Below are 56,543 nucleotides of genomic sequence, written 5' to 3' on the forward strand. Positions count from 1 at the left end.
GCCACCCACTGCTAGCAGTAGAGAGCCGATTACTGGAGCGATCAGGGGGGCGATCAGCATGATGGTACTGATCATAGAAATAATTTTGGCGGCTTCACGCCCACTGTGCAGATCGCGCACTATGGCGGCGCAAATCACTGTAGCAAAACCGCCCCCCACGGCCTGGAAAAAGCGCAGGATAATCAGTTGATCGACATGGTCGGCAAACAGGATCAGCAGTGAACTGACGATATAAATGCACAGGCCGATAGTGCCGACCAGTCGCCTGCCCCAACGATCGGAGAGGGGGCCGCCGAAGAGCTGGCCTAGGGCAAAACCCAGTAAAAAGCTGGAGACCGAATACTGCACCCGCTCCACTTCGGTATCGAGCGCACCGGCCATGGCCGGGATAGCCGGCAAGTAACTGTCGATGGAAAATGGCGTCAGGGAGACCAGCGCCGCCAGCCATACCACCAACCAGCGCGGTGCTTTTTGCTCAGCGGATAATGCGGTGGATGTCATGGAATTGCTCTGGAACGGCTAGGGGCACTTGTTGGCAGTGGCAGTAGATTGCCGGATACAGCAGGCATGGTAGAGGGGCTGCGACACATTATCCAGTGCCGCATTCTTGCAAATTTCCCTCAGTGTTTGTCTTCCCGCAATGTGTACAGGCCCTGCTTCAGCTTTAGTAGGTGCTCTTGCAACTGGGGGCCTTTGCGCTGGGCAACGCCGATGGCGAGCACATCGATCACCACTAGGTGGGCGATGCGTGAGGACAGTGGTGTATAGATCTCAATATCTTCTTCCACATCCACTTCTAGCGGGATACTGGCCTGCTGTGCCACCGGCGAACCGCTGGGTGCCAGGCCAACCACCAGAGCGCCCTGCTCCTTTGCCATGCTCATGGAGCGCAGTAGTGCCTTGGTGCGGCCACTCTGGGAGATAGCCACGACTACATCGCCCGGCTGCATAGACATGGCTGACATATTCTGGATGTGGTGGTCCGAGTGGGCGGCGGTGGCCAATTGCAGGCGGAAGAACTTGTGCTGGGCATCGGCGGCGACAGCACCAGAGGCGCCAAAGCCGAAGAATTCCACCCGCTTGGAAGCGGCCATCGCAGTGACAGCGGCCTCAAGGGCGCGGTCGTCAATTCTATCGCGCACTTTTAGCAGAGTATCTACTGTTGAGTCGAACACCTTGCGTTTGTACTCGGCAATGGTGTCGGTCTCGGTCACCGCGATTTGGCCGAAGCTGGGGCTGGAAGCCAGCTGTTGCGCCAGGTTCAACTTGAACTCCTGGAAGCCGGAACAGCCCACGGCGCGACAAAAGCGCACCACGGTCGGCTCGCTCACCTGGGCCTCGGTGGCCAGGTCGACGATGCGCATATGAATAATTTCATCGGGATTGGCGAGAATATACTCCGCCACCTTGCGCTCAGATTTGCGCATGGATGACAGTTGCTCACTGATTCGTTGCGTTACTTCCGCCGGTTTCACAGGACTTCCTTCTCTATGCCAGTTGGCGCAGTTTAGCCGCTGCGCCCCCGGCTGGCGAGGGGCTTTGCATTGTCAGCCGGGGTAAAATCCTGTTTATTTACACAGGTCTTATGCAGCAGCTCTGGTACAATCTTCGCCCATGGACGTATCTCAGATTTTAGACCCCCTCAACGACGCCCAGCGCGAAGCGGTAGCTGCCGTGCCCGGCAATCAATTGGTTCTGGCCGGTGCCGGCTCGGGCAAGACCCGGGTGCTGGTGCACCGCATCGCCTGGCTGATGCAGGTGGAGGGCGCCTCGCCCTACTCCATTATGGCGGTGACCTTTACCAACAAGGCGGCCCGCGAGATGCGCGCTCGTATCGAAGAGCTGCTGGGGGTGAATACCTTTGGCATGTGGGTGGGCACTTTCCACGGCCTGGCTCACCGCCTGCTCAAAGCCCACTGGCAAGAAGCCAAGTTGCCGCAGAACTTCCAGATTCTGGATTCCGACGACCAGCTGCGCCTGATCAAGCGGGTACAGGCAGATCTGGGGCTAGACGATAAAAAGTGGCCGCCGCGGGAAACCCAGTGGTGGATTGGCGCGCAGAAAGATGAAGGTCTGCGCCCGCAATATATCAATGCCGGCGCCGATCCGTGGTTGCAGACCATGGTGCGCATCTACTTCGCCTATGAAGAGGCCTGTCAGCGCGGTGGGCTGGTAGATTTTGGCGAGTTGCTGCTGCGCGCCCACGAACTTTGGCTGAATAACGACAGTATTCTGGCCCACTACCGCCGGCGTTTCCCCCATATCCTGGTGGATGAGTTCCAGGATACCAACACGATTCAATACGCCTGGTTGCGCCTGCTCGCTGGGGAGCAGTGCCATATCACCGCTGTGGGTGACGATGACCAGTCCATTTACGGTTGGCGCGGCGCCAAGATCGAGAATATCCAGCACTTTTCTACAGATCTGCGTGAAGTGCAGACGGTGCGCCTGGAACAGAATTATCGCTCCACTTCCACTATTCTGAACGCCGCCAATGCGGTGATCGCTAATAACAGCGGTCGTCTGGGCAAGGAGTTGTGGACCAAGGGTGAAGAAGGCGAGCCTATCGCCGTCTACGCCGCCTACAACGAGCAGGATGAGTCGCGCTTTATCGTCGAGCGTATCAATGACTGGGTGCGCGATGGCAATCGCCGTGACAGCATTGCCATCCTCTACCGCTCCAACGCCCAATCCCGGGTGCTTGAAGAGGGGCTATTGCGCGAACAAGTACCCTACCGCATCTACGGTGGCCAGCGCTTCTACGATCGCCTGGAAATCAAAAATGCCCTGTCCTATCTGCGCCTGATCAGCAATCGCAATGATGACACCGCCTTTGAGCGGGTGGTAAATACCCCCACTCGTGGCATTGGTGCACGCACGGTGGAGATGGTGCGCTCCTATGCCCGCGAGCAGGGCTGCTCCCTGTGGCAGGCGGCCAAGCTGATGTTGCAACAGCGGGTTCTGGCTGCGCGCGCCGGTAATGCTCTGCAGAGCTTTCTGGATCTGATCAACCAGCTGGCTGCAAATGCGGAAGAGAAAGAGCTGGATGCCATTGCTGAGGATGTGATCGAGACTAGCGGCCTGCTGGAATTCCACGGCAAAGAAAAAGGTGAGAAGGGCCAGACACGAGTGGAGAACTTGCAGGAATTGGTCACTGCTTGTCGCTCTTTTGCCGGTGTGGACCTGCCCGAGGGCGAGGAAGATGAGGAGGAAATCCCTCTTCTTAACCAGTTCCTCGACAGCGCCGCCCTCGATGCCGGTGAAGGTCAGGCGGATGAGTTTGAAGATGCCGTCCAGCTGATGACCCTGCACTCCGCCAAGGGCCTGGAATTTCCTTTGGTGTTTATGGCGGGCGTGGAGGAAAACCTGTTCCCCCACAAGATGTCTACACAGGAGCCCGGCCGCATGGAGGAAGAGCGACGTCTCTGCTACGTGGGTATCACCCGCGCCATGCGTAAGCTGTATATTACCTACGCGGAAAACCGGCGCCTATTTGGCAGCGAGACCTACAACAGTCCATCTCGCTTTATCGGTGAGATTCCGCCAAATTTGGTGCACGAAGTGCGCTTGAAGACCGAAATTTCCCGTCCCCTCTACCAGGCGGATTACGGTAAGGTGGGCCAGTTTTCCGACCCGGCGCCAGACTTCGATGATTTACCACCATTGGCACTGGGTGGCCGGGTTGAGCATGCCAGATTCGGCGAGGGCACCGTAGTACAGTTCGAAGGTAATGGCCCCCGTGCGCGTGTACAAGTGAATTTCGATGATGCTGGCAGTAAATGGCTGGTAGTGGCTATGGCTAAGCTGCAGCCTTTATAGATTGTTTGCTTTGGTAAAAACCAAGTCAGATTAGAAATTTTTCTACACTGATTTCGGTTTTTCCCAAAATCCCGACCATTTAAAAAAGATCATTTATCGATGATCAGCGCCTTACAAGAAAAAAGATAATTAAAAGCGATGAAAAAAGTTAACTGGTATCCCGCTATTATTTTGGGCCTACTGGCCCTACTTGTTGTTACCTTTGCTGCATTGGTCACTTCCCGCGTAGCACAGGGCCCTGCACAAAACTTTTCCGATAATGGCAATAAAGAATTGTTCGAGTGGAAGCTTGTCACCACTTGGCCAAAAAATTTCCCCGGCCTAGGCCAGGCCCCAGAGCGCTTTGCAAAAAATGTTGAGTTGATGTCCTCCGGCCGCCTCAAAATTAAAGTTTATGGTGCGGGTGAGCTGGTACCCGCTCTAGGTATTTTTGGTGCGGTATCTGAGGGCGCTGCACAGATGGGACACGGTGCCGCCTATTATTGGAAAGGCAAGATTCCAGCGGCCCAGTTTTTTACTGCGGTACCGTTTGGTTTAAACGCACAGGAAATGAATGGCTGGCTGCACCACGGTGGCGGTTTGGAACTCTGGAAAGAGATTTATGAACCGTTCAATCTGATCCCCCTGGCCGGTGGCTCTACTGGGGTACAGATGGCGGGTTGGTTTAACAAACCGATTAACTCTGTTAAGGATTTGCAGGGCTTAAAAATGCGAATTCCCGGTCTGGGCGGTGAAGTATTAAACCGGGCCGGCGGTACCGCTGTGACTATTCCCGGTGGTGAGCTTTATACCGCGCTGCAGACTGGTGTTATTGATGCGACCGAGTGGGTTGGACCTTACAACGATCTCGCTTTCGGTTTCCATCAGGTTGCCAAGTACTACTACTATCCCGGCTGGCATGAACCCGGCTCAATGATGGAATTTATCGTCAATAAAAAAGCCTTTGAGAAATTGCCCAAAGACCTACAGGCTATTGTGCGCGTGGCTGCCCGCGAAGCAAACCAGGATATGTTGGATGAGTACACCGCTCGTAATAATCGCGCCCTGCGTGAGCTGGTGGAAACACACGGAGTCAAAGTTAAGCGTTTGCCAGATGATGTGCTTGCCCATTTAAAGCAGATCAATACTCAACTGATGCAAGAGACCGCAAATAAGGACCCAGAATTTGCGCGTATCTATAAAGCCTTTAAGGATTTTGAGCGGGATGTGCGGCCCTATCACCAGATAAGTGAAGAGGCTTATTACCAGGCGCGGGAACTTGATGGAGAAAGCAAGAAACAGGAATAAAAGGCAGAATTAATATCATAGAAGGGAAACTGGTTTAAGGCAGTTTCCCGAAATAGTTTTGCAAGTCGTTTCAGGGCAGCGGTCTGGTATGCCCTCTATCGTCGATAGCGACAAAAACAAACTCACCCTCGGTGACCTTTACCTGCTCACCAGAGTCCACCCGTGTCAGCCATACCTCAACCATTGTCCTAATAGAGGAACGCCCTACCTCTATAGCTTCGGCATAGCAGCTGACCGTAGAGCCAACCGGAACCGGGCGTAAGAACACCATACTGCCGACCGCTACGGTAGTTACCCTGCCGCGTGCAATGCTTTGGGCCAAGATTGCTCCAGCCAGGTCCATTTGCGACATCAGCCAACCAGCGAATACATCCCCCTGGGGGTTGGTATCACGGGGCATAGCCAGGGTTTGCAGGGTAAGCGTGCCTGTTGGTTGCGGGTTTTCATCAAGGGCTGAAAGTGCGGACATCGACTACTCACAGATTGTTAGAGTTATTGGTTTCCACCTGAGGGAAGGTGGCGCATTCTAGCACAAATTGAGTAGTATTTGACCAGTACTTGTCTGAGTTTTTCCAACGAAAACGAGGGAAGTTTTTCCCAGCCACCCCCCTAGGTGGCCGGGAAATTAGTGACAAGAGCCCTAAAGTGTCTCTATTGCCAACAGATTGTCGTCCGGGTTTTTGTCGATCATCTTGATATAGGGATCAAAGCCAGCAATGCTCGGCTTGCCCTTCACCTCAAACTCCAGCAGGGTGGTCTCTTCACTGATCTGCTGTTTGGTCAAGTAGAGCACATTGTCTGAACTGGCGTTCTTGTCGGGATCTTCTGCAAAAATCGCAACATCTATCCAGTTATTGATGGGAATTTCTTGCTCCTGTCCATCCCCTTCGGCTTCATATTTGTGCGCTTCCAGCTCCAGTAATACGCGATAATTGCCGTTCTCCAACAGCTCATAGCTGGCATTTGCGACTTTGAGATCAAAGAGGACTACTCGCTCCAGCATATCGGTGATCAGCTCTTGCTGGGGTGGTTCGGCGTGGGCTCGGAGTCTTGCCACTAAATCCATGCTGGTGGGATAGGGATCACTGGAGAAGCCTTTTTCTTTTAACAGGGAGGCCAAAGCCGCATTGACGGCATCTTCACCCATCGCATCCTTAAGGGCGTACATCGCTAGCGAGCCCTTGTCGTAATGGATATAGGTCTGGTTTTCGTTGCGAGATAAAGGTAACTCCTCAAGTAACTCGGTACCCCGAGCGCTAAGGTAGCCATCCAGCTCATATTTGAGGAAACGACGCATTTTTTCAGGGCCGTATTCCCGCTCCATCACCATTAGTGCTGAGTACTGCGCCAGGGTTTCAGACAGTAGAGTCGCTCCCTGTACATTGGCGCCAATCAATTGATGCGCCCACCACTGGTGCGCCACCTCGTGGGCGGTTACATAGAAGACGTAATCAATCTCATCCGGGTCCCGCAGATCGGCGACAAAACCGATAGATTCAGAGAAAGGTACGGTGTTGGGGAATGCCTGGGCAAAGGATTCATAGCCTGGGAACTCGACGATACGCAGTTGGCGATACTGATAAGGGCTGAATGCCTCACTGAAATACTCCAGGGACTTTTTCACCCCCTCAACCATACGATCTATGTTGTAGTCGTGGGGCTTGTGGTGGTAGACCTCAATGGCAACGTCCTGCCACTTATCTTTGACCACTGTGTAGTCCGCTGAAAGGTAGGAAAAAAAGTTGTGAATGGGCGCGTCCATCTTGTAATGAAAATAATGGCGCTCTCCCTCCTGCCAGTCTTTTTGTAGGTAGCCGGGGGCCAGTGCTATCTGTCCCAAGGAAGTACTGACGGTGGTTTCAAAGTTGATCCAGTCGGAGTCGCTGCGAAGATAGGATTTTCGGTAGTGCTCTTTGTCCTCTAGTTTGGGCATACGCTGCGGCGGCGGTAGATCGTGCTTTTTACGCAGGTGACGATCAGTCAACTCAAAATTGCTGTTGTAACCGATAAAGGGCAGCGCTTCGTAGTTATTAAAGAAGGTACCGTTCTGCACCAAGGTGGTGGAGGAGCCGGAGTTCATAAAGCCGCGATTGATCCTGCTCAGATCAAACTCCAGCGTGAGGGACTGGCCGGGTTCAAGTGGGCGATCCAGCTCGAAGAAATAGTGTCCGAACTGCTCGTCCTTTTCGCGTAACTTGGCCTGATTTAGGGATAACTGGTTAACTGTAAGGCCGCGATCCAGCCCTATAACTACCTCATCAATCGACTCCTCACGCTTGTTAACCAGGAAATAGCGGCCGCGCACTTCATAGCGGCGTTCATTGGGGAAGATATCCACATCCACTTTGACATCGGTGATATGTGGTGCGAGTTTATCCTCCAGGGCCTTGTATTTCTTCTCATAGTCTGCAGCCAGTCGCTCACGATCCTTGCTGGTTTCGTAGTGATTGAGAATATTGGTGTTGTAGAAAATAAAGGCGCCCGTGCCGATAAACAGTAGCAGGGTTGTGGAGGCAGTTAATCGACTGGAAAGCCCCAGTTGGAAGCGCAGGGCTTTGACCCGGCTAGTTAGAGGAGCCAGGGTTCCGCGCTGCCAGAGCCCGTAACTCAAGATGGCCAGTATCAGGCTGAAGCTGATCCAATATAACGCAAACCAAGCCCGACCCTGATCAAAGTGACCATAACCATTCATGTCCGAGTAAGGTGCGGCGTTCCAGTCTGCAAATTGATAGAGGTTGTGTTCGAACCCAAGGCCATCAAGGACACTGGAGCTAATTAAGTAGCCCACCATCAGTAGCATGCCGAGGAATTTATTGCGGGTTATCACCTGGGCAAAGATTGATAGGACTGCCATCAAGTAAAACGGCAGCGCAAACTGATACCAGAGTCCGTAAAAATACAGTCCAGGCTCAAGAGTTGTATATCCCTTGCCCAGCTGTACAGCCACAGTGGTAAGCATGCAGGCTATCAGGATACCGGCCAGAACCACCAGCATTGCAATAAACTTGCTCGCTACGAAAATCCAGCTGGGTGTGGGCACGGCATCCATAATTTCATGGCAACCGGCCTGGCGTTCTCGCCACACCAATTCAGCCCCATAGTAGATCAGAATAATCAACATGATGAGGCTAAAAGCACCTTCTATCAGACTGACCATAGAACGAGTCACCGGGTATACCGAGGTGCCAAATACTGCCTCCAGGCTCAGGGATGCGCCCAAGACATTCAGAACACCCAGTGCCAGGATTACCCAAAAAGCTAGGCTTTTTACTACTGCTTTTACTTCAAAACCGCAGCGTATACGGAATTGTTGCCAAACCGTGGCTGCCCCAAAGTTTGGAGTAATTCGCGGTAGGGGCTTGATGTACCGAGGTATCTCACTATCTGCAGCTTCTGTGGTGCGGCGGCGCGACCAGAGAGGTTTACGTTCGGCAAATGAAAAGCATTTATAGCCTAAGCCGATAAATAATAAGCTGGCGCCCAGCCATAGTAAGCGGTTGATTAGAAAGTTTCCCTCTAGTGTGATCATAGAGGTATTGCGATCGAAAGCGGTCCAGTAGCGAGTTGTCTCCTGGAAGGCGGCGATACCAAAGGGGTCAGCCAGTGCGGCAGCACTTCGATAGGCGGGTTCATCCATGATTCCCTGGCTGGTGAAATAGAGTATCAGGAAGGCGATCAACCCCAGGTAAGTGGCCATCATGCTGCGAGTTATGGCTGCCAGGCTAAAAAACATGGCGCTGCAAAACAGCATGGTGGGAAAGATAAGTATGAATAAGGTTTGCAGGTAGTGGGATATTTGAGTGGGGCCCAAGCGCTCTGGGTCTAGCCAAGGCATCCATGAACCGAACAACATACCAAGCGCCGTAGATGAGAAAGCCAGGAAGGCCACGGCGAATGATCCTGTGAAGCGCCCCAATAAATAATCACGCTTGCTGATAGGGGTACTGAAGACAATACCTTCCATTTTCATATCGCGATCACGCAGCACCGGATTGGCTGCGAAGGCGGCAGTGATAAAAATACTGAAAACGCACATTACTAACAGGGTTAGCATAATCGCGTAGGGAGAGTTGATCAGGGTGCTACCTCCACCGCCGCCGATCTGTATATTGTCGACGGTCATAGCACCAAAAGTCAGTAGAAAAAATACCAGGCTGGTCACATAAAACAGTGGCTGGCGCAACTGGTAGTGAAATTCAAACTTAGCAACCGATAAAAACATTTCGAAATCCCCCCATCTCAAGCGGCGTTAGCCACTTGAGCTTTTTTACTGCTAAACAGGGTGGAGAAGTAGACATCTTCAAGGTCCGGTTGCAGCTGCTCAAAGCCTACTGCCGGTTGGGTATCTGCCAGCGCATGCACAACATGGCGCCCGGCTAATAAACGAGTGGAAATCACATCAAAATTATTGTGGCATTCTTCCAGCTCAGATTTATCGACGGTGCGCCGCCATACACGTCCTTGCAATTTAGAGATAAGTTCTTCGGGTTTACCTTGGGCCACAATTTGACCTGCGGCCAGGATCGCCATATTGGGGCACAGATCGGCAACATCTTCGACAATATGGGTGGAAAGAATTACCACTACGTTCTCGCCAATTTCGCTAAGCAGGTTGTGAAAGCGATTGCGCTCCTGAGGGTCGAGACCAGCGGTAGGCTCGTCGACAATAATCAGGCGTGGGTCACCGATCAGGGCTTGGGCAATACCAAAGCGCTGGCGCATACCCCCAGAGTAACCGCTTAGGTTTTTTTTGCGATCCTTAAATAAATTTGTCTGGTGCAGTAATTCAGCCACCATTTCGCGACGCTCTTTGCGATTACTAATACCTTTTAGAACTGCCATATGATCGAGCATATCTTCAGCACTGATTCTCGGATAAACCCCGAAATCCTGTGGTAGATAACCCAAGGTGCTGCGAATTTTCTGAGGGTTACTGGCCACATCGATACCATCAAAAGTGATGGAGCCGCTGTCTGCAAATTGCAGCGTGGCGATAGTACGCATTAAAGAAGACTTGCCGGCACCATTGGGGCCGAGCAATCCGAACATACCCTTGGGAATATCCAATTTGACGTTTTTAAGCGCATGCACGCCGTTATCGTAGGTCTTGGAAAGGCTGGTAATATTTAGCATTTTTTAAATCCTTTTTAATTTTTTATTCGTGCTTGGATATCGATAGCAGTGTTTAATTCCTTTTGATGGATCTATTTTTAAGGAGAGATATCCACAGAGGTTTATTGAAGGTCTGGCGAGCAAATTAAAAAATTTAATGCCAATTTAGCAGGTGCTGGTGACTTGCCGTAGGGAATCAAGATGTGCCGATGAATTTAAGGGGCGAAGGGTTTATTAAGTTTCAATGTTAGTACGATCGTTTTGGGCTGGATCCAATCGGTAGCGATACAAGGTCTTATCACTACCGATCGTTGTCTTTTGGGTTAATTCTGAACCACCCCCGGCAACCAAGTCACCAGAGCAGGCCAGAGTGCTAGGAGGCACAAAATCAACAGCTGAATAGCGATAAATGGCATAACGCCGCGATAGATAGCGGAAGTGGCCACTGAACTTGGCGCAACGCCGCGAAGATAAAACAATGCAAATCCAAAGGGTGGAGTAAGGAAGGAAGTCTGCAAGTTGATTGCAATCATGATGCCCAGCCAAATCGGGTCCACACCCATCGCCAACAACACCGGCCCAACAATGGGCACCACCACAAAGGTGATCTCAATAAAGTCGAGAATGAAACCGAGCAAGAAGATCACCAGCATGACCAGCAAGGTCGCACCAATAACACCCCCAGGCAGACTGTGGAAAATACTGGTGACAAGTTCTTCACCGCCATATCCACGGAAGACCAGTGAGAACAATGAAGCACCAATAAGAATGGCAAACACCATCGCGCTTACCTGTAGAGTGCTGCGACCCACCTCCCCCGCTTGCGCCCAATGCAGAGCACCGCGACTGTAAGCCAGTAATCCTGCGCCTAGAGCACCGACGGCGGCGGCTTCTGTAGGCGTTGCGGCACCGGTAATAATTGACCCCAGCACTAATAGCATCAAAGCGATAGGAGGAAAAAGGCTACTCAGTAGCGGCCAAACTTCCAGAGGTTGCTGCTGCGCGGTCTTGGCCTTACTCGGAGAACGGCGCGCCACAAACAATAGATAAACAATGTAGGCTGCTACCAGCAATAGGCCGGGAATAATGGCACCGATAAAAAGGTCACCAACGCTGACCGGCTTGGGGTTAAAAATACCTGCGGATAGTTGTGCCTGCTGGTAGGCGTTGGAGAGAGTATCCCCAAGCAGCACCAGAGCAATAGAGGGGGGAATAATCTGCCCGAGGGTGCCGGTGGCGCAGATGGTGCCGGTGGCGAGCTTTGGGGAGTAGCCCTGCTTCAACATAGAGGGCAGGGACATTAATCCCATAGTCACCACGGTGGCGCCCACAATACCGGTACTAGCGGCCAGAAGTGCGCCGACGACCACTACAGAAATGGCCATACCCGCCGGCGCGCCCATAAATACTTTGGTCAGATTGACCAACAAGTCTTCGGCGATTTTTGCTCTCTCGAGAATGACTCCCATCAAGACAAAGAGCGGCACGGCAACCAGGGTGCCGTTTTGCATAATGCCGTAGAGGCGGTCGGGGAAGGCACGCAGTAGCTCGGCATCGAAAGCGCCATACACGATACCCAACCCGGCGGTGATTAGGGCCGTACCGGCGAGCGTGAAAGCTACCGGGTAACCGAACATCAGTAGCCCGCAAACGGCGGCAAACATCAATAGAGGTATCAGCTCGATCATGCCTCTGCCTCCTCCACCTGCTTGAGCAATCGTGGTTTCGCTACAGATTCGCTTACCGGGCTTGAAACCTCCATAAGCTGTAGCAGAGCACGAATAAACTGGGCGGTGCCGGCGAGACCGAGGGTTACTGCCGCGAGGGGAATCAGACTTTTCAGCAGGAAAACACCGGGAAGGCCGCCGGCATTGGCGCTCTCCTCAAGCACTGACCAACTATTCAGAGCAAACTGCCAGCTGCTCAGCAACATAAAAGTGCAGACTGGCAAAAGAAATAGCAGAAAACCTACAGCATTAACCCAAGCCTTGCCCCTGGGACCCATTCGCCGATAGAAGACATCGACACGCACGTGGGCGTCGCTTTGCAGGGCATAGGCCAGGCCCAACATAAAGGCGGCACCGTGCAGATAGATTACGGACTCCTGTAGCGCTATGGAGCCACTGTCGAACAGGTGGCGCAGAGCCACAACGCAGGACTGTATTAAGACCATGGCCCAGGTAAACCAGGCGAGCAGGTGGCCGGTGCGACTGGATAGACTCTCCAGTGCACGCGCTCCACGCATCAGAAATAGCATGGGGGCTTCTCTCTTTACATCTTATTGTTATCTCGTTTGTATGCAGGTTACCGCTTTGCCTGCCCGGGCACCAGCGGGGTAAATTTCCGGCTGTAACTTTTTTGTCATGTTTTATTCATAGAATCGTCATCCGTTGTTCCTAGCATCGCCGCGTGAAATAAAAAACACTCATCGGAGTTACACATGAACAAGCAAATTTTGGCTACTTCCCTGGCGGCATTGACCCTTGCCACCTCTCAGGTAGCCCTGGCGGCTCGCGACTACATCAGTGTTGTGGGTTCTTCCACTGTTTACCCTTTTACCACCACTGTGGCGGAGCGTTTCAGCCGTGCTACCCAGTTCAAGACTCCGGTAGTTGAATCCACAGGTACTGGCGGCGGCATGAAGCTGTTCTGTCAGGGCGTTGGTGAAAGCACTGCAGACATCACTGGTGCTTCCCGTCGCATTAAGCAGTCCGAGCTGGAGATGTGTAACGGCAACGGCGTTGATGTTGTGGAAGTACAGATTGGCTACGACGGCATCGTGCTGGCCAATGCGAAGAAAGCAACTCCTTTCAAGCTTTCCCGCAAAGATATTTTCCTGGCCCTGGCAAAAGAAGTACCGAACCCGGATGGTTCCGAAACGCTGGTAGCCAACCCTTACAAGACCTGGAAAGACGTAAACCCTGCGTTGCCCAATACCAAAATTGAAGTTTTGGGGCCGCCCCCCACTTCCGGTACCCGCGATGCCTTCGCGGAGCTGGCAATGGAAGGTGGTTGTAAGAAATTTGGCTGGATCAAGGCCATGAAGAAAAAAGACAAGAGCGCTTACAAGGCGATCTGTCACAACGTACGCGAAGACGGCGCTTATGTTGAAGCCGGTGAGAACGATAACCTGATAGTCAACAAGTTGGTTGCCAATCCGAATGCCCTGGGCATCTTTGGTTTCAGCTTCCTCGACCAGAATGCCGATAAAGTACAAGGCTCTTTGATCGAAGGACAGGCTCCGACTTTCGACTCTATCGCCGATCAGGGATATCCAGTTTCCCGCCCGCTGTTTATTTACGTGAAGAAGGCACATGCCGACGTAGTGCCAGGTATCAAGCAGTTCCTGGCGGAGTTCACTAATGAGCGCGCTTGGGGTGATGAAGGTTACCTGACTGACAAAGGTATGATCCCTTTGCCCCAAGAGAAACGCCAGAAAATTGCTACCGACGTTCGCAAGCTGAATGCCCTGAGCAATCTTGCTGCGAAGTAAATTTATCCTGGAGTAGTACAGTCAAAGGGAATTGACGGCCAAGCTCGAGAGGGCTTGGCCGTTTTTATGAAAGCCAAGTGGAAACACAGGGAAAAGTCGGGATAATGCCGACATCGACATTTTTAGCACGGTAATTCAATGCAAACCCCCACACTGTTCGCCCTTTTGCTGCTGTTGATTTTAGTGGCCTACGGTACCGGCTTTAGTCGTGCACTGAGTGCAGCGCGCAGCCGCGGAGGCCTGCGTAATCTGGCCTCACTGCCCAGCTATCATGGATTATTTACCGCGCTTTGGTGTGGTTTACCGGCACTTTTACTACTGGGTGCCTGGCTGATTTTTGATGATGCCATTATTCGCTCTATGGTGATGCACAGCATCGCCGACAAGCCCGATACCATTGCCGGGCAGAACCTGCTCTTTGCACAAATTCAAAATCTCGCCGCTGGCCATTTGGTGGGAGAGTCATCCCCACAGTTACAGTTGGCTGCCGAGCACCTCAGTCAGTTGCGCAATAATTCCAATACTCTACAGGCCTTTTTAAGCCTGGTATTGGCGGTGGGCCTGGGGGCATTTGCACTGTTGCGTTTTTCTCCGGAGCTGCGTGCCCGTGAGAAAGTGGAAAAAGTCCTGAAGGCTATTCTGATTACCTGTGCCTGCGCCGCGATTTTTACCACTGTGGGTATTTTGTTCTCGGTACTGTTTGAGTCGCTGCGCTTTTTCCAGTCGGTGCCAGTGACTGAATTCTTGTTCGGCCTGCATTGGAGCCCGCAGATGGCCCTGCGCGCCGATCAGGTTGGTTCCAGCGGAGCCTTTGGTGCGGTACCCCTGTTTACCGGCACCCTGATGGTTTCCGCAATCGCCATGTTGGTGGCGGTGCCTGTGGGCCTGATGGCCGCTATTTATCTGGCCGAGTACGCCAGCAAGCGCGTGCGCAACGTGGCCAAGCCTATTTTGGAAATTCTCGCCGGTGTACCCACCGTGGTATACGGCTTTTTTGCGGCACTGACTGTTGCCCCATTTATTCGCGACCTGGCCACCTCAATGGGTTTACAGGCCTCCAGTGAGAGCGCCCTGGCCGCTGGCCTGGTGATGGGGATTATGATTATCCCATTTGTCTCTTCATTATCTGACGATGTGATTAATGCAGTTCCGCAGTCCCTGCGCGATGGCGCTCTGGGATTGGGTTCAACCCAATCGGAGACCGTGCGCAAGGTGGTGATTCCCGCCGCCCTGCCGGGAATTGTCGGCGGTGTACTCTTGGCGGTATCTCGCGCAATTGGTGAAACCATGATCGTCGTGATGGCCGCGGGCCTCGCCGCCAACCTGACTGCGAACCCTCTGGATTCGGTCACCACTGTTACCGTGCAAATCGTGACGCTACTGGTCGGCGACCAGGAGTTTGACAGTCCCAAGACCCTGGCCGCATTTGCGCTTGGCCTGATGCTATTTATCTCCACTCTGGTGCTGAACTTTATCGCCCTGCACGTAGTGAAAAAATACCGGGAGCAGTATGACTAATCTCACCCAGACGCAGGTTCGTGAGCGCATCGAGAAGCGCCTCGCCAGCCGCCATCGCAAGGAAAAACTGTTTCGCGGGCTGGGCATTGCCAGTATCGCTTTCGGCATACTCGCGGTTGTCATTCTATTCAGCGATATTATCAGCAAGGGTAGCGGCGCCTTTGTGCAGACCGCCATTGAGCTGGAAGTGCACTACGATGCGCAGGTACTCGGTATTGAGAAGGTCGATGACGAGAGCCTTGCCTGGGCCAATTTCACTGGGGTGATCCGCGCGGCGTTGCGCGAGCGTTTTCCCTCGGTGACTGGCCGCAGTGACAAGCGTGAGCTCTATAGCCTGGTCTCCTCGGGGGCACCCTTTAACCTGCGTGATCGCCTGGCTGCAAACCCAGAGCTACTGGGTAAGAGCGAGAAAGTATGGTTTGCCGCTGACGACGATGTGGATACTTTTGTTAAAAGCCTGAAGGATTCCAAAGAGGGCTTCCGCGGCCGCACATCCGAACAGAAAGCCGGCTGGATCGAACAGTTGCTACAAAGTGGCGAACTAAAGAAGCGTTTTAATACCACTTTCTTTACCAACGGCGATTCGCGCGAGCCGGAACAGGCAGGTATCCGCGCCGCTTTGATGGGCTCGCTATTTACATTGCTGGTGACTTTGGCGCTGTCTTTCCCAATCGGGGTGGCTGCCGCTATCTACCTGGAAGAATACGCGCCGAAGAATCGTTGGACCGATCTGATTGAGGTGAATATCAATAACCTCGCGGCGGTGCCGTCCATTGTATTCGGCTTGCTGGGGCTGGCGATCTTTATCAACTTTTTTGAGTTGCCGCGCTCAGCGCCTCTGGTTGGCGGTCTGGTACTTACCCTGATGACGTTGCCGACAATTATTATTTCCAGCCGTGCGGCGTTGAAGGCGGTGCCGCCTTCGATTCGCGAAGCGGCGATGGGCATGGGTGCCTCGCGTATGCAGGTGGTTTTCCACCATGTATTGCCGTTGGCCATGCCCGGTATGCTCACCGGTGCGATTATTGGAATGGCCCAGGCCCTGGGTGAGACCGCGCCCCTTCTGATGATCGGTATGGTTGCCTTTATTGTGGATGTACCCGGCGGAGTTACCGATCCGGCCACGGTATTGCCGGTACAGATTTTCCTCTGGGCCGACAGCCCAGAGCGCGCCTTTGTGGAGCGTACCTCTGCAGCCATTATGGTGCTGCTGAGTGTATTGATTCTTATGAATACCAGTGCAGTAATGCTGCGCAAGAAACTTGAGCGCCGCTGGTAACAGCGCGGATAATCGGAAAACAGGATTATTTATGAGTACCATGACCCTGGATGCCGCCGGACATTCTGAAGCGGCGCAACCCGAACTGACCGGTGAAAAAATGGCAGTGAGCCAAGCCGAGGTGCGGAAAACAGTGGGCCAGCCCTTCACTGATACCGCCAAGTTACGCATGCGCAATGTGAATGTGTTCTACGGTGAAACCCAGGCTATTCACAATGTGGGCCTGGATATCGGCCGCAATGAAGTTGTGGCGATGATCGGCCCATCCGGTTGTGGTAAGTCCACTTTCCTGCGCTGCCTCAACCGCATGAATGACACCATCGAAGGCTGTCGGGTGGAAGGCGAACTGAGCCTGGATGGCGACCCCATTTATGGTCCCAAGGTGGATGTTGTGCCTTTACGCGCTCGGGTGGGGATGGTGTTCCAGAAGCCCAATCCCTTCCCCAAGTCTATCTATGAAAATGTGGCCTACGGCCCCAAAATCCACGGGATCGCCAGCCGCCGCGCCGACCTGGATGAAATTGTGGAAAACAGCCTGCGCCGCGCCGGCCTCTGGGATGAAGTTAAGGACCGTTTGGACAAGCCGGGCACCGGCCTGTCTGGCGGTCAGCAGCAGCGTCTGTGTATCGCCCGAGCCATTGCCGTGAGCCCTGAGGTTATCCTGATGGATGAGCCCTGCTCCGCCCTGGACCCTATTGCCACTGCGCGTATTGAGGAACTGATCGATGAGCTGCGCGAGAACTACACTATTGCCATCGTGACCCATTCCATGCAACAGGCGGCCCGCGTTAGTCAGCGCACGGCTTACTTTCACCTGGGGCACCTGGTTGAAGTCAACGATACAGAGACCGTGTTCACCAATCCGGAGCACGAACTAACCGAAGCCTACATTACCGGCCGCTTCGGCTAAGCCAATCTTGCTCCGAGGGATAACTATGGAAATGCACTTCGATCAGCATATCTCCCGCCAGTTCAATGAGGACCTGGAGGGAATCAAGACCGAGATGTTGGAAATGGGCGGCATGGTCGCCCGCCAAGTAGCCGATGCCGTCGATGCTCTGTCGAATGCCGATAGCCAGCTCGCCGAGGAAGTCCTGCGCGTCGAAGAGGAAATCGACAAGTGCGAGATGGCCTTGGACGAGCACGCGACTTTAATCATCGCCAAGCGCCAGCCCGCCGCTTCGGATCTGCGTATGGTGATGTCGGTAACCCGTATCGCCCGCGACCTGGAACGTATCGGTGATGAGGCCAGCAAAATCGCGAAAATGGCGATTGCCCTGACCGATGAAGGCACCTCACCGCGCGGCTATACCGAGATACGCCATCTGGCAAATGCTGTACGCAAAATGCTCAACGACGCCCTGGATGCCTACACTCGTTTCGATGTGGAGTCCGCATTGCGCACCCTCGCCGAGGATGAACAGGTGGACATGGATTACCGCACCGCCGTCCGTGAGCTGGTGACTTATATGATGGAAGATCCGCGCAGTATTTCCCGCGTCATTAATGTGCTGTGGACACTGCGCTCACTGGAGCGTATCGGTGACCACGCCAAGAATATTTGTGAGCAGGTAGTCTACTTGGTGGAGGGGGCGGATATTCGCCACGGCCACGAGAGGAATTTGAATTTAAGGAAATCCTAAGTTTCCTCAGCCAAAGAAAGGTCGCTCATAGCGGCCTTTTTTATTGCAGGCAGATTTTAGGAACTTGAAATATTTAGAGGCTTGGCGATGAAATATATTTTTGAAGTTCAAATCAAGGAAGGTTTCACAGCGGAAGAATACGCCGACGCCTGGGTACGCGCGTCTCAACTAATTCAGCAAGCACCTGGAGCTATGGGCACAGAACTTTTACAAAAGATCGGTGATGAAAATAGCCTCATAGCGATAGCCACTTGGCAAAGCAAAACAGAACGCGATGCTATGCAGGCTGAACATACGTTTACGATTGATAAAATTATTCAAAGCGTGGCTCCTTTTGTGGGTATACGACCTTTAGGAGAGTTTAAAGAGTTTAGAGAGGTAGTAGCTTCTTCTGCTGGTGATGAACTTTCTTAAGGGTGCCTTGTCTTATATGAATAGAAACTGAATAAGTTAGATTTTTAAAAACAAAAAAACAGTAAATTTTACTCGCTCACTGAATGAGTATTTAAAGTACTTGATTACGGAGGATTACATCTAGGTACAATACCTTTTATTCTGTCTATCCTCTGTTCTTACTCCCTTCATCGCAAAGTCTTCTCAAACTAACTTTGTGTAATTAACTGTTGTTGCAGACAAAAAATCTTTTGTTACAATCCGCATCCCAATTTGGATCCCTACGTTAACGAAGGATTTTGATATGAGATTCAAGCTCGCAGCTCTTCCTCTGATGCTTCTTGCGGCTACTGCAGCTGCTGAGGAATACAACTCTATTTCTACACTTGGATATTCCAACCTCGATTTTGATGGTGCTGATGGAAATCAGTTCGGTGCAGAAACTACTTATTATTTTGGCGGTAAAGAGGCATTAGGACCACTTAAAGAATTTGAGTACATAAATAAGGTCAGTAATGTTTCCGCAGCTTTTCTTCACTACGATGTAGAAAGTGAAGATCTTGATAGTGTTGCTATTGCTGGTGAGTATTTTGCCAATAATGGTTTAGTTTTTGGAGTCAGTGTTGCTCACGTTGATGATGTGGACTCAGATACTTTATCTCTTGGTTATCTGTTTACTCCAAATTTTTTGGTGAAGTTGCATCATGAGGAAAATGATTCTAAAGATGAGACTTATATTGAGGCAAGATACAACTATCAGCTAAGTGGTACCGATTATATCGGTTTTGATTTTGTCACTGATGAAGAGTTTGATGGAAGAATTTTTTCTTCTAAGTATTTCGCGAGTTTTGGTAATGATCAATATCTATCTGCTGAGTTAGTCTACGCTAATCTTGACGAAGCCGATGATTACTGGCAAATAGGTGGAGATTACTATTTCACTTCGAATACTTCTTTTGGTGTGAAGTTTGATGAGAATGATGACTATAAAGTAGCTTTTTCGCACTTCTTTAGTAGAAACATCGCTGTTGAGGCTGCTTATAGCACTATCTTCGCGGAAGGTATGAACTTGCGTAGCTTTGGTAATGAAGTCTATGCTGCTGGTGCAAATTTTGATGTAGATGTTGATAAATTTGAGCTAGGCTTGACTGTTCAGCTGTAATTGAGAGCTAAAAAAGGCTACTTGTAAGTAGCCTTTTTTAAAAACTTTCCGGAAAGTTGGATCTAAACTTTTTCTGTCAATGCTTGCATCCGCGCCTGCGCCTTAGAACCAATATTACCCCCAGCCAGAGCCGCAGTCTGGTAGTGTTTGAAAGCACTTTGCTTATTTCCCCGCTTTTCATACACCTCGCCCAGATAGAAGTGCGCGTAAGCTGTTTCCAAATAACGTAGAGAGCGGTTTAAGTCTCTCTCCGCAGCGGTGTAATTTTTAAGTTGTGCACTCATCATGCCGCGTTTTAACCAGTGGGAAAACAGTGCAGGGTTTTTCTGTACGGCACGGTCGTAGGCCTGATGGGCTTTATCAAATTGTTTTTTCTGGGCGAGCAGATCTCCTTCTAGTGCGAAGAAAGAGGCTTCTTTTGGTTGTTGCTTCTGTGCCTTTCGCACCAAATTCAGTGCCGTATCAAACTGCTTTTTATTTGCTGCTTTTAGCGCATCATCATAATTTTCATAGGCATCGGCATCGCGTTTTAGTTGCGCTATGGCCTTTTGATAGGCATCGCGGTTGGTGACCCCGTTCTTGGGCAGTGAATTGCTGTGCTCAATATTGGCGCTGACGCGGGACTGTGATGGGGGGTGGCTGGCGAAAAGGGCTTCCAGGCCATTACTTTGGCGCCCCTTCGAGAGTTCAACGAACTTGCGTTGCAGACGCACGGCGCCTTGGGGATCATAGCCGGCGGCAGCCATATATTTCATGCCGTATTCGTCGGATTCCAGTTCATTGCCGCGGCCATAGCGAGCGATATAGGCGGAACCTCCCAGCTGGCTGCCGGTAGAGATAAGGTCCGCATAGGCGGATTCCTTGGTGGCCGCACCGAGAACTGCCAGTCCGGCCCCGAGTACCTGTTGCTGTGACATGGCGGTGGCGGAGTGGCGGGCGGCGGCATGGACAATTTCGTGGCCGAGTACAGCGGCCAGCTCTGCCTCATCCTCAAGCAGGACCAGTAAGCCCCGGTTAATAGCGATTTTGCCACCGGGAAGTGCCCAGGCGTTGGGAACGGAGTTATTCAATACTACAAATTCGTAGGGCAGCTGCGGCTGGTCCGAGACACTTGCCAGTTTCTGCCCAACCCGGTCCACATACTCCTGCAAGTTGGAATCTATGGTGTACTTACCGCCCTGTTGTTGCTGGTTGATAGGGTATTGCTGCTGCCCTAAATTCAATTCCTGCTGGGCCGATACCAGAGAGAATTGTTGCTCTCCGGTCACTGGATTGGTGACACAGCCACTGATAATAGAGGTTGCCGTCAACGCCACTGCGGCGAAGAAAGCCTGGTTACGCGAGATCATTGCTTGCCTCCCTGTATAATGCCGATTATTCAACGATCACCCATTGTACACAGTCGGGGAATAGAGGTTATGACGGCACTTCAGGTAATAGAGTTATTTGCGGGCACCAACCCCGATGGCGAGCCGGTGGTAGAGCGCTTACAGGTACGAGTCAATGAGGACGACAGTTGCCAGCTGGTACGTTCTCCCGCATTTATTAAAGGCATCGCCAGTGGCGATTGCATTAAAGTGGATAAAGATACCCAGCAATTTGAGCTGGTTAAGCGCTCCGGTAATCTGGCGATCCGTGTTTTCTGTCGCGGCGATAGCGCCGAACTCTCCGACCGCTTGAGCCCGCAGCTAGAGAAACTTGGAGGGGAGCTGGATCTGGAAGTTCCACGCATGCTGGTTTACAGCATCCATGTCAGCTGTGGTTTCGATAAGATTGAGGAAATTCTCAATAGTATCTGTGATGGTGCCAACAGTGCCTGGTACTACGGCAATGTCTACGATCCGAAGGATGGCCAAACACCCCTCAACTGGTGGCAGGATATATTGAAGCCCGAATAGAGCAGTGCCCCGGTCCTAGCGGTTGGGCTCAAATAGAAAGCGAAGCAGCATAAGTAAGGCACCCGATGTTAATAGTGATTTCTCCAGCCAAGACGCTGGATTACGAGAGCGAAATACCCACACTGGAAACCACTCAGCCAGACTTTCTCAAGGAGTCAGCGGCATTAATTGGCGAACTGCGTGATCTGAGCCCACAGCAGATCTCCAGCTTGATGAAGATTTCCGACAAGCTCGGTGTGTTGAATTACGACCGCTTTCAAGACTGGAAACGCCCTTTTACAAATAAAAATGCGCGCCCGGCCCTACTCGCCTTTAAGGGGGATGTTTATACCGGCCTGGCTGCTGAAACTATGGGCAAGCGCGATTTCAGTTATGCGCAAAAGCATTTGCGAATGCTCTCCGGTCTCTATGGCCTGTTGCGCCCGCTGGACCTGATGCAACCCTACCGCCTGGAAATGGGCACCAGGTTTGAAAACAGTCGCGGTAAAAATCTGTATGAATTTTGGGGAGAGCAAATTACTGAGACGCTCAATGCCCAGTTGCATGCGCTGAAGAGCCGGGAATTGGTCAACCTTGCCTCTAATGAGTACTTCAAGGCGGTAAAGCCCAAGGCGCTCGATGCAGAGGTCATTACCCCCCATTTTAAAGATCTAAAAAATGGTCAGTATAAGATGATCAGCTTCTTTGCCAAGAAAGCGCGGGGCATGATGAGCCGCTGGGCGATTGAGCAGCGGGTGAAGAAAGCGGAGGAGCTTAAGGGCTTTGATGTAGCTGGCTATACCTATAACTTGGGTATGTCTAATGAGCGCGACTGGGTTTTCACTCGGGATGAGCAGCAATGAGCGATACCAGCCTGCCGGATGCACCGGCTTGTGCGCGTAATCGCGATCCAATTCTTACTCATCTGCGCCGCCTGCTGGATGGTAGCCATAAGGTATTGGAGGTGGGGAGCGGCACAGGCCAGCACGCGGTCTTTTTTGCACCGCGCCTGCCCCACTTAATTTGGCAGACCTCGGAGCGGGCGGAAATGCTGCCCGGTGTGCGAGCCTGGTTGGCGCGTGCGCCCGCACAGAACTTGCGCGAACCTCTGACTCTGGATGTCGATGCGCCCTGGCCAGCGCTGAATTTCGATGCGGTGTTTACCGCGAATACCCTGCATATTATGTCGAGGGAGTCAGTACAGCGATTCTTTCACAAACTGCACACTCTGTTAGAACCCAATGGCTTGCTGGTTGTATATGGACCCTTCAAGATTGATGGCAGTTTTATCGGGCCCAGCAATGCGGATTTCGATACCTACCTCAAAGAGCGCAACCCCGATAGCGGTATCCGTGATCTGGAGTGGTTGGATCAATTGGCCAGTAATGTCGGCATGCGTCGGGAAGAACTAAATTACCTGCCAGCGAACAACCAGCTGGTCGTTTGGCGTAAATACGATAACAAGGAGTGATTATGCCCGTTTGGTTTGAAGTGTCTGTTGTTGTAGCGTTTGCCATTGCTGCTGTATTTTTTTTCGCCAAATATCGTGAAACCGCTGCAGCCCTGCATGAAAGCGAGCGCATGAAAACGCGTCTCTCCAATGACCTGAATCGCTATAAAGATGTGCCGCGGCTGCGCGCTCTGCGCGATGCCTTGGTGGGAAACAAGCCTCTGCCTGTGGATGACAATGGCAATGAGCACCTGTTGTTACGAGATGGGGATTTAAAGTTGCACCACCTGATCCTGCGCCGGGAGAGCACCCCGGTGCACGATGAAGAAGAGGCCACCTATATCAAAAATGGTGAGCCGGTAAAGCTGCCGGAATTTGAATAGTTTTATCATTGAGGGGGTGGATCAGGAATCCGCGCCCTCGGTCTCCATTAGTTCCCGAGAGGGGCTCTCTTCCAGCTTGGTAGAGGGGAAGTGCAGGGTGAAAGTACTGCCCTGGGCTGGGACACTGTGCACGCTCATTTCCGCACCGTGGCGCAACAGTACATGCTTGACGATAGCCAGGCCCAATCCCGTGCCGCCGCTGTCGCGGGAGCGGCCGGGGTCTACCCGGTAAAAACGTTCGGTAAGGCGTGGGATGTGAAGTGGGTCTATACCGATACCCTGGTCCCGCACACTGAAGTGTCCGCCATCGTTATCCTGCCACCAGCGCAGTTGTATCTCCCCGTTCCCCGGGCTGTATTTCACCGCATTGAGCGCCAAGTTGGCGAAAGCGCTGTGTAGCTCGCTGGCATCGCCGCGGATACTGCAATCCCCTTCGCACGCCACACTGATCTGGTGACGATCGCCGCTAAAGCTGCGCGCCTCACGGGCAACCCGCTCCATCAACTCGCGCACATCTACAGAGATGTCACCCGTTTTTCGCTCTGACGTTTCCAGGCGTGCCAGAAGAAGCAGGTCGTTGACCAAGGTGGTCATACGTGCCGCCTGCTCCTCCATCTGAACCAGCGGGCGCCGCCAGGCGGGAGGTGCCATATCACTGTTCTGCAGGGTTTCCAGGTAGCCGGCAATTACGGTAAGGGGAGTGCGCAACTCGTGGGAAACGTTGGCGACAAAATCACGACGCATCTGCTCGAGATTGTGCAGGCGGGTGATATCGCGAACGATCACCAGGGCTTCATCCTTGCCGTAGCGGGTCACTTCCAGTTGCAGATGTAGGGCTTCATTACCCGGCGCTGGCAGGGTCAGCGGTTCGCGAGGGCTGTTGTCCTTGCTGTGCATATAGCTGACAAAGCCAGGGTCACGCACAAAGTTCACCAGGGACTGCCCCTGATCACTGGACTGCAGGCCGAGCAGCTCGCCGGCGGCGGGGTTCCACCAGGCCAGGTGGTCGCCATTTTCCAGGGCTACAATGCCTTCGCGCAGGGCGCTGGTGCTGTCCTGAACACGGCGTAACATGACATGCAGCTTTTGCTTCTCACGGCGGTGACGGCGTTGCATACGGTAGAAGTCGTCATAGATTTCACCCCAGATACCAAAAGCAGTGGGAGCGGGGCCGCGGCGGCCATTGGCCAGCCAACGATTGAAGCGGTGCTGCTGCCACAGCACTGAGAGCAGGTAGGCTGCCAGCCCTAAAATCAGGGTGAGAGACCACTCGGACGTGGTGAAGCCGAGGGTCAAGCAGCCCAGAGCAATAATTAAGAAGCGCGAAAATTCGCCAATACTGCGATCCAACATAGCCTTGCCGTGTTACCTGGCAGTTGTCGGGAGGGCTGATGTCCACCCCCGCACTTAATACATCTTAGAAACCCGGTCCTCTGTGGGAGTGACCAATGGTTACCGCGGGAGTCAGTGCCGATCTTTGCAGATTGTCACACTTTTTCGGCAGTTTGCACAGAAAATCGATAGCCGGTGCCGCGCACTGTCTGGATATAACGGTCGTGACCGTCAAGTGCCAGAGCTTTGCGCAGGCGGCGGATGTGCACGTCGACGGTGCGCTCCTCCACATAGACATTGCCACCCCAGACGTGATCCAGCAGCTGGGTGCGTGTGTAGGCGCGTTCCTGGTGAGAGAGGAAGAAAGTCAGCAGGCGGAATTCAGTAGGCCCCATATCCACTGGCTGTCCTTTGATAGTGACCCTATGGCTCAGGGGATCCAGTAACAGATCGCCGGCGCTGAGGGGGTCTTCAGGGGTAGCCGGGCCGGCGCGGCGCAGTACCGCCTTGAGGCGCGCCACCAGCTCGCGGGGGGAGAAGGGCTTGGTGATATAGTCGTCGGCGCCCGTCTCTAACCCTTTGATTTTATTGTCTTCTTCGCCTTTGGCGGTGAGCATGATGATGGGCACCGCGGTGGTCAGCTCATCGCGCTTAAGTCGGCGGGCCAGCTCTACTCCGGATACATCGGGTAGCATCCAATCGAGAAGAATAAGGTCTGGCTTTTCATCGATGACTAAGGCGTGGGCCTCTTGGGCGTTTTCCGCCTCCAGGCAACGGTAGCCTGCCATTTCTAAAGCCACCCGCAGCATATCGCGTACAGGGGCTTCGTCGTCGACAATCAGGATCGTTTTACTGTGCATTTGGCTGCCATACCCGCTCTGTTGTCAGAAGTTCCCGGTTATGGCCGAGGATTAAACGGGATTTATATGACAAATATATGACGGTTATGCCTGAACTCCCAGACCTGGATCAATTGAAGAGGTAATGCAGGAATATTCCGGCAAAAAACACCAACCCTACCCAGTTGTTGTGGAGAAATGCCTTGAAGCAGGCCTCTCTATCGCGGTTGCGAATCAGCCATTGCTGGTAGGCGAAAAGCGCCGCTATAGCCGTAACTGCCAAGTAGTAAATGGCGCCGAGGCCGAAGCGCTGGCCGATCAACACCAGTGCCATTAGAACCAAAAGCTGCAGAGTGGCAGTCATGGCTCTGTCCATTTCCCCGAACAGAATTGCCGTGGATTTAACTCCAATTTTTAGGTCGTCATCCCGATCTACCATGGCGTAAAAAGTGTCATAACACAGGGTCCACAACAGGTTGGCGACATAGAGAAGCCAGGCCTGAGGGGGGACTTCGCCTGTCACTGCGGCGAAGGCCATGGGGATCCCCATACTGAATGCTGCGCCCAATACGACTTGAGGCAGGTGAGTGTGCCGCTTGGCAAAGGGGTAGCAGAAGGCCAATGCCAGTGCTGGCAATGACAATAAAATCGTTAGCTGATTGGTGGTGAGCACCAGCAGAAAAGCCGCGAAGCTGAGCCCGGCGAATAGGCCAAGAGCCGCCTTGGGAGTAACGTTGCCGGTGGCCAGGGGGCGCGTGGCGGTGCGCTTAACATGGCCGTCAATCTCGCGGTCGGCGAAGTCATTTATCGCGCAGCCGGCCGCACGCATCAGGATGACGCCCAAAGTGAACACTGCAAATAGGTGCAGCCCTGGCCAGCCCCCCGCCGCAAGCCACAGTGCGACCCAGGTGGGCCACAAAAGTAATAGGGAGCCAATGGGCCTATCCATACGCGCCAATTGCCAGTAGGGCATTGCGGCGGGCCAGCGCGCGGCGATTTGTTGGCTAATCACGGTGGCTAATCTCCCTGTATTTGGTTATTGGTTTGCGGGGACTGCAGGTGGGTCACCGGGGCAGAACTGCGATAGAAAGGCCTCTGCGACCAAAAGGGGTTTGCCCCGCAGCCAAAAAATTGAGCGGCGCCCCCAGGCACTGTCGGCGCCGTCGCAGAGTCCTTGAGCCTGCAAGTCGGGGTTGCGCCGCAATTGGTTGAATTCTATTTCGCCTCGGCGAATCCCTGGTTCGCTGAAAAGCAGCTCCCCTAGAGGGCGGTCGTCGAGACTGCGTAAGTTGCGGGACTTGCCCTGCAGGCTGCGCAGGGGCAGAACACTGCGCGCGTAAACCCAGGGTTGGCCACACCCTATCAGTAGTACCTCCCGCACCAGGGCGCGGCTGTGCCGATTTAAATTGAGCGCGCGGCATTCCTCCGCTCGGGGTAGCTGCCAGCTCTGACCAAGTACCCGCACACTGAAATCCCCTCCACTCAGTTGCTTCAGTGCAGCGGTGAGCGAACCGGTGTATGCCAGCCACGGCATCAGGTTTTCTGGTGGTTGGGACTGTGCCGATTCAAACGGCCGCCCCCGCCAATCGCCCGCAGGTACAAATGGAGACTGGTGCAACGACAACTCCGCAGTCGGTAAAAAGGGCATTGTACCCTGCCCACTGGCGGCTGGCGCCACCCCGTTGGATTTTTGCTCACCGGGGCGGCAATGGATATAGTGCTCCCTTTAATGAAAACAATGAATTTATAAAGAGAAGCTTGTTATGGGGCTTACGACCAAGATTCTGCTGGGGATGATCGCGGGTATTGTGCTGGGAATCCTGATCAATATCCTGAATATGAGCCAGTTGCTCGGTGAGGGTGTTACCAACGCAATCAACCTCTACCTGACGGGTGGCCTGTTCGACATTATCGGGCGAATTTTTATCGCCTCTCTGAAGCTGATGGTGGTGCCGTTGGTGTTGGTTTCTCTGATCAGTGGTGCCTGTGCACTGTCTGAAGGAAGCCGGATCGGTCCGTTGGCGGGTAAAACCGTGCTGCTCTATATGCTGACAACGGCTATCGCTATAACCCTGGCCCTGTGCATGGCACTGATCTTCCAGCCTGGGGTGGGTGTGAGCGAGGCTGCTGCTGCGGCAACGTCTTCTTTCCAACCAAAAGAATCCCCCCCACTCTCTGAAGTGCTGGTAAATATTTTTCCCACCAACCCGGTCGCAGCCATGGCCGAGGGCAATATGCTGCAAATTATCGTGTTTGCCCTATTGATGGGCTATGCGATCTCCCGCTGTGGTGAGCCAGGGAAGCGCGTTGCAGCTTTCTTCAACGATCTCAATAGCGTTGTACTGCGCATGGTGGGCGTGTTGATGGTGTTTGCTCCTTACGGAGTTTTTGCCCTGTTGGCGAAAACTTTTGCAGGTTTGGGGATAGAAGGGCTAAAACAACTGGCTAAGTATTTCTTTGTAGTTCTGGCAGCCTTATTAGTGCATGCGCTAGTTGTGTATTCAGCTTTGCTCAAGTTGTTGAGCGGTCTAAATCCACTAGAACTACTGAAGAAGATGTGGTCGACTATGGTGTTCGCCTTCAGTACCGCTTCCTCTGCCGCCACTATCCCGGTGACATTGTCGACGGTAGAGAAACGCCTAGGTGTGGATAACAAGATTGCTTCATTTACCATTCCTCTAGGTGCCACTATTAATATGGATGGCACCGCGATTATGCAGGGTGTGGCTACGGTCTTTATCGCTCAGTTCTTTGGTATTGAGATTGGCTTGACCGGCTTCCTGACAGTAATTCTTACCGCTACTTTGGCCTCCATCGGTACCGCAGGAGTGCCCGGAGTGGGCCTGATTATGCTCGGTATGGTGCTGCAGCAGGTGGGACTGCCGCTGGAGGGGATTGCCATTGTGATCGGCGTAGACCGCCTGCTGGATATGGTGCGCACCGCAGTGAATATCACCGGAGATGCGGTAGTGAGCAGTGTGGTGGCGAAGAGTGAAGGCGCCTTGGACGAGGAGACTTACTACGACGCCAATTACAAGAGTGTCAGCATCAACGACAACAGTACGGTAGGCGCCCATTAGGGCGTTCTCCTCAAGCCTCGGCGAAACGGGGCTTGTTTTGTAGCCAGCGCTTAATTAGCTGCTGTCGCATCCCTTCCGTCAAATGTGGGGATATGGCTATTTTTTGCACCTGTGGCAGCAGTTCCGCATCTCGCTGCAGATCTGCGATTCGGTGTTGGATCTCTCCAGTCTGGCGGGTGCCGAGAATTTCCCCTGGTCCGCGCAGACGCAGGTCTTCCTCAGCGATGGCGAAGCCGTCGCTATGCTGACGCAGCGCCTGTAGGCGCGCCCTTCCATTTTGTGACAGCGGTGTACCGTAGAGCAGCACACAGTGACTGGCTATGGAGCCGCGACCAACCCGGCCGCGCAGCTGGTGCAGCTGGGCGAGGCCCAGGCGCTCTGGGTTTTCGATAATCATCAGACTGGCGTTGGGCACATCTACCCCCACCTCGATCACCGTGGTTGCCACCAGCAGGTCTACCTCACCAGCTTTGAAGGCGCTCATTACCTGCTCTTTCTGCTCCGGCTTAAGGCGCCCGTGTACCAGGGCCACACGCGCACCGTCGAGCATCTCCACTAATTCCTCGGCGGTGGACTCTGCGGCCTGAGCCTGCAGGCTCTCGGATTCCTCAATCAGAGTGCAGACCCAATAGGCCTGGCGCCCCTCGGCGATGGCACTGTGCACTCTTTCCATCACCTGGTCGCGGCGGTCGTTGGAGATCGCCACGGTGTTGATAGGCTGGCGACCGGGAGGCAGCTCATCAATGATGGAGCAGTCCAGATCGGCAAATGCGGACATAGCCAGGGTACGGGGGATCGGGGTGGCGGTCATAATCAACTGGTGCGGTTGCAACCTGCCGGTGGCACCGCTGGCGGCGCCCTTCTCACGCAGCTCCAAACGCTGGCGCACCCCGAAACGGTGTTGCTCGTCAATAATCACCAACACCAGGTTATGGAATTCCACACCCTCCTGGAAGAGTGCATGAGTGCCTACCACCAGCTGCGCCTCGCCACTGGCAATTTTGCTCAACTGTTCGCGGCGTTCGGCGGCTTTTAAGCTGCCGGTAAGTTGCGCTACCTGTACGCCGAGAGGCTCAAGCCAGTTACAGAAATTGATTCTATGCTGCTCGGCGAGAATCTCTGTCGGCGCCATCACCACCACTTGAGCACCAGCGCCGATGCCTTTGAGGGCAGCCATGGCCGCTACCAGGGTTTTACCGGCGCCGACATCTCCCTGTAACAGGCGCATCATAGGGAGGTCTTGGGCGAGGTCTTCGGCGATCTCCTCACAGACTCTTTGTTGTGCACCGGTGAGCGAAAATGGCAGGCGCGAGAGGAAATCTCTCTCCAGAGATTTGTTTTTGGGCAGTGGCGGTGCCGCAACCCTTGCGCTGTTGCGCCGCAATTCCAGCAGGCTCAAATGGTGCGCGAGCAGCTCTTCCAGGGCCAGGCGCTGTTGTGCGGGGTGTGTGCCGGCGGCGAGTTTTTCCAACTGGGTGCCGGCAGGTGGCGAGTGCAAATAAACCAGGGCGTCACTCAGTGGGTAACGCAATGGCTTTGGAAGTAAATCTGCAGGGAGCAGTTCGGTCACGGCTCCACTGCGGAGGAGCTCCACGGCTTGCTGCATCAGACCGCGCATACGCCCCTGGCTGACGCCCTCGGTCAGGGGGTAAACCGGTGTCAGGGTTTCCTCGGTAGTGGCGTTTTCGCTGCCGACAACTTCAGTCTCGGGATGGTAGAGTTCCAGGCCGGCGGCGCCACGCCGCGCCTCGCCGAAGCAACGCAGGCGTACGCCGCGGGCAAAGCGGTTTTTCTGCGCAGCAGAAAAGTGGAAAAAACGCAGAGTGATACTACCGCTCATATCCTGAAGCTTGACTACCAGACTGCGTCGGCGGCCGAAAACTACATCGGCGGCAGTTACCTCGCCCTCAATAACCGCATCCATCCCGGCAGTGAGCCCGGCCACCGGCACCACCCGGGTGCGGTCCTGATAGCGCAACGGCAAGTGGAACAGCAGGTCTTGCAGGGAGTGGATATGCAGTTTGGCCAGGACCTGGGCAAACTTGTCTCCTACCCCTTTGAGGTTGGTAACTGGCTGATCTGCAAGGTTGTTTATGGCTCGATCAGATGACACTGGCTGATGGCCTCACGCAATATATCGATAGCTCGGTGGCGTGGAAAGCTGGCACGCCAAGCCAATGCGACGGTGCGCCGGGGCCCCGGCGCCTTGAAGGGGCGTGTTTCCAGCAGCCCGCTGGCATATTGCGAAGCAGTGGCTGCGGAGAATGGCAATACGGTGATACCGAGACCCGAGGCCACCATGTGTCTCAGGGTTTCCAGCGAACTGCCATCGGCGGCTGTGCGAATGCCTCCACCACCACTCTCCTTCTCCATAGTGACCTGCAAATGTGGGCAGGCCTCCAGCACTTGGTCGCGAAAGCAGTGGCCCTCCCCCAGCAACAGCACATTATCTTTGGTGAGCTGCTCGGGATCTATAAATTCCTGCTGGGCAAGGGGGTGTCCAGCCGGCATCAATACCACGAAAGGTTCGTCATAAAGTGGTTGGGTGACCACATCGGGCTCGGTGAATGGCAACGCGATAATGATCGCATCCAACTCGCCCTTGCGCAGGCGTTGGCGCAGAGTGGCGGTGTAGCCCTCTTCTACGTAGAGAGGCATATCTGGGGCCAGGTGCTGTAGCTGCGGAATAAAGTGCGGAAACAAATAGGGGCCGATAGTAAAAATCGCCCCGACCGAGAGGGGGCTCGCCAGCTGGTCCTTACCGGCGCTGGCGATATCCTTAATGGCGGCAGACTGTTCCAGTACCAGTTGGGCCTGGGCGACGATACGTTCCCCCAATGGCGTGGCCTGCACCCGAGTTTTGGAACGCTCGAAAAGGGCGACCCCCAGCTCTTTCTCCAGCTTTTTTACTGCGATAGACAGGGTCGGTTGGCTGACGAAGCAGCGCTCGGCGGCGCGGCCGAAATGCTGTTCCTGAGCGAGAGTGACGATGTAGCGCAGTTCATTGAGAGTCATGGTAAAGACAATTAAGCGATAGTATTTGATAGCTATTATTCATAAATAATAGCTGCTGACCACTCCCCAGCGCTAAGCTGTCACCTCAGGCACAAAGTTGGGAAAAATTACCAATTGTGGACGCCTTTATGGAATTGAGGCGCAAAATTTTGCTATATCTTATGAGGGCCAACAGAATGGAGAAACGCCATGGGAGTTTTATCCTGGATTATTCTCGGACTGATTGCCGGCGCCTTAGCCAAATGGATCATGCCAGGTAAAGACCCAGGTGGTTGGATAGTCACAATGGTGATTGGCATTATCGGTGCCTTCATCGGTGGTTGGCTTGGTGCCCTGATTGGATTCGGTGGCCCCGTGACCGGTTTCGGATTTGGCGACATAATAACAGCCACCATTGGTGCGATTATCTTTCTCGCTGTCTACCGCCTACTCAAAGGGCGCGGTAATTAGTTCAATACCAGAGCGGCAGATGGAATGGTGAGGCGTGAAAGTGCCTCGCATCGTTATTCATGGATGGCAAAACCGCAATCGTTTGCGGATTTTTTTTGGCGCACCGTTTAATAGTTAATGAATAAGACTAGGGACTTCTCATCTGAGGAGTTCTGCGGGACGCAACAGCACAATATCAAGGGAATATGGCAGTCGACGCTGTCCCAGGCGCAAGATTGTCGGGAACTATATGACACAAAAAGAGAAGCTTTGGATCCTTGGGTGTGGTGATCTGGGGGCGCGCCTCGCTCTAAATATAGATCGCAAGCAGTACAGTGTTTACGGCATGCGACGCAACCCTCTGGTGGCTCTGGCGAGTAAGCGCAGAGCGGATGCGGTTAATTGGCGTCGGGGGGATGCCACCAAGGTGGGGGATATCGAGCGCCTGCTGACGGATGGTGCCGATATCGTCCTCGCCACATTTACTCCGGATGAACATACCCCCGGCGGTTATCAGCGCGCTTACGTGGAAACCGCTCGGGCGTTGGGTGAGGCCATTTCGCGCCTGCCAAAACCGCCGCGCTTAGTGATATGGGCATCTTCAACCCGCGTTTATGGCCAGAGCGGTGATGATTTTCTCGATGAGCAGACGCCTCCTGCACCTAGTGGTTTTCAGGGAGAGGCGCTGCTCGCGGCGGAGGAGATCATACGCTCGGCGATTCCCGGGGTCTGTATTGTACGATTTGCCGGAATTTACGGTCCGGGGCGTGACCGCTTGCTCTCCCAGGTACGCGCCGGTCGTTGTGCTCCGCCCCAGCCCCCCCAGTTCAGTAACCGTATTCATGTGGACGATTGCATTGGCTTTTTGTTGCACCTGGTTGAAAGGCACAAGCAGGGTTGGATACCAGAGCCACTGTATATCGGCGCCGATAGTAAGCCGGTCCCCATGTATGAACTACAGCAGTGGCTGGTGAAGGCTATGGGCTATACCAGCGCTCATTTGCGTGAGATTGTGCAGACCAGCGAACGCCGCTCGAAAAAACTCAGTAATCAGCGCTTGCTCGCTAGTGGTTACCAGCTCAAGTATCCCGATTACAAAGTGGGCTACAGTGCGCTATTGGAAGCGGAAGGCTGACAGCGGGAAATCTACGAGAGAGAAATCTAGAAATGCAGTGCCGGGCGGAAATCCGGCACTGCAGGCTGGTGCTCTGCTGGGTTAAGGCACCATCACCCCCTCGGCTTCAAACTGGGCACCAAGCGGCAGCTCCTTAACGACCACCGTGGCACGCGCTGGGTAGGGCTCCTGAAAAAACTCCGCCATCACCTCATTCACTGCGGCAAAGTTGTTGCTGTCGGTGATGTAGAGATTGAGCTTCACAATATGCTGGAGCGATCCATCCGAGGCCTCACAAACGGCTGCAAGGTTGCGGAAAACCTGGTGGGCCTCATCGACAAAACCACCGGAAACCATCTGCTGAGTCTCGGGATCCAGTCCTATTTGCCCGGACAGGTATACCGTATCGTTGACCTTTACCGCCTGGGAGTAGGTACCGGCTGCTGCCGGAGCCTTGTCTGTTTTGATAATTGCGCGGTTGGGCATTGGGCACTCCATTACTTATTGCTATTTGTTGCGGAAAGCCAGTAAATATAGCGCGCTTTTGTAGTGAATGGCAGCGAAGCCATAGGCCAAAAAGCGGAGTAAAAGCTCGCTCTCAGTGAGTCGATAATTAGCTCGCCAGTACGATATCCAAGTATCTTACGGGCGCGAGATACGGATCACCGACGGCAGGTTGCGCAGCCTTTTCATGACTCTCGCCAGATGAATACGGCCACTGACCTCTAATGTGAGGGAAATTACGCTGTTATGGGCGTCTTTTTCATCCACATTAATCTGCTCGATACTGGCCCCCTCTTCGGTAATACGGGTGGCCAGGCGCGCGATAATGCCGCGTTCGGACTCCACTTCCACCCGCACATCCCCGAGGAACTCTCCGCGTACGTCTGGGGACCAGTTCACCAGCATCAGGTTTTCCGGATGTTCGCGGAATTCGTTGGTATTGCGGCAGGTATCCCGATGTACCACTACGCCTTTGCCGGAGCTGATATGGCCGATGATGGTATCCCCCGGAATGGGGCGGCAGCACCGGGCGAAACTGATCATCATGCCCTCCTGGGCATCAATGGTCAGTGGCGAAGAGATATTGCTCGCTTCCGCCTCTTCACTGTGCGCGGGAGCCAACAGCTTGGCCGCCGAGAAGGCGACTTTGTTGCCGAGTCCTATCTCCTCCAGCAATTTCTCCAGAGTGGCACACTTGGCTTCCTGCAGACCTTTTTCCAGTTGCTCCGGTGTCAGTTCTTCCAGGCGGGTATTAAATTTACCCAGGGCCTTTTCGAGCAGGCGCCGCCCCAGAGTAATGGAGTCGTGGTGGCGCTGGTGTTTGAGGAAGTGTCGAATGGCGCTACGGGCTTTGGCGGTTACAACAAAGTTGAGCCAGTTTGGGTTTGGCTGAGCATTTTTACGGGTGAGAATTTCCACCTTTTGCCCGCTGGCCAGCGGCTGTGACAGGGGCGCCAAGCGCTGGTTGATCCGCACGGCCACACAGGAGTTGCCGATATCTGTATGCACTGAGTAGGCGAAATCCACGGCGGTGGCACCGGCGGGCAGGTCGACAATCTGCCCTTTGGGGGTGAATACATAGACCTCGTCGGGGAAGAGGTCGATTTTAACGTTCTCAATAAACTCCAGGGAGTCGCCGGCACGCTGCTGCATCTCCAGCAGGCCCTGCACCCAGCGGCGTGCACGTACCTGGCTAGTACCACCAGTGTTGATCACCTCATCGCCGGAAGCCTTGTACAGCCAATGGGCGGCGATACCGCTATTGGCCATTTCGTCCATTTCCTTGGTGCGGATCTGCACCTCGATAGGCACCCCGTGCATTCCCAGCAGCACTGTGTGTAGTGATTGATATCCATTGGATTTGGGGATGGCAACATAATCCTTGAATTCGGAGATGACGGGTTTATAGAGGCTGTGCATTACGCCCAACACCCGGTAGCAGGTGTCCACGCTGTCCACGATGATGCGGAAAGCGTAGACATCCATGATCTCTTTAAAGGATTTTTTCTTGGCGCGCATCTTTTGGTAGATGCTGAATAGGTGTTTCTCGCGACCAATCACCAGGGAACTGATTCCTTCACGCTGCAGGCGCAGCTCAATGGCGTTCTGGATCTGCTCCAGCAGTTCCTTGCGATTGCCGCGCGCGGCTACCAGAGCGGCACGCAGTCGGCTGGCGCGCAGTGGGTGGATCGCAAAGAAGGATCGGTCCTCAAACTCGATACGCACATCGTTCATACCCAGGCGGTGGGCAATGGGTGCGTAGATTTCCAGGGTTTCGCGAGCGATGCGCTGGCGTTTTTGTGGCTTGAGTGCGCCGAGGGTGCGCATATTGTGCAAGCGGTCGGCCAGCTTGACCAAAATCACGCGGATATCGCGCGCCATGGCCAGAGCCATTTTCTGGAAGTTTTCCGCCTGTTTTTCCGCGGCGCTGTCTGTCTCAAACTGGGTCAGTTTGGATACACCGTCGACAATATCGGCAACCTCGCCACCAAACTGCTCCTCCAGTGCGGCTTTGGGGATTCCGGTGTCTTCGATCACATCATGGAGCATGGCAGCAGCCAGGCTCTCGTGATCCATATGCATGCCAGCGAGAATTGTGGCCACCGCCAGAGGGTGGGTCACATAGGGTTCACCGGAACGTCGCTGCTGACCGTCGTGGGCTTGTTCCGCGTAGAAATAGGCGCGACGGACTATTTGGATTTGCTCGGGAGGCAGGTATGAGGAGAGGCGGTGGGCCAGACTATCGATGGTGTGCAATGCCGCGCGCGCCTCTCGTAAAACTCATAAACTCTAGGTCAGAACAGATCGAAATCAGATTTCCTGGTCGGATAGATAGGCCGGGGCTGCCATGGGTGCCGGGGCCTCTTCACGATCTGGCTGGTCGAGAATGCTCGCATCAACCAGGCCCTCTTCGATTTCACGCAGGGCGATAACCGTGGGTTTGTCGTTCTCTTCTGGAACCATCGGATCCTGTCCGCCGGTGGCAATCTGGCGGGCGCGCTTACTACCCACGATAACGAGTTCGAAGCGGTTGTCGACGTGCTCCAGGCAATCTTCAACGGTGATACGTGCCATAAACTTTCGGTTCCATTCACTGTGCCCGGGTGGGCGAATTCTGTTCGGGGGACCGGTTATTTTACCGGACCGGGGAGTGTACGCAATTCGATCAACCGGCTCAATGGCGCAACAGTGCCCGCAACAGTTCACCGTGGCGTTTCTGTTGCTTCTCCAGGCGTTGGCGCTGGGCGGTGAAGATGGAGCCAAGCTCTATTAGGGCCTGCTCGAAATCGTCGTTAATCACCAGATAGTCGGCTTCCACGTAGTGGGTCATTTCATCAATGGCCTGATCCATACGACGCTCGATCACACTTTCGTCGTCCTGGCCTCGACCTGTGAGGCGTTCGCGCAGGGCCTCCTGAGAGGGCGGCAAAATAAAAATACCGACGGTCTCTGGGTGCAGACGGCGTACCTGAGCGGCACCCTGCCAGTCAATTTCCAGGACTACATCGCGGCCACCAGCGAGAATTTCCTCGATACTGCCTTTGGAAGTACCGTAGTAATTATCACCGTATACCTGAGCGTGCTCGAAGAAGGCATCTTGCTCAAGCATTGCCAGAAACTCCTCGCGCGACACGAAGTGGTAATCGACACCGTTGACCTCGCCCGGACGCATGGAACGGGTGGTATGGGAGATAGAAACGGTGACCTGACTGTCGCTATCCACCAGTGCTTTGACGAGACTGGTTTTCCCTGCGCCGGAGGGGGCGGATACGGTATAGAGGGTTCCTGTTTGCACAACTGATCCTGTTCGGGGGCAAAGCGCGCATTATAACCGAAGCCGTTACCTGAGCGGTGACTGGCAGTTGCGCAATTCCAGGAGAAAGGAGGAGGAAAAGGCTAAACCCCGGCCGGAATTGGGGGGTAAGTGTTGGGAGTTTCAGGAGGCGCTATAAACCGCCTTCTGAGCCCGGCCGGGATCGCCCAGCGGGAGATCACTCGATCACCACCAACATCCTGCAATCGAGGTTCACTCCTTGTTGCTAATCGCAAACGACAGCGACTGTATCCTCTTTGCAAGTGATTGCCAACCACCCCCAGACCAGAGCGCTGATCGCAATATAAGCGCTAAAAATTGGGACAAATTGTGTGTTTAACATCGGCAGCACCCCGCAGTAGAGGGCCAGGCGCAAGGGTTCCAGATATTTGGTCAGTGGATGGTTATCGAGAATTCGCCCATTGACTACCAAGCCAAAAACCAACAGTGCTACTGCCCCCAGCAGTAAGGGAATCTCCAGGCTCTGGTAGTACCACAGGAGTGCCAGGGTGGCGGCGGAATAGCACAGGTGCTGGCCCAGCGCGTAGTTGCGCCGGGCCCGATGAATCTGTGGGTTGTAACGCTGGAAAGATTTCAGGTTGGTGGAGGGGACTGGCATTGCCGCTTCAGCATCTGCGGGACGATAGCCGGTGGGGCGGAACCAAAGGGTAAATTTGTCCCACCAGTTTTTTGTATACCAGGCGTCTTGCGCCATGCGTTTCAGATGTTGCAGGTTTGCCGCCAGAGGATCGAAGGTATTAAGGGGTTTGCGCACACCGTAAATACAGGGCTCCCCCTCCAGCTCCTCTTGATAGGTACCAAACAGGCGGTCCCATAAGATCAGGATTCCGCCGTAGTTTTTATCTACGTACACCTTGTTCTGCGCATGGTGTACTCGGTGGTTAGAGGGGGTAATCAGCAGCCATTCCATCCAGCGGATTTTGGGAATTTTTTGCGTGTGTACCCAGAATTGGTAAATCAGATCTATGGCTCCGGCCACGATCACCATTTCCGCTGGCAAGCCAATTAGCAGCAGGGGTAAATAGAATACCCAATCCAACTGCAACCCACCGCTAGACTGGCGCAAGGCAGTGGTGAGGTTGTAGTCCTCACTCTGGTGATGCACCAGGTGTTCCGCCCAGAACACGTTGACCTCATGGCAGATGCGGTGCTTCCAGTAGTAACAAAAATCGTAGGCGAGTACAGCTAGTGCCAGGTGCCAGCCATTACTCATGGACCAGTCGAAGCCGACTGCTTGGTAGTAAGGCTGCAGCAGCTGGTATAGCGGGATATAAATGACTAGAAATAGGCTTTTATAAGTAAGCCCAAGTATGCGGCTTAGGATACCCGTACTCAAATTTCCCAGGGCATCGTTGAGGCGGTAAAGCCCCCAACCTTTCCAGCGGTCCAGTGCGAGTTCTGTGAGTACGGCGATCAGGAAAAAAGGGATGGCGAAGGTAATCAGATCCACGGTGACCTCTTATTGTTATAACTCGATACCGTTTCTCCTGAATGTGCCATAGGGGCTGTGCTGGTCAAATAACCGCAGGGGCTGGATTCCGAAATCCGTCAGCGTTTGTACTAGAGGCCGCGCATAATCGCCTTTTTCTCAACTTGTGGTCTGCACGCAGGCTGGGTCAAACAACTGTTCGATCATTTGCTCAACCGCAGTGCGGTCCGAGGTGGCGCGGAGATAAGTTCGCAGTCCAATCATTTGAACCTGCAACTGGCGAGCGAGCAGCGCCGAATCTGTCTGTTTGGAAAGCTCTCCAGCATTCACCGCACTCTCCAGATACTGACGGAACTTTGCCCCATGTGCAGCCAGTAAAGCGCGGGCCTCGGCCAATAGTGCTTCTTCTCCTTCATCCAGCTCTGAGATGGCTTTAGCTAATAGGCAGAGCTCGTTTGGGGCATCAACATCGTCACCTAGCAATATGTAATGGAAATAGGCACGCAAGCCTCCAAGGTTGCTGCCTTCGTCATTTATGCATTGAAGGAGTAATTGGTCACGATTTTGCGCGTAATAGCTTAGAACCTCTTTGAAAAGTCCAGATTTACTACCAAAAGCGGCATAAATACTACCAGGACGAAGATTGGTGGCCTGTTGCAGGTCACGAGTCGATGTGGCGTGAAACCCTTTTTGCCAGAAAAGCCAGGTTGCCCGCTGTAATACTTCCTGGCGGTCAAATTTCGCGGTATTCGCCATGTTGCCTCCACTTGAGCAATTGCTCAAATTTTACTCTTTCAAGAGATATACGCCAATTACTCTTTGCTATTGAACGATCGCTCAATATTGGTTAGCCTCACAATACTTGATCGATCGCTCAAGTATTAAACCCAAACATTAAAGGTGAGTTCAGCGATGAAAGAGTCCCGGATTTACGATCTTGAAAGTGCACCGCAAGACAGCAAGCCCCTCCTCCAGAAATCTATCAAGGCCTTTGGCTCTATCCCCAACTTGCACGGGGTTATGGCAGAGTCGCCCCAAGCTCTGGCGGCTTACCAGGATTTACATCAGTACTTCCTGGACACCTCATTCAATGCCGAAGAAATGACTGTGGTCTGGCAGAGCATCAATGTGGAGCATAACTGTCACTACTGTGTACCGGCACACAGCGCTATTGCCAAGGCGATGAAAGTAGCGGACGAAGTGAATGAGGCCCTTCGCAATAAGACGCCCCTACCTACTGAAAAACTTGAAGTACTGCGGGATACCACCCTGGCAATTGTGCGTGAACGCGGTGTGATTTCAGATGAGATATCAGAGCGGTTTTACGCAGTGGGCTATAACCGCCAAAACCTGCTGGAGATTATTGTTGGGGTTGCGCAGAAAGTGATGAGCAATTACATCAATCATCTTGCAGATACGCCGGTTGACCCCCAATTTGCCGCGTTTGTTCGCTAGATTGCGTGGGCCGGCACGGGAAAGCTAAAAGGCCGGCATTTGCCGGCCTTTCCATAAGATCCACAAGCGGTGGCTATGGGGGAATCAGTTACTGGCCGCTGCCACTGCTGCAGCAGCGTCGACAATGCCAGAGCCACAGCGCGAGCAAGAGGACGGGAAACTGCGCGCGGTGCTGGTGAGAATAGACTCTACCTGATCGGGTGTCACATTGGGATTCACCGAATAGATCAGAGCTGCGGCACCGGCTACATGGGGGGTGGCCATGCTGGTACCGGGATAGTAAGCATAGGAATCCGTACCGGCTACAGTGTTGCCGCTGTTGAGAGTGGATAGCACACCATCACTGCTTACCACATTGGTCTCACCACCCGGTGCGGCTACGTCGACCACATTACCGTAATTAGAGTAGTAGGCGCGACCACCAGAGCGATCTGTGGCGGCAACAGTAATAACCCCCGAGCAGCTTGCTGGCGTGTAACGGCGAGCGTTGCGAGCGGAGTTGCCGGCGGCAACCACGACGGTGGCACCGAGGCTGCGTGCGGTATTGATGGCATTCTGCGTTGTGGTAGCGCAGCTGCCGCTACCACCCAGGCTCAAGTTCAGTACCTGGGCGGGGTTGGCGTTGGTTGGGACACCGCTGACAGAACCGCCGGCGCTCCAGATGATGCCGTCGGCAATATCTGAAGTGTAACCGCCACAGCGGCCGAGTACTCGCACGGGTACGATCTTCGCTTTGGAGGCCACACCGGCTACGCCCATATTATTGTTGGTCACTGCCGCTATGGTGCCGGCGACATGGGTACCGTGCCAGCTGCTGTCCGCTTCCGGATATCGTGGGTCACCACAGTAGGTATTGGTATACCAGTCGCCGGGGTCGGTGGCGTCGCTGTCGCGGCCGTCGCCATCCACAGAGACATCGGTATCGGAAATCATGTCGTAACCGGGCAGCAGGTTAGCGGTCAGATCTGCGTGGGGCAGGAAGCCGGTATCGATAACTGCAACGACCACACCCTCGCCCTGAGTGGTATCCCAGGCTGCCGGCAGATTAAGGCCACCGGTGGACTCAAAATAGTGCCACTGATCGTAATAGCTGGGGTCATTGGGTACGGCCATGGCCTTCATCATCAGGTCGGGCTCTGCATACTCGACATCGGGGTCCTGTTTAAGGCGGCTGATAATAGCCTCAAGCTCTGCTTTGTTTTTGCGTCCCTCCAGGCGCATCACCTGAGCACCTGTGGCCATACGGCGCAGGTGGCGCATTTTATGGCCGGCGCGGCGGGAGGCTTTATCTACGGTTTCTGGAGCTAGTCTGGCCGCCTGCCCTATTTTAGCGCCCTGCTTGTATTTGACGATAATGCGGTCGGTGATTTGAGCGTTGCTGGTATCTTCGACCTGGGCGGCGAAGGGGCTTGCACACAGCAGTGAAAATACGCCGGCCAGTGCGGACTTATGCAATAGATTTTTCAGTGGTGTTTTCATTATTGTTATCTCTCCGTGATGGATGGTTATCACCCTGGTCAATATTTAGCTGACAAGAGGGGAAATCCGGGTGCTTGGCTTTCGGTAGAACTGCAAAAAAGCGTGGCACCGTTAGAACACAGGCAAAATATGTGCCCGAAAAAAGTGCATTAAGGAATTTTGTCGATACAGCTGGCAAAGTTCGGGGTTGGTGCAGGGGTGCAGGGGTGCAGGGGTGCAGAGGCATGGCCTCTTACTTAGCCGCGTAACGCACAGCTCATTATTTCCCTTTCCCCCGCACCAATTGGGTGAGGTACTTTGGTTCTTTATTGCTAATCCGCACCAAAATACCTCTTTCGTGGCCGGAGCTTTTGGCGCCGGCCTATGTCGTCAATTAGGGAGTAGTTTCAGCCTTTAGGGTGACGCCGCTGTAGGAGTCGTAACCGTAAACACTGACATACCAGGTACCCGAGTCAGGGTTGCTAATAGTGCAGCTCTCTTCATTTCCCCAGAGGTAGGGGCGGCAATCGTACCGACGCAGAGTGGGGTAGTTGGCATGGCGGACATAGAGGTCGACCTCGCCACTACCGCCAGACATCTCTATATTCAAGCTTGTGGTACCCGCAGCGACTTCGATGGTGAAGTCGTTCCAACTGCCGGAGCTGCCGGAAAGGTTGGATTCGGTCCAGCTGACACCACCGCCATTTCCGTTATCGCCACCGTTGTCTCCATCGCTACCGCCGCTCGCCATGGCCACTGCTGCTGTAGCATCGACAATACCGGCACCGCAGCCGCTGCATGAAGATGGGAAACTGCGTGCGGTGGTGGTGAGTATCGATTCGATGTCGTCCGGGCCCAGGTCAGGGTTTACCGAATACAGTAGTGCGGCAGCACCGGCAACATGTGGGGCAGCCATACTGGTGCCTTGCATATAGACGTAGCTATCGCTGCCCGCGACGGTACTGCCACTATTGTGGGTGGAGAGAATGCCGTTCGGGTCGTTAGCAAAACTCTGCGCTCCCCCCGGTGCTGCAACATCCACTACGCTGCCGTAGTTGGAGAAGTAAGAGCGGCCGCCATCGCGGTTCGTTGAGGCAGTAGTTATTACGCCATCGCAGCTGGCGGGAGTGTATTGGCTGGCGTTATCGGATTCATTACCGGCAGCGACTACGATAGTGGCGCCTAGGCTGCGTGCGGTGTTGATAGCATTCTGAGTTGTCGTGGCACAGCTGCCACCACCACCAAGACTCAGGTTGAGTACTTGTGCGGGGTTGGGGTTGGATGGCAGGCCGCTGACAGAGCCGCCGGCGCCCCAGATGATGCCATCGGCGATATCTGAGGTATAGCCACCACAGCGGCCGAGCACGCGTATCGGTACGATCTTGGCTTTGTAGGCGACACCGGCGATACCCATATTGTTATTGGTGACGCCTGCGATGGTGCCGGCGACATGGGTGCCGTGCCAGCTACTGTCGCTTTCCGAGGGGATGCGAGGATCATCGCCACAGGCTTTGTCCGTATACCAGTCGCCTGGGTCTGTGGCATCGCTATCACGGCCATCGCCGTCTACAGACACGAAAGTGTCAGAAATCATGTCGTAGCCCGGCAGAATATTGCCCACCAGATCAGGGTGTGGGCGGTAACCGGTGTCGAGCACCGCGACAACCGCTCCCTCACCCTGAGTGACATCCCAGGCCGATGGCAGGTTCAGGCCGCCGGTGGACTCAAAGTAGTGCCACTGGTTGAGATAGCTAGAGTCATTGGGCACAGCCATTGCGCGCATCATCAGATCCGGCTCAGCGTACTCCACATCCGGATCCTGTTTCAGACGGTTGATAATTGCGTTCATTTCCGTTCTGTTTTTGCGACCTTCCAGGCGCATTACCTGAGCACCAGTGGCCATACGGCGCAGGTGACGCATTTTGTGGCCGGCGCGACGGGAGGCCTTTTCCACCGTTTCCCTGGCCATGCTGGCAGCCCGGCCAACCTTGGCGCTTTCCTTGTATTTAACGATGATGCGGTCTGTCAGCAGAGCGTTGTCCGCTTGTTGTGCCTGGGCAGTGAAGGGCGCAGTGCATAGCAGTGTAAAAACGCTCGCTAGAGCCGTCTTCTGCCGAAGGTTCTTGAGTGGTGAAGTCATTATTATTTGCTCTTCGAAATTATTGTTATCCGACAGCCAGCCAATCAGCTGGTCTATCGGTCACTCCTGAAAAGACCTTTCACTGACAGAAATATATCTGCCAATAGAAAGTCCCGAATAGCCGCCAGAATAGGCATTTGGCGGTTAAAAAGACCAAAATTAGTACCAAAGTTTCACATTGGCACAGATATATAACGACTTTGAGATTATTGTCCTCAGCTGAGGAACCTGAAATTGTGTGGCTTATGACGACAAATTTATAATTTTTTAGAAAAAAGTCAGGTAATGAGAACTTGGTCAGTGAGAAGGTGTGTCTTAGTTCACGAGCTCAGTTGGCGAGGGGTGGTTATCGGTTTTGCAGAAAAAAACAGTAAATCACTGTTTGGCAGCAAATGATTTTATGCCTTTATGGTGCGAGGTAATTTTAAGTATTTTTGTCACAGCGCATGCATTAATCGCCAGTGGTAGCTTCTTTCAGAGTTCGCGCTGAATACTGACTGGTAACTTTTCTGACATCACAATGACTTCAAAACAGCATTCAGCCGTCTGTACGAACTATGGCCGGAAACTTGTTTTTATTTTTTTGAGTGCACACAGAGAGCGGTCATCCGGCTCCCTGTGTGCCTGCTGTGAATTTGCTAGAGAAAAACTATGAATTTTTAGATACAGCTTGTCGGTCCGTAATAGGGTTGGGTGTGTGGGCCCATATTTTTGCAGCCATTATGCCAAACAGAAAACCGAATAGATGCGATTCCCAGGAGATATACATTCCTTGTGGCAGCACACCAAAAATAAGCCCGCCATAAACCAATCCGACAAAAATGGATATCAATAGTCGAACAAACTGCTTGCTGATAAAGCCGGCCAGCAATAAGAATCCAAAATAGCCATAAATTACTGAACTTACGCCCAGATGGTTCCCGCCTCTAGCAAATAGCCAAACGGCAAGGCCAGTGGTGACAATAATCGTCAGAGTGACTTTTAGGTAGGTTTTTACTCCATATTGCAACAGCAAAAAACTGAAAACGCACAGGGTTACTATATTGGATAGAAAATGCCAGATGCTTCCGTGTAGCAATGGAGCGGTAAAAATATGGGGCAGATGGTCGATGGATCTAGGAACTAGGCCGAAGTAATTCAATGAGCGGCCAGATAATATATTAATAATTTCAATAATGGTTACAGCTAAGAATATAGCCCCAACCCATTTAATATTATTTCGCATATAAAATGTATTTCAATGTTAGTTGGGTAAAGCAGCAGATAGTTTTTTAGCCGAACGTGAATACGGGGCTCTTATTTTGGTTTTAAAAAAGCCCCATAATATGCTTACTCAATATTTTGTACTTGCTCACGCATTTGTTCGATCAAGACCTTCAGCTCTACTGCAGCCTGGGTGGTGTCGGTTACCACGGACTTGGAGGATAGAGTGTTGGCCTCGCGGTTAAATTCCTGCATTAGAAAATCCAAGCGCCGACCTATAGCGCCGCCTCCAGCGAGTACCCGGCGGGTTTCTACAGTGTGGGCATTTAGGCGATCGAGTTCTTCATCGACGTCGGCTTTTTGAGCGAGCAGTACAATTTCCTGTTCCAAGCGCTCCTTATCCAATTCTATAGAGAGCTCTTCCAGGCGGTTGCGCAGTTTTTCCCGCTGTGCCTCTAGAATCTGTGGTAGCAGTTCCCGCACTAGGGCGACTTGTTCTTCAATGCCTTTTAAGCGGGCTTCAATAAATTTGGCTAACTCCGCACCCTCACGCTCACGATTCGCGCGCAGTTGTTCTAGCGCTTCGCGAAACGCCTGCAAAATAGTGGCGGATTGCTGCTCAGTATCGGCTTCCGGTTCGCTAATAACACCGGGCCATTGGAGAATCTGCAGGGGGTTGAGTGGTTGGGCGCCTTCACCGCCGGTCACTTGTTTGGCGGCGTTAATCAATGCTTGTGCCAGCGGCTGATTAATTTCAAGCCCACTCGTTTCCACACTGTTGGGTTTTACTGTAAGCGTGAGTTCCACTTTTCCACGGGATAAACTTTTCCGCAAAATATCTCGTAACTGCGCTTCCAGAGGGCGGGCGACCTCGGGCAGACGGAAGTGCGGCTCCAGGTAGCGATGGTTGACCGAGCGCAGCTCCCAAATGGCGTTTCCTGTGGCATAAGCGGCTTCGGCGCGACCGAAGGCTGTCATGCTTCGCACTTTGTTCTGTTCCCGGTTATTGGCCATTGCTCATCCCCTGCAGGCGTATTTATCGGCTCGGCATCATAGCACAGCGTTCGGATATCCATGTGGGGGTATATAATGCAGGGCTTTCATTCATTGACCGAGGTGAGCTATGCAGCGTCCCAGTGGCCGCGCGGCGGCGCAGATGCGCCAGATAAAAATTACCCGAAACTACACCCGCCACGCCGAGGGCTCTGTGTTGGTAGAGTTTGGCGACACAAAAGTTCTGTGTAATGCCTCAGTGTCGAGTGAAGTACCGCGCTTCCTGCGCGGTCAGGGCAGCGGTTGGATCACCGCGGAGTATGGCATGCTGCCGCGCTCTACAGGTTCCCGCATGCCGCGTGAGGCAGCCAAGGGTAAACAGAGCGGCCGTACTGTAGAGATCCAGCGTCTGATTGGCCGCTCCCTGCGCGCAGCGGTGGATCTGGAAAAGCTTGGAGAGAATCAGATCACCCTGGATTGCGATGTTATCCAGGCCGATGGCGGCACACGCACAGCGGCTATTACCGGCGCTTGTGTAGCCTTGGTGGATGCGCTGCGCCATATGCAGCGGGAAAAAATTCTCGCTGAGGATCCGTTGCTCAACCTTGTCGCGGCGGTCTCTGTCGGAATTTATGACGGCGAGCCGGTTTTGGATCTGGACTATCCAGAGGACAGTGCGGCGGATACGGATATGAATCTGGTGATGGCGGCAGACGGAGGTATGATCGAAGTACAGGGTACCGCTGAAGGTAAGCCTTTTTCCGAGAAAAAGTTCGCGCAGATGCTGGGCTTGGGTAAAGCAGGAATCGATGAACTGATCGAGATACAGCAAAAAGCCTTGGATGAGTGAGGCTTTGTATTTTGCTGAGTTAGGACCGCTCCCGCTGTAAAGCGGGTCGGTTCGCGACAGGACTCGGCTCCCCTACTCTCAGCCGAAATGGGCCGAGTCCTCAACGGTTTATACTTCCAGGTCGTAATCCATCATTAGTGGTAGGTGGCTGGAGAAATTCACATTCTTGTTAATCGCACCGTACTCAATACGATTTTTCAACCCGTGTGAAACGATCTGCATGTCGGTCCGCCAGCCATCACCTTCGCCTACGGTGCCACTCGGCCACCAGGTAAATTCATCGGTGTCTTTGACCACGCGGCGAAAGGCATCGACATAGCCAATTTCATTGAACAGCTGGTCCAACCAGCGCTGTTCGTGACGCATGAAACCAGGGTTATCCTGGTGGTCCTGCCAGTTCTGCACATCGGCACGGCGGTGTGCCATGCCCCAGTTACCGCAGAAAATAAAATCGCGGCGCTTGCGGCTGATTTTGTGCAGGTGCGCTTGCATGTCGTCGAAAAACTGGACCTTTTTCTCCAGTGAAGCCTCGTCAGTGGCTATTGGCGCTAACAGAGAACCCACACTCAGGCGTTCAAAATCTGCCTGTAAATAGCGCCCATACATATCCTCGCCGTTGGCGAAACCCATACCGAAAATAATGGCTTTGGGCTGGTTGCGTGTATAGATCGCCACGCCGTTTTCATGGGGCGTTCCCGAATCGAAGAAGTAGCTGTAATAGCCATCGGGGTGGAATATGGGGTGGTCTAGCTCCGGCTCCAGAGAGCGCAGGTCTTGAAGGCAGATAATGTCTGCATCCTGCTCAGCTAACCAATCGTAGAGACCGCGCTGTGCGGCCTGATGAACGCCGTCTACAGACAAGCTTACTATTCGCATTATTAGCCCCTTACCAGCGGACTGTGTATCATTAGAAACATTATTTGCATGCCTATCCCCGGAAGAAATGCTACGGGGAGGTCTCCCTTCACCTTAGCTAATAGTTAACAATTTTCCATGCAGCAATATCAGCGCAATTTTATCCAATTGGCCCTGGATCATCAGGTGTTGTGTTTTGGTGACTTCACTCTGAAGTCAGGCCGTCAAAGCCCCTATTTTTTCAATGCTGGCCGCTTCCACACCGGTGCGGCACTAGCCGCACTGGGACAGGCTTACGCCGAGGCGATTATCGCTTCGGGAGTGGAGTTTGATGTCATTTTCGGACCGGCTTACAAGGGTATCCCGCTGGGTGCGGTGACTGCCGTGGCACTGGCTCAGAAAGGTATCGATAAGCCTTTCTGCTACAACCGCAAAGAGGCCAAGGATCACGGCGAAGGCGGAACCTTAGTGGGTGCGCCGCTTAATGGCAAGGTTTTGATCATTGATGATGTGATTACGGCCGGTACTGCGGTGCGTGAGGTGATGCAAATCATTGAATCTCACGGTGCCGAAGCGGCCGGTGTGGTCATCGGTTTAAATCGCCAGGAAAGGGCCAGCGAAGATTGTGAATTCTCCGCTATTCAGCAGGTCGAACAGCAGTTTAATATCCCAGTCATTAGCATTGTACAGCTGGATGATATAGTCAGTTTCCTCGAGCAGGAGTCTCAGGATAGTGAAACCCTGCAAAAAATTGTCGATTACCGGCAGCGTTACGGCGTAACGGGTTAAGTGAGAGGCCCGCTCGTTATAGCGGGCCGCATCAATTTAGTGAGAAGAGCGATGGCAATCGCCCCCATAAAATGTTTCCTGGTTCCTGCCATTCTGTTGTTTTGTACCCTGGCGAGTGCCGCCAGCGGTGAGCAGTTACTCTATCGCTATACCGATGAGCAGGGCATCATGGTACTCAATGAAATGGTGCCGCCGGAGTACGTGGCTAAGGGCTACGAAATTCTCAACCTTTCTGGCCGTGTTATAGAAGTGGTTCCACCGCAGTTGAGCCCCGAGGAGTTCGAAGCGCAGCGCCGACAGGAAGCACGCGAAGAAGCGGACCGCAAGCTGCTCAAACGCTATAACAGCCTTGCCGACATTGAGAGTGCGCGCAAACGCAAGCTGGCAATTGTCGAGCAGGATATGGCGATCATGCACTCGAATATCACCAGTCTCACTCGTCAAATTACCCAGGAAGAAACACAGGCGGCGCGCACCCAGCGCGGTGGGCGCGAGGTGGCTCCGGAGCTCCTGCAGCGTATTGCCGATTTGCAAAAAGAAGTGGCAGTACTGCGCGAGCGCCTTAAACGGCGCGCTGACGAGGCCAGTTCTATCGGTGAGGAATTTGATAAAGCCGCCGCGCGCTACGCAGAAATTACTAACAGATCCTGATAGTGCAGGACCATTAGCGCCTTTCTGGCTTCGTTACACGTGCGTCCTTCCAGTTATCTTTCACTTTCCATACCGCACAGCCAGTTACCTGGCTGCGGCGACGGTCTCGCGGAAAAAGCCGGAGGTCAAAACCGGCCATTGCTCGGCCCAGTACTCGGTGGGTTTGCGCTTAAAGCCGCTGCGTACATATTGCACGATACGGCCCTCGGCACTGGCCAATAACAAGTTGGCGGCACCGCCCAGGGGCAGGGTTGGACGCAGGTGTTCACGCAGTTCCGCTTCACGCAAAATCTGACGGATTTGGGTTTCCAGGCGATCGAACAACTGCAGGATACGCCCGTGCAAACGCTCGGTTTCGCCGGTCAACGCATCGCCAGTGAGAAGTCGGGTAATACCCGGATTGCGCTCACAAAAAGCCAGCAGAAGGTGCAGGATTCTCTGGCATCGCTCCAAAGCAGAGGGTTCTTCCTGAAGGATCAGCGCTATGCGACTGAAAATAGTCTCCTCGATAAACTCGATCAGGCCTTCGAACATTTTTGACTTACTGGGGAAGTGGCGGTATAGCGCCGCTTCAGAAAAGCCAACTTCCTTGGCCAGGGCTGCAGTTGTAATACGTGCGCCAGGACTGGCTTCCAGCATATGTGCCAGAGATTCCAGAATTTGCTGGCGCCGATTGATTTTTTCGCTGCTCATTGATTGCCTTTAGTCCACTTGGGGGGTGGACGGTGATTTTTGCTCTTGTCGCCTTAATATTTCGGCGGCGGAATCCTACCGATTCGTACGTCTGTCTTCAATTGCCAAGCGCTACAGTGCGATGGCTTTATGTCTCACTATTGGTAATCAAGGTGCCGACGCCGGTGTCGGTAAATATTTCCAGCAGGACCGCGTGAGGTACCCGGCCGTCGATAATATGGGCAGAAGTGACCCCGTCTTTTACCGCGTCGAGTGCACAACTGATTTTCGGCAGCATGCCGCCATGAATGGTGCCATCTTCAATCAACCCTTCCACCTGAGGCGTCGTCAGGCCGGTGAGTACCTCGCCCTGCTTATCTTGCAGGCCCGCAACATTGGTGAGCAGCATCAGCTTTTCTGCCTGCAAGCACTCGGCGACCTTACCGGCCACCAGATCGGCATTGATATTGTAAGAAACCCCCTCTTTGTCGACGCCGATAGGGGCGATTACCGGAATAAAGCCGCCCTGGATCAGCATATTGATGACATCGGTATTGACCTTTTCCACCTCGCCTACCTGGCCGATATCAATAATTTCTGAGGCGTGCAGGCCGGCGCTCTCATTTTTGCGGCTCAGTTTGCGCGCTTCGATTAACAAGCCATCCTTGCCGGTAACGCCCACTGCGCGGCCTCCGTTCTGATTGATCAGATTGACAATTTGCTTGTTGACCGTGCCCCCCAATACCATTTCCACCACATCCATGGTCTCGCTATCGGTTACGCGCATACCGTCGACAAAGTGAGATTCGATATTGAGTTTGTTCAACAGCAGGCCTATTTGCGGGCCGCCGCCGTGTACCACTACCGGGTTCATGCCCACCAGCTTCATCAGGATAATGTCGCGGGCAAAGTCGTTTTGCAGCTCGTGATCCACCATGGCATTACCGCCAAACTTTACCACCACGGTTTTATTGGTGAATTGCTGGATATAGGGCAAGGCTTCATTCAAAACCTGAGCAATACGCAGAGCGGACTTCTTATCGAGGGACATGGCAATTCCTTTATGGTGGGATGCGGCTGGATAGCTTTCCCGCTGTCCAGCCGCTGCTGTAGATACTGCGCGGTCGAGATTTTTTTGATTAAAGCACGGAGCGCTAGTCGGTTGCGGCACCTGCCTGTGCCGCACAGGTTTAAAATTGGTGCGCTAGTTGAGCAGTTCCCAATTGGGAACGACAACTGTGGGAGCAATTTTCTTGATCTGCGCCATGACTACTTTGCGAATACGCTCCAGAGCCTCTTTATTTTCGGCCTCGAAGCGCAGGGTCAACGCGCTGGTGGTATTGGAGGCGCGCACCAGCCCCCAGCCATCAGAAAATTCTATGCGCAGACCGTCGGTAGTATTGATATCGGCATTGTCAAAATTGCCTTGTTCGCGCAACTGCTCAATCAGGGAGAACTTCTCCTGCTCCTCTACGGGCAACAATATTTCCGGGGTGCTCTCCATTTGCGGCAGTGAGTCGAGGAGTTCATCTAGGCTCTGTTCCCGCAGGGCCATAATCTCCAGGAGCCGCGCCGCTGCGTAGATACCATCGTCGAAACCAAACCAGCGATCCCGAATAAAAATATGGCCGGATAACTCACCGCCAAGAATTGCCTTGGTTTCTAGCATTTTGTTTTTCATCGGCGCGTGGCCGGTCTTCCACATCACCGGGCGGCCGCCGTACTGGTTTATCAATTGAGCAAGGCTACGGCTGCTTTTCACATCGAAGACGATCGTCTCCCCTGGGTTGCGTGCCAGGATGTCTCTCGCCAGTAGCATAACCAGCTGATCGGCCCAGGCGATGCGCCCGCTGCTGGAAATCAGAGTGACACGATCACCATCGCCATCCAGAGCTATGCCCAGGTCTGCGCCGGTTTCCGCCACTTTGTCGATCAATGCTTGCAGGTTTTCCGGGCGCGTGGGATCGGGTGGATGGTTGGGGAAGTCCCCATCCACTTCACAAAACAGCGGAGTGACTGCGCAGCCCAGCTGCTCAAACAACCGGGGTGCCAAAACGGAAGTGGCTCCATTGCCCGCATCCACTACCAGGTGCGGTTGTCCGGCGAGGGCGACGTTGTTAAAGATCTCGTCAATATATTTGTCTTTAATATCCTGCTCGCGGTTACTGCCTTCCCCGCTTTTGAAGGGCCCCTGCTGCATAAGCTGGTGCAGGCCCTGTAGCTTTTCTTCAGAGAGGGGGCGGCCCTTGAGCACAATCTTGAAGCCATTGTATTCCGCCGGATTGTGGCTCGCGGTCACCATAACACCGCTGCTGGTGTTCTTGCCCTTGGCGCAGGCGTAGTAAAGCAGTGGTGATGGGATCAGGCCCAGATCGATACTGTTACAGCCGCTATCGAGAATCCCCTCCATCAGGCAGTTGCTGAGCAGTGCACTACTGTTGCGGCCATCGCGCCCCACTAGCAGGATTTGCTCTCCGGCGTGCTGTGCCAGGGTACCGAGGGCCTTTCCCAGCTGGTAAGCAAAGGGCTCATCAATTTCCTCACCGGCGATGCCGCGGATATCGTATGCGCGAAACACATGAGGGGGAAACTCGGTAGTTAGCGGATGTTGGGGCTTACCTGATTTGGTCGCAGACCTTGCCTCAGCGCGATTTGTCATATTCTGTTGTAAAGCTTCGGGAGCGATGCTGGGTGCCGATGCGAGCCCTTGGGGTAAAGCTTCATCCGCCAGCAGAGCATCCTGCTGCGACTCGGGCGCAGGGAATTTTTCACTTTCGCTTCTACCACCTTTCTCACCTTTCTGACTGCGCTCCCAGGGGGCACGGTTGTCTCGGGGCAGGAAGCGTAGAAGTACCAGCAAGGAGAACAGCAGGCCGGCGCCGGCTGTGAGATAGATCCACAGAAGTGGCAAGCTGTGTTGCTGGATAAATGCAGGGGAGGGGCTGAACTGCACCTGCAGGTAGCTATCCGGAATTGCTTCAGAATGGCTGAAGCCACTGCCCTGCCCGCCGCGCCAAAGGGGCTGTGCAATCGAATCGGGAAATTTTTGAAGCAGCTGAATCTGTCCCTGGTTTTTATCGAGCGTTTCCAGGGATGTTTGCAAAACAGCGAAGGGCTGGCTGATCAGAAGTTGTTGCCCCGCCAGGTTAACAGCATTGTGAAGCTGCCAGCTGTTGTCGGGGCCGGTACGCAGTATCTCTAGGGGCTGTTGACTGTCTTGTCGGGTACGCTTGAGCAGATCTACTAGCGCGAAGTTCAGGGTTGGCTTTTCACCTGCGCCCACGCGGATTTGTGCCTCTGAAAAGACCTGAATTCGCGATTGTTTCGGTAGTTGTGCTGTTTTTAGCTGTTCTTCAAGGGGTTGTCCATTGCGTTCAATTTGTTGCAGCTGCCGCGTGCGTTCGGCTAACAGAGACTCTACATCTTGCGCGAAGATTTTCCCCTGCGCCCGGGCTGCCTGTTGTACTTGCGCTTGATTGTGGGGGGTGACTATATGCTCAACGATTAGATAGGCCCCGCAGAGCCAGGCGACGGCCGCCAGCAACGAAGGCAGCAGCAACCCCTTGTGCAATAGTCCTTGGCTCTGATTTTTCTTGTTGAAAACCACTGATTTTCCTGCCTGTTAATCTTTATTTCTGCGCTTTGACGGCAATAATTTCTATTAACTGTCGCGCTAGGTCGGCCTTTAGAGCCTCGGGCAGTTGTGTATTGCCGTGGCGATCTATCACCGTGACGGCATTGCGGTCACTATTGAAGCCGGTTTCACTGCCACTGACGTCGTTGGCGATAATCATATCGAGGTTTTTCCGTTGCAGTTTGCTTTGCGCATACTGTTCGACTTGCTGTGTCTCAGCGGCAAAGCCCACGGTAAAGGGGCGTCGCTCGTTGCGCGCGGCGATGCCGGCGACGATATCCGGGTTTTTAACCAGGGTAATAGCGCTCTCGTCGCAGCCCTCGCGTTTCTTGATTTTTTGTTCCGCCACCGAGGTGGGGCGAAAATCGGCAACAGCGGCAGCGCTGATAAAAATATCGCAGAGGTCAGCCGCACGCTCGGCGGCATCGCGCATATCCCGCGCATCGATGACATCGACGCGCTTCACATGTGCGGGAGTGGCTAAATTTACCGGCCCGGCGATTAGTGTGACCTCGGCGCCGGCCCTCCGGGCGGCCTCGGCCAGGGCGAACCCCATCTTGCCGGAGCTGTGGTTGCTCAGGTAGCGTACCGGGTCCAGGGCCTCGCGGGTTGGGCCGGCGGTAATCGCCACGCGCTTGCCGCGCAGACAGTCGTTAGAGCCGAACTGTGACTCGGCCTGCAGGGCCAAGTCAGCGGGCTCCAGCATGCGGCCGGGTCCCACGTCACCACAGGCCTGGCTGCCAGCCGCCGGTCCCCACAGCTGTACCCCGCGGTCACGCAGAGTTTTGGCATTGGCAGTGGTGGCTGGGTGGCGCCACATGGCCTGATTCATGGCGGGGGCCAGGGCCACTGGTGCTTCGCTGGCGAGACACAAGGTGGTGAGCAGGTCGTCGGCCATGCCGCAGGCCAGTTTCGCCATCACCTGGGCACTGGCGGGGGCAATCAGGATCAGGTCGGCCCACTTGGCCAGCTCGATATGCCCCATGGCGGCTTCAGCGGCTGGGTCCAGCAGATCGGTGTGTACAGGGTTGCCGGATAGGGCCTGGAAAGTCAGCGGCTGCACAAACTCGCGCGCGCCGGCGCTCATTACCACTCTCACCTGGGCACCGCGTTCTTTTAGGCGGCGTACCAGGTCGGCGCTCTTGTAGGCGGCAATACCGCCACTGATTCCCAAAAGTATGCGTTTATCGGCCAGTGAGGACATAGATACAGTTTCCGAATATATGCGAGCGGGTTAGATTAGCATTTCTGCGTCTGGACTTATAAGGCGCAGAATAGACGCGAAAATCGTGCTTGTGGTGAGTTGGGGAGAGAGTTCACAAAAAAAAGACAGTCAGGGAAGGCGAGAAACGATTATGAAGATCAAGGATTGGCCGGCGGCTGAGAGGCCCCGGGAGAAGCTGTTGGCGCAGGGTGCCGCGGCGCTGTCGGATGCAGAGTTGTTGGCGATATTTTTGCGGGTGGGGCTGCCGGGCGTTTCCGCAGTGGATTTGGCGCGGGGTCTACTCAGTGAGTTTGGCGGCTTGCGTGCCCTGTTGGAGGCCGGTAGGGAGCAGTTTTGTCGCGCCCGCGGATTGGGGGATGCCAAGTTTGTACAGTTGCAAGCGGCGCTGGAGATAGCGCGACGACACCTGGCAGAAACGGTGCGGAAGGGCAGTGCTTTGTGCAGTCCGGCGGCAGTGAGAGACTACCTGTCTATGCAGTTGCGCCATCGTCGCCGCGAGGTCTTTTGCTGCCTTTTCCTGGATACTCAGCACCGTGTTATCAGTTTCGAGGAATTGTTCGAGGGCACTCTGAATGCCGCCAGTGTTTATCCTCGTGAGGTGGTGCAGGCTGCTTTACAGCGGGGTGCGGCAGCAGTGATTCTGGCGCATAATCACCCATCGGGCATTTGCGAGCCTAGCCAGGCGGACATCTGGATTACCGAGCGTTTGGTACAGGCCCTGGAGCTTGTGGATATCAAGGTGCTGGATCATCTGATAGTGGGCGAGGGCCAGGCCCTATCCTTTGCAGAGCAGGGGCTGCTGTAGGCACTGCAATTGAGAAGCTGCGATTGGCGGAGAAGTACTGTACAAAACTTGCTCCCTACGGGCTCTTTTGGTATAAAACGCCGCTCTTTGCGGCCGGGCCAGATTCTGCACAGGTTCCGCCGCCATCCAGGAACCGGATTAGAATCCCGATTTTTATGTTCCCGCACACCCTTTTCCTCTTCAGGATTGGCGCCATGCGGGCACAAGCGTTTTGAAGAGGCCAACAGATGTCCAAGGTATGTCAGGTAACCGGTAAGCGTCCGGTAACCGGAAACAATGTATCCCACGCTAAGAACCGCACCAAGCGTCGCTTCGTGCCGAACCTGCACAGCCACCGTTTCTGGGTTGAGTCCGAGAAGCGTTTTGTGAAACTGCGTGTTTCCGCAAAAGGCATGCGCGTTATCGATAAGAAAGGTATCGACGCTGTCCTGACTGAGCTGCGCGCCCGCGGCGAAAAAGTATAATTAGCTGTATTCAGCTAACTGATTGGAGATTGAGCAATGCGTGAGAAGATTCGTCTGAATTCCAGCGCCGGTACTGGCCACTTCTACACCACTACTAAGAACAAGCGCAACATGCCTGAGAAAATGGAGATCAAAAAGTACGATCCCGTTGTTCGCAAGCACGTTATGTACAAAGAAGGCAAAATCAAGTAATTGCCTTCCGCGTACTCGCAGAAGAGCCCGGTTCTTGCCGGGCTTTTTTGTGTCCGCTCCTCGGCTACAGCCATCGTGAGATGAGAAATGCCTGAACTCCCAGAAGTAGAAACCACCTGCCGTGGCCTCGCCCCCCATCTAGAGGGGCAGTGGGTGCGATCGGTTGTGGTGCGACAGGCGCGACTGCGCTGGCCTGTGGACCTGGACTTCGCCAAGCACATTAAAAATGCCCGTATTCTGAAGCTGGAGCGTCGCGCCAAATACTTACTGGTGCATACAGATAAGGGGTGTGCCATCTGGCATTTGGGGATGTCTGGAAGCCTGCGCCTGGTCGAGCAGGAAGAGTCCCCTGAGAAGCACGACCATATCGACTGGCGACTCGATAGTGGCCTGACCCTGCGCTACAGGGATCCACGCCGGTTTGGCGCTCTTCTGTGGACCGCAGCAGACCCCCTGGCCCACGATCTACTCAGTCATTTAGGGCCAGAGCCGCTGTCGGAGAGTTTTAATGGTGACTACCTGTTCGCCGCTTCCCGCAAGCGTAAACAGTCGGTGAAAACGTTCATTATGGATGGGCGGATCGTGGTGGGGGTGGGGAATATTTATGCCAGTGAATCGCTATTCCTGGCAGGTATCCGCCCGGATCGTGAAGCGGGCTCTATTTC

The 56,543-nt window shown here is 53.9% G+C and carries 53 protein-coding genes (2 of these 53 cut by a window edge); 24 read left to right on the forward strand and 29 right to left on the reverse strand.

Annotated elements, in window-relative coordinates:
* Window positions 1-501, reverse strand: the beginning of a protein-coding gene (locus tag ACJJH9_RS20330) for a multidrug effflux MFS transporter (protein WP_252083926.1). Its footprint begins 759 nt before the window's first position; only the first 501 of its 1,260 coding nucleotides appear in the window; it begins with the start codon at window positions 499-501; its stop codon lies beyond the left edge, outside the window.
* Between the two features lie 119 nt (window positions 502-620).
* Window positions 621-1,475 (reverse strand): transcriptional regulator HexR, encoded by an 855-nt coding sequence (gene hexR / locus ACJJH9_RS20335; RefSeq protein ID WP_108735063.1) that lies wholly within the window; start codon window positions 1,473-1,475, stop codon window positions 621-623.
* A gap of 139 nt (window positions 1,476-1,614) precedes the next feature.
* On the opposite strand from hexR, the gene uvrD reads away from it, so the two are divergent.
* Together uvrD and ACJJH9_RS20345 are read left to right on the forward strand one after the other, a co-directional pair.
* A complete protein-coding gene (gene uvrD / locus ACJJH9_RS20340) occupies window positions 1,615-3,819 on the forward strand; it encodes a DNA helicase II (RefSeq protein ID WP_444923835.1) in 2,205 nt (734 codons plus the stop codon).
* A gap of 138 nt (window positions 3,820-3,957) precedes the next feature.
* Window positions 3,958-5,106, forward strand: coding sequence for a TRAP transporter substrate-binding protein (locus ACJJH9_RS20345; RefSeq protein ID WP_444903485.1), 1,149 nt, complete (start codon window positions 3,958-3,960; stop codon window positions 5,104-5,106).
* Between the two features lie 70 nt (window positions 5,107-5,176).
* Here the strand turns inward: ACJJH9_RS20345 and ACJJH9_RS20350 are convergent, their stop codons facing one another.
* The 5 genes from ACJJH9_RS20350 to ACJJH9_RS20370 form a co-directional block, all read right to left on the reverse strand.
* Window positions 5,177-5,575, reverse strand: coding sequence for an acyl-CoA thioesterase (locus tag ACJJH9_RS20350; RefSeq protein WP_152455932.1), 399 nt, complete (start codon window positions 5,573-5,575; stop codon window positions 5,177-5,179).
* A gap of 171 nt (window positions 5,576-5,746) precedes the next feature.
* On the reverse strand, window positions 5,747-9,328 hold the full coding sequence (locus tag ACJJH9_RS20355; protein WP_444923836.1) for an ABC transporter permease/M1 family aminopeptidase: 3,582 nt from the start codon (window positions 9,326-9,328) through the stop codon (window positions 5,747-5,749).
* 17 nt (window positions 9,329-9,345) lie between these two features.
* Window positions 9,346-10,239 carry an ABC transporter ATP-binding protein gene (locus ACJJH9_RS20360; RefSeq protein ID WP_444923837.1) on the reverse strand — a complete coding sequence of 298 codons (894 nt, stop codon included), beginning with the start codon at window positions 10,237-10,239 and terminating at the stop codon, window positions 9,346-9,348.
* A gap of 302 nt (window positions 10,240-10,541) precedes the next feature.
* Window positions 10,542-11,906 carry a TRAP transporter large permease gene (locus tag ACJJH9_RS20365; protein ID WP_444887598.1) on the reverse strand — a complete coding sequence of 455 codons (1,365 nt, stop codon included), beginning with the start codon at window positions 11,904-11,906 and terminating at the stop codon, window positions 10,542-10,544.
* Complete coding sequence (locus tag ACJJH9_RS20370) at window positions 11,903-12,475, reverse strand: TRAP transporter small permease subunit (protein WP_444883223.1); 573 nt, start codon at window positions 12,473-12,475, stop codon at window positions 11,903-11,905. Before ACJJH9_RS20370 ends, ACJJH9_RS20365 begins: the two co-directional genes overlap by 4 nt.
* Window positions 12,476-12,658: 183 nt before the next feature.
* Between ACJJH9_RS20370 and ACJJH9_RS20375 the strand changes: the two genes are divergently transcribed.
* The 7 genes from ACJJH9_RS20375 (at window position 12,659) to ACJJH9_RS20405 (ending at window position 19,706) form a co-directional block, all read left to right on the forward strand.
* A complete protein-coding gene (locus ACJJH9_RS20375) occupies window positions 12,659-13,711 on the forward strand; it encodes a PstS family phosphate ABC transporter substrate-binding protein (RefSeq protein WP_444887596.1) in 1,053 nt (350 codons plus the stop codon).
* A gap of 138 nt (window positions 13,712-13,849) precedes the next feature.
* Window positions 13,850-15,229: a phosphate ABC transporter permease subunit PstC gene (gene pstC, locus ACJJH9_RS20380; RefSeq protein ID WP_444887595.1), complete on the forward strand. Its 1,380-nt coding sequence runs from the start codon at window positions 13,850-13,852 to the stop codon at window positions 15,227-15,229.
* Window positions 15,222-16,508 carry a phosphate ABC transporter permease PstA gene (gene pstA, locus ACJJH9_RS20385; RefSeq protein ID WP_444883222.1) on the forward strand — a complete coding sequence of 429 codons (1,287 nt, stop codon included), beginning with the start codon at window positions 15,222-15,224 and terminating at the stop codon, window positions 16,506-16,508. The genes pstC and pstA overlap by 8 nt, the downstream gene beginning before the upstream one ends.
* 31 nt (window positions 16,509-16,539) lie before the next feature.
* A complete protein-coding gene (pstB, locus tag ACJJH9_RS20390) occupies window positions 16,540-17,418 on the forward strand; it encodes a phosphate ABC transporter ATP-binding protein PstB (RefSeq protein WP_252083913.1) in 879 nt (292 codons plus the stop codon).
* A gap of 25 nt (window positions 17,419-17,443) precedes the next feature.
* Window positions 17,444-18,151 (forward strand): phosphate signaling complex protein PhoU, encoded by a 708-nt coding sequence (phoU, locus tag ACJJH9_RS20395; protein ID WP_252083912.1) that lies wholly within the window; start codon window positions 17,444-17,446, stop codon window positions 18,149-18,151.
* Window positions 18,152-18,238: 87 nt separating this feature from the next.
* Window positions 18,239-18,565, forward strand: a complete 327-nt coding sequence (locus tag ACJJH9_RS20400; protein WP_444923838.1) for an antibiotic biosynthesis monooxygenase family protein — start codon at window positions 18,239-18,241, stop codon at window positions 18,563-18,565.
* A 283-nt stretch (window positions 18,566-18,848) separates the two neighbouring features.
* A complete protein-coding gene (locus ACJJH9_RS20405; RefSeq protein WP_444923839.1) occupies window positions 18,849-19,706 on the forward strand; it encodes a putative porin in 858 nt (285 codons plus the stop codon).
* 62 nt (window positions 19,707-19,768) lie between these two features.
* Here ACJJH9_RS20405 and ACJJH9_RS20410 read toward each other — a convergent pair whose 3' ends face one another.
* Window positions 19,769-21,055 (reverse strand): M48 family metalloprotease, encoded by a 1,287-nt coding sequence (locus tag ACJJH9_RS20410; RefSeq protein ID WP_444923840.1) that lies wholly within the window; start codon window positions 21,053-21,055, stop codon window positions 19,769-19,771.
* Window positions 21,056-21,124: 69 nt separating this feature from the next.
* Here ACJJH9_RS20410 and ACJJH9_RS20415 point away from each other — a divergent pair, with 69 nt between their 5' ends.
* From ACJJH9_RS20415 to ACJJH9_RS20430, 4 genes are all read left to right on the forward strand, one after another.
* The gene (locus ACJJH9_RS20415) at window positions 21,125-21,604 is read left to right on the forward strand and encodes a DUF4265 domain-containing protein (RefSeq protein WP_252083907.1); all 480 of its coding nucleotides are present in this window, start codon (window positions 21,125-21,127) and stop codon (window positions 21,602-21,604) included.
* A 65-nt stretch (window positions 21,605-21,669) separates the two neighbouring features.
* On the forward strand, window positions 21,670-22,446 hold the full coding sequence (yaaA, locus tag ACJJH9_RS20420; protein ID WP_444923841.1) for a peroxide stress protein YaaA: 777 nt from the start codon (window positions 21,670-21,672) through the stop codon (window positions 22,444-22,446).
* On the forward strand, window positions 22,443-23,054 hold the full coding sequence (locus ACJJH9_RS20425; RefSeq protein WP_444923842.1) for a DUF938 domain-containing protein: 612 nt from the start codon (window positions 22,443-22,445) through the stop codon (window positions 23,052-23,054). Before yaaA ends, ACJJH9_RS20425 begins: the two co-directional genes overlap by 4 nt.
* 2 nt (window positions 23,055-23,056) lie before the next feature.
* Window positions 23,057-23,416 carry a hypothetical protein gene (locus ACJJH9_RS20430; protein ID WP_252083904.1) on the forward strand — a complete coding sequence of 120 codons (360 nt, stop codon included), beginning with the start codon at window positions 23,057-23,059 and terminating at the stop codon, window positions 23,414-23,416.
* Between the two features lie 21 nt (window positions 23,417-23,437).
* On the opposite strand, the gene phoR is transcribed toward ACJJH9_RS20430, so the two are convergent.
* The 4 genes from phoR to ACJJH9_RS20450 all read right to left on the reverse strand — a co-directional run bounded on the left by phoR (window position 23,438) and on the right by ACJJH9_RS20450 (window position 27,235).
* On the reverse strand, window positions 23,438-24,769 hold the full coding sequence (gene phoR, locus ACJJH9_RS20435) for a phosphate regulon sensor histidine kinase PhoR (protein ID WP_444923843.1): 1,332 nt from the start codon (window positions 24,767-24,769) through the stop codon (window positions 23,438-23,440).
* Between the two features lie 134 nt (window positions 24,770-24,903).
* On the reverse strand, window positions 24,904-25,608 hold the full coding sequence (gene phoB / locus ACJJH9_RS20440) for a phosphate regulon transcriptional regulator PhoB (RefSeq protein ID WP_444923844.1): 705 nt from the start codon (window positions 25,606-25,608) through the stop codon (window positions 24,904-24,906).
* A gap of 109 nt (window positions 25,609-25,717) precedes the next feature.
* Window positions 25,718-26,560: a 4-hydroxybenzoate octaprenyltransferase gene (gene ubiA / locus ACJJH9_RS20445; protein WP_252086045.1), complete on the reverse strand. Its 843-nt coding sequence runs from the start codon at window positions 26,558-26,560 to the stop codon at window positions 25,718-25,720.
* 63 nt (window positions 26,561-26,623) lie between these two features.
* On the reverse strand, window positions 26,624-27,235 hold the full coding sequence (locus ACJJH9_RS20450) for a chorismate--pyruvate lyase family protein (RefSeq protein WP_444923845.1): 612 nt from the start codon (window positions 27,233-27,235) through the stop codon (window positions 26,624-26,626).
* Between the two features lie 115 nt (window positions 27,236-27,350).
* Here ACJJH9_RS20450 and ACJJH9_RS20455 point away from each other — a divergent pair, with 115 nt between their 5' ends.
* Window positions 27,351-28,667, forward strand: coding sequence for a dicarboxylate/amino acid:cation symporter (locus tag ACJJH9_RS20455; RefSeq protein ID WP_444923846.1), 1,317 nt, complete (start codon window positions 27,351-27,353; stop codon window positions 28,665-28,667).
* 10 nt (window positions 28,668-28,677) lie between these two features.
* Here the strand turns inward: ACJJH9_RS20455 and recG are convergent, their stop codons facing one another.
* Window positions 28,678-30,780, reverse strand: coding sequence for an ATP-dependent DNA helicase RecG (gene recG, locus ACJJH9_RS20460; protein ID WP_444903469.1), 2,103 nt, complete (start codon window positions 30,778-30,780; stop codon window positions 28,678-28,680).
* On the reverse strand, window positions 30,759-31,682 hold the full coding sequence (locus tag ACJJH9_RS20465; protein WP_252083898.1) for a hydrogen peroxide-inducible genes activator: 924 nt from the start codon (window positions 31,680-31,682) through the stop codon (window positions 30,759-30,761). The genes recG and ACJJH9_RS20465 overlap by 22 nt, the downstream gene beginning before the upstream one ends.
* 189 nt (window positions 31,683-31,871) lie before the next feature.
* On the opposite strand from ACJJH9_RS20465, the gene ACJJH9_RS20470 reads away from it, so the two are divergent.
* Both ACJJH9_RS20470 and ACJJH9_RS20475 read left to right on the forward strand, forming a co-directional pair.
* Window positions 31,872-32,132, forward strand: a complete 261-nt coding sequence (locus ACJJH9_RS20470) for a GlsB/YeaQ/YmgE family stress response membrane protein (protein WP_252083897.1) — start codon at window positions 31,872-31,874, stop codon at window positions 32,130-32,132.
* Between the two features lie 229 nt (window positions 32,133-32,361).
* Window positions 32,362-33,246, forward strand: coding sequence for an NAD-dependent epimerase/dehydratase family protein (locus ACJJH9_RS20475; protein ID WP_444887588.1), 885 nt, complete (start codon window positions 32,362-32,364; stop codon window positions 33,244-33,246).
* A gap of 81 nt (window positions 33,247-33,327) precedes the next feature.
* Here the strand turns inward: ACJJH9_RS20475 and ACJJH9_RS20480 are convergent, their stop codons facing one another.
* From ACJJH9_RS20480 to ACJJH9_RS20505, 6 genes are all read right to left on the reverse strand, one after another.
* Window positions 33,328-33,711 carry a Rid family detoxifying hydrolase gene (locus ACJJH9_RS20480; RefSeq protein WP_444883209.1) on the reverse strand — a complete coding sequence of 128 codons (384 nt, stop codon included), beginning with the start codon at window positions 33,709-33,711 and terminating at the stop codon, window positions 33,328-33,330.
* Window positions 33,712-33,867: 156 nt separating this feature from the next.
* Window positions 33,868-35,985 (reverse strand): bifunctional GTP diphosphokinase/guanosine-3',5'-bis pyrophosphate 3'-pyrophosphohydrolase, encoded by a 2,118-nt coding sequence (gene spoT, locus ACJJH9_RS20485; RefSeq protein WP_252083894.1) that lies wholly within the window; start codon window positions 35,983-35,985, stop codon window positions 33,868-33,870.
* A gap of 54 nt (window positions 35,986-36,039) precedes the next feature.
* Window positions 36,040-36,303: a DNA-directed RNA polymerase subunit omega gene (gene rpoZ / locus ACJJH9_RS20490; protein ID WP_252086044.1), complete on the reverse strand. Its 264-nt coding sequence runs from the start codon at window positions 36,301-36,303 to the stop codon at window positions 36,040-36,042.
* Between the two features lie 100 nt (window positions 36,304-36,403).
* Window positions 36,404-37,024, reverse strand: coding sequence for a guanylate kinase (gene gmk, locus ACJJH9_RS20495; RefSeq protein ID WP_444923847.1), 621 nt, complete (start codon window positions 37,022-37,024; stop codon window positions 36,404-36,406).
* 244 nt (window positions 37,025-37,268) lie between these two features.
* Window positions 37,269-38,513 carry a sterol desaturase family protein gene (locus tag ACJJH9_RS20500; protein WP_444883207.1) on the reverse strand — a complete coding sequence of 415 codons (1,245 nt, stop codon included), beginning with the start codon at window positions 38,511-38,513 and terminating at the stop codon, window positions 37,269-37,271.
* 138 nt (window positions 38,514-38,651) lie between these two features.
* The gene (locus ACJJH9_RS20505; protein ID WP_444923848.1) at window positions 38,652-39,248 is read right to left on the reverse strand and encodes a TetR/AcrR family transcriptional regulator; all 597 of its coding nucleotides are present in this window, start codon (window positions 39,246-39,248) and stop codon (window positions 38,652-38,654) included.
* A 156-nt stretch (window positions 39,249-39,404) separates the two neighbouring features.
* On the opposite strand from ACJJH9_RS20505, the gene ACJJH9_RS20510 reads away from it, so the two are divergent.
* The gene (locus ACJJH9_RS20510) at window positions 39,405-39,947 is read left to right on the forward strand and encodes a carboxymuconolactone decarboxylase family protein (RefSeq protein ID WP_252083890.1); all 543 of its coding nucleotides are present in this window, start codon (window positions 39,405-39,407) and stop codon (window positions 39,945-39,947) included.
* A gap of 84 nt (window positions 39,948-40,031) precedes the next feature.
* On the opposite strand, the gene ACJJH9_RS20515 is transcribed toward ACJJH9_RS20510, so the two are convergent.
* The 4 genes from ACJJH9_RS20515 to ACJJH9_RS20530 all read right to left on the reverse strand — a co-directional run bounded on the left by ACJJH9_RS20515 (window position 40,032) and on the right by ACJJH9_RS20530 (window position 45,762).
* The gene (locus ACJJH9_RS20515) at window positions 40,032-41,426 is read right to left on the reverse strand and encodes a S8 family peptidase (RefSeq protein WP_252083889.1); all 1,395 of its coding nucleotides are present in this window, start codon (window positions 41,424-41,426) and stop codon (window positions 40,032-40,034) included.
* A 373-nt stretch (window positions 41,427-41,799) separates the two neighbouring features.
* Entirely contained in the window at window positions 41,800-43,545 is a 1,746-nt protein-coding gene (locus ACJJH9_RS20520; RefSeq protein WP_444887581.1) for a S8 family peptidase, read from the reverse strand.
* 649 nt (window positions 43,546-44,194) lie between these two features.
* Window positions 44,195-44,770 (reverse strand): rhomboid family intramembrane serine protease, encoded by a 576-nt coding sequence (locus ACJJH9_RS20525; protein WP_444923849.1) that lies wholly within the window; start codon window positions 44,768-44,770, stop codon window positions 44,195-44,197.
* A gap of 104 nt (window positions 44,771-44,874) precedes the next feature.
* Window positions 44,875-45,762 carry a YicC/YloC family endoribonuclease gene (locus ACJJH9_RS20530; RefSeq protein ID WP_444883201.1) on the reverse strand — a complete coding sequence of 296 codons (888 nt, stop codon included), beginning with the start codon at window positions 45,760-45,762 and terminating at the stop codon, window positions 44,875-44,877.
* A gap of 109 nt (window positions 45,763-45,871) precedes the next feature.
* On the opposite strand from ACJJH9_RS20530, the gene rph reads away from it, so the two are divergent.
* Window positions 45,872-46,591: a ribonuclease PH gene (gene rph, locus ACJJH9_RS20535; RefSeq protein WP_444923850.1), complete on the forward strand. Its 720-nt coding sequence runs from the start codon at window positions 45,872-45,874 to the stop codon at window positions 46,589-46,591.
* Window positions 46,592-46,699: 108 nt separating this feature from the next.
* Here the strand turns inward: rph and ACJJH9_RS20540 are convergent, their stop codons facing one another.
* On the reverse strand, window positions 46,700-47,467 hold the full coding sequence (locus ACJJH9_RS20540) for an exodeoxyribonuclease III (protein WP_252083884.1): 768 nt from the start codon (window positions 47,465-47,467) through the stop codon (window positions 46,700-46,702).
* A gap of 117 nt (window positions 47,468-47,584) precedes the next feature.
* Here ACJJH9_RS20540 and pyrE point away from each other — a divergent pair, with 117 nt between their 5' ends.
* Both pyrE and ACJJH9_RS20550 read left to right on the forward strand, forming a co-directional pair.
* Complete coding sequence (gene pyrE / locus ACJJH9_RS20545) at window positions 47,585-48,235, forward strand: orotate phosphoribosyltransferase (RefSeq protein ID WP_444923851.1); 651 nt, start codon at window positions 47,585-47,587, stop codon at window positions 48,233-48,235.
* Window positions 48,236-48,286: 51 nt separating this feature from the next.
* Entirely contained in the window at window positions 48,287-48,886 is a 600-nt protein-coding gene (locus tag ACJJH9_RS20550; RefSeq protein WP_444923852.1) for a hypothetical protein, read from the forward strand.
* Window positions 48,887-48,970: 84 nt separating this feature from the next.
* Here the strand turns inward: ACJJH9_RS20550 and slmA are convergent, their stop codons facing one another.
* From slmA to coaBC, 4 genes are all read right to left on the reverse strand, one after another.
* Entirely contained in the window at window positions 48,971-49,579 is a 609-nt protein-coding gene (gene slmA / locus ACJJH9_RS20555; protein WP_252083881.1) for a nucleoid occlusion factor SlmA, read from the reverse strand.
* 127 nt (window positions 49,580-49,706) lie between these two features.
* Window positions 49,707-50,609 carry an acetylglutamate kinase gene (gene argB, locus ACJJH9_RS20560; RefSeq protein WP_252083880.1) on the reverse strand — a complete coding sequence of 301 codons (903 nt, stop codon included), beginning with the start codon at window positions 50,607-50,609 and terminating at the stop codon, window positions 49,707-49,709.
* Window positions 50,610-50,762: 153 nt separating this feature from the next.
* Window positions 50,763-53,165 (reverse strand): phosphomannomutase/phosphoglucomutase, encoded by a 2,403-nt coding sequence (locus ACJJH9_RS20565; protein ID WP_444910836.1) that lies wholly within the window; start codon window positions 53,163-53,165, stop codon window positions 50,763-50,765.
* 22 nt (window positions 53,166-53,187) lie between these two features.
* Entirely contained in the window at window positions 53,188-54,396 is a 1,209-nt protein-coding gene (gene coaBC, locus ACJJH9_RS20570) for a bifunctional phosphopantothenoylcysteine decarboxylase/phosphopantothenate--cysteine ligase CoaBC (protein ID WP_444923853.1), read from the reverse strand.
* Window positions 54,397-54,547: 151 nt separating this feature from the next.
* On the opposite strand from coaBC, the gene radC reads away from it, so the two are divergent.
* The 4 genes from radC to mutM all read left to right on the forward strand — a co-directional run.
* Window positions 54,548-55,222, forward strand: a complete 675-nt coding sequence (gene radC / locus ACJJH9_RS20575) for a RadC family protein (protein WP_444923854.1) — start codon at window positions 54,548-54,550, stop codon at window positions 55,220-55,222.
* Between the two features lie 227 nt (window positions 55,223-55,449).
* Complete coding sequence (gene rpmB, locus ACJJH9_RS20580; protein ID WP_020413982.1) at window positions 55,450-55,686, forward strand: 50S ribosomal protein L28; 237 nt, start codon at window positions 55,450-55,452, stop codon at window positions 55,684-55,686.
* Window positions 55,687-55,722: 36 nt separating this feature from the next.
* Window positions 55,723-55,878 carry a 50S ribosomal protein L33 gene (gene rpmG, locus ACJJH9_RS20585; RefSeq protein WP_020413983.1) on the forward strand — a complete coding sequence of 52 codons (156 nt, stop codon included), beginning with the start codon at window positions 55,723-55,725 and terminating at the stop codon, window positions 55,876-55,878.
* An 87-nt stretch (window positions 55,879-55,965) separates the two neighbouring features.
* Window positions 55,966-56,543 carry the 5' portion of a bifunctional DNA-formamidopyrimidine glycosylase/DNA-(apurinic or apyrimidinic site) lyase gene (gene mutM, locus ACJJH9_RS20590; RefSeq protein WP_444923855.1) on the forward strand. 238 nt of this gene lie beyond the right edge of the window, so the window shows 578 of its 816 coding nt (coding positions 1-578); the start codon lies at window positions 55,966-55,968; its stop codon lies beyond the right edge, outside the window.

The organism is Microbulbifer mixtoriginis (SeqCode), from assembly GCF_052466715.1.

Excerpts from the sequence above, each read along its gene's own strand:
- rph (WP_444923850.1), top strand. The coding sequence starts at position 45,872 with ATGCAGCGTCCCAGTGGCCGCGCGGCGGCGCAGATGCGCCAGATAAAA.
- ACJJH9_RS20415 (WP_252083907.1), top strand. The coding sequence starts at position 21,125 with ATGACGGCACTTCAGGTAATAGAGTTATTTGCGGGCACCAACCCCGAT.
- ACJJH9_RS20470 (WP_252083897.1), top strand. The coding sequence starts at position 31,872 with ATGGGAGTTTTATCCTGGATTATTCTCGGACTGATTGCCGGCGCCTTA.
- ACJJH9_RS20450 (WP_444923845.1), bottom strand. The coding sequence starts at position 27,235 with ATGCCCTTTTTACCGACTGCGGAGTTGTCGTTGCACCAGTCTCCATTT.
- ACJJH9_RS20410 (WP_444923840.1), bottom strand. The coding sequence starts at position 21,055 with ATGATCTCGCGTAACCAGGCTTTCTTCGCCGCAGTGGCGTTGACGGCA.
- argB (WP_252083880.1), bottom strand. The coding sequence starts at position 50,609 with ATGTCCCTCGATAAGAAGTCCGCTCTGCGTATTGCTCAGGTTTTGAAT.
- ACJJH9_RS20400 (WP_444923838.1), top strand. The coding sequence starts at position 18,239 with ATGAAATATATTTTTGAAGTTCAAATCAAGGAAGGTTTCACAGCGGAA.
- radC (WP_444923854.1), top strand. The coding sequence starts at position 54,548 with ATGAAGATCAAGGATTGGCCGGCGGCTGAGAGGCCCCGGGAGAAGCTG.
- phoR (WP_444923843.1), bottom strand. The coding sequence starts at position 24,769 with ATGTTGGATCGCAGTATTGGCGAATTTTCGCGCTTCTTAATTATTGCT.
- ACJJH9_RS20550 (WP_444923852.1), top strand. The coding sequence starts at position 48,287 with ATGGCAATCGCCCCCATAAAATGTTTCCTGGTTCCTGCCATTCTGTTG.
- rpmB (WP_020413982.1), top strand. The coding sequence starts at position 55,450 with ATGTCCAAGGTATGTCAGGTAACCGGTAAGCGTCCGGTAACCGGAAAC.
- rpoZ (WP_252086044.1), bottom strand. The coding sequence starts at position 36,303 with ATGGCACGTATCACCGTTGAAGATTGCCTGGAGCACGTCGACAACCGC.
- ACJJH9_RS20355 (WP_444923836.1), bottom strand. The coding sequence starts at position 9,328 with ATGTTTTTATCGGTTGCTAAGTTTGAATTTCACTACCAGTTGCGCCAG.
- ACJJH9_RS20360 (WP_444923837.1), bottom strand. The coding sequence starts at position 10,239 with ATGCTAAATATTACCAGCCTTTCCAAGACCTACGATAACGGCGTGCAT.
- yaaA (WP_444923841.1), top strand. The coding sequence starts at position 21,670 with ATGTTAATAGTGATTTCTCCAGCCAAGACGCTGGATTACGAGAGCGAA.
- ACJJH9_RS20510 (WP_252083890.1), top strand. The coding sequence starts at position 39,405 with ATGAAAGAGTCCCGGATTTACGATCTTGAAAGTGCACCGCAAGACAGC.
- ACJJH9_RS20480 (WP_444883209.1), bottom strand. The coding sequence starts at position 33,711 with ATGCCCAACCGCGCAATTATCAAAACAGACAAGGCTCCGGCAGCAGCC.
- ACJJH9_RS20425 (WP_444923842.1), top strand. The coding sequence starts at position 22,443 with ATGAGCGATACCAGCCTGCCGGATGCACCGGCTTGTGCGCGTAATCGC.
- coaBC (WP_444923853.1), bottom strand. The coding sequence starts at position 54,396 with ATGTCCTCACTGGCCGATAAACGCATACTTTTGGGAATCAGTGGCGGT.
- ACJJH9_RS20475 (WP_444887588.1), top strand. The coding sequence starts at position 32,362 with ATGACACAAAAAGAGAAGCTTTGGATCCTTGGGTGTGGTGATCTGGGG.
- ACJJH9_RS20505 (WP_444923848.1), bottom strand. The coding sequence starts at position 39,248 with ATGGCGAATACCGCGAAATTTGACCGCCAGGAAGTATTACAGCGGGCA.
- uvrD (WP_444923835.1), top strand. The coding sequence starts at position 1,615 with ATGGACGTATCTCAGATTTTAGACCCCCTCAACGACGCCCAGCGCGAA.
- pstB (WP_252083913.1), top strand. The coding sequence starts at position 16,540 with ATGAGTACCATGACCCTGGATGCCGCCGGACATTCTGAAGCGGCGCAA.
- ACJJH9_RS20465 (WP_252083898.1), bottom strand. The coding sequence starts at position 31,682 with ATGACTCTCAATGAACTGCGCTACATCGTCACTCTCGCTCAGGAACAG.
- slmA (WP_252083881.1), bottom strand. The coding sequence starts at position 49,579 with ATGAGCAGCGAAAAAATCAATCGGCGCCAGCAAATTCTGGAATCTCTG.
- ACJJH9_RS20365 (WP_444887598.1), bottom strand. The coding sequence starts at position 11,906 with ATGATCGAGCTGATACCTCTATTGATGTTTGCCGCCGTTTGCGGGCTA.
- ACJJH9_RS20370 (WP_444883223.1), bottom strand. The coding sequence starts at position 12,475 with ATGCTATTTCTGATGCGTGGAGCGCGTGCACTGGAGAGTCTATCCAGT.
- ubiA (WP_252086045.1), bottom strand. The coding sequence starts at position 26,560 with ATGCCCTACTGGCAATTGGCGCGTATGGATAGGCCCATTGGCTCCCTA.
- ACJJH9_RS20375 (WP_444887596.1), top strand. The coding sequence starts at position 12,659 with ATGAACAAGCAAATTTTGGCTACTTCCCTGGCGGCATTGACCCTTGCC.
- ACJJH9_RS20530 (WP_444883201.1), bottom strand. The coding sequence starts at position 45,762 with ATGGCCAATAACCGGGAACAGAACAAAGTGCGAAGCATGACAGCCTTC.
- phoB (WP_444923844.1), bottom strand. The coding sequence starts at position 25,608 with ATGCACAGTAAAACGATCCTGATTGTCGACGACGAAGCCCCTGTACGC.
- ACJJH9_RS20350 (WP_152455932.1), bottom strand. The coding sequence starts at position 5,575 with ATGTCCGCACTTTCAGCCCTTGATGAAAACCCGCAACCAACAGGCACG.
- phoU (WP_252083912.1), top strand. The coding sequence starts at position 17,444 with ATGGAAATGCACTTCGATCAGCATATCTCCCGCCAGTTCAATGAGGAC.
- ACJJH9_RS20515 (WP_252083889.1), bottom strand. The coding sequence starts at position 41,426 with ATGAAAACACCACTGAAAAATCTATTGCATAAGTCCGCACTGGCCGGC.
- ACJJH9_RS20525 (WP_444923849.1), bottom strand. The coding sequence starts at position 44,770 with ATGCGAAATAATATTAAATGGGTTGGGGCTATATTCTTAGCTGTAACC.
- ACJJH9_RS20520 (WP_444887581.1), bottom strand. The coding sequence starts at position 43,545 with ATGACTTCACCACTCAAGAACCTTCGGCAGAAGACGGCTCTAGCGAGC.
- ACJJH9_RS20405 (WP_444923839.1), top strand. The coding sequence starts at position 18,849 with ATGAGATTCAAGCTCGCAGCTCTTCCTCTGATGCTTCTTGCGGCTACT.
- rpmG (WP_020413983.1), top strand. The coding sequence starts at position 55,723 with ATGCGTGAGAAGATTCGTCTGAATTCCAGCGCCGGTACTGGCCACTTC.
- pyrE (WP_444923851.1), top strand. The coding sequence starts at position 47,585 with ATGCAGCAATATCAGCGCAATTTTATCCAATTGGCCCTGGATCATCAG.
- pstC (WP_444887595.1), top strand. The coding sequence starts at position 13,850 with ATGCAAACCCCCACACTGTTCGCCCTTTTGCTGCTGTTGATTTTAGTG.
- ACJJH9_RS20540 (WP_252083884.1), bottom strand. The coding sequence starts at position 47,467 with ATGCGAATAGTAAGCTTGTCTGTAGACGGCGTTCATCAGGCCGCACAG.
- pstA (WP_444883222.1), top strand. The coding sequence starts at position 15,222 with ATGACTAATCTCACCCAGACGCAGGTTCGTGAGCGCATCGAGAAGCGC.
- ACJJH9_RS20345 (WP_444903485.1), top strand. The coding sequence starts at position 3,958 with ATGAAAAAAGTTAACTGGTATCCCGCTATTATTTTGGGCCTACTGGCC.
- ACJJH9_RS20430 (WP_252083904.1), top strand. The coding sequence starts at position 23,057 with ATGCCCGTTTGGTTTGAAGTGTCTGTTGTTGTAGCGTTTGCCATTGCT.
- ACJJH9_RS20455 (WP_444923846.1), top strand. The coding sequence starts at position 27,351 with ATGGGGCTTACGACCAAGATTCTGCTGGGGATGATCGCGGGTATTGTG.